The sequence below is a fragment of the Streptomyces sp. NPDC059142 genome, assembly GCF_042755665.1.
Lineage (GTDB): Bacteria > Actinomycetota > Actinomycetes > Streptomycetales > Streptomycetaceae > Streptomyces.
On record NZ_JBHZDA010000005.1, the window covers coordinates 18,681 to 76,351 of the forward strand.

A 57,671-nucleotide genomic window follows, 5' to 3' on the forward strand; every position below is an offset into this window, starting at 1 on the left:
GGGGGCCGGGGGGGGGGGGCGCCGCGCGCGGGCGCGGGGCGGCCCCGCCGCCCCCCCGCCCCCCGCGCCGCCCCCCCGGACCGTACGCGGGACACGGTGTGGACGGCGGGCGGCTGGACGGCCCACGCTCTGGAGGAGCATCCCGCGTGCCGGACCGCGGCGGCCGTCCTGGCCCACGACCGCTGCGTCCTGCGCCGCCGGGAACCGGCCGTTCCCGGCGTGCTTCCCGAGGCCCCTCCCGGGACTCCTCATGGGGCTCTTCCCGGGGCTCCTCCCGAGGCCGGGTCCTCCGGGCTGCTCGCGGTGCGCATCACCGCGGACGCCTCACGGGGCGAGCCCTGGGTACGGCCCGACCCAGCGGCCGTGCTCTCCTGCGTGCACGGATGGCTGGAGGCGAACCCGGGCGCCGCCTCCGCCGCCGTGCCGGTGACCCTCGACTGCGTGGTGGGCGGCCGACGGTCCACCGCCCTGCTGACCCGGGCGACGGACGAGGACACCCGCGCCGAGCTGTGAGCGCGGCGCCCGGTTTCAGGGCGCTCGGGTCCCGGTACCGGGGCGCGGTCTCGGGTCCCGGTACGGGGACGCGGTCTCAGGTCCCGGTGCCGGGCTCCCCCGCGCGGCCGGGCTCCGCGCCCGCCCGGACGCGCAGTTCCCTCGCACTGCCGCGGTGTTCCTCCGCCCTCTCCCGGTCGCCGGCCTCCTCGGCGAGGGCGGCCAGCTCTTCGTGCAGTACGGCCTGGTCGTACGTGGACTCCCGCCGCCGCTCCTGGTCCAGCGCTTCCTCGTACGCGGCGAAGGCCCGCTCGGGACGGCCCGCGTCCCGGTACGTACGGCCCAGCTCGGCCGCCGTCCGGCCGATCATGCGCGGATGGTCCTCTTCCCTGGCCAGGGCGAGCGCGGTCTCCAGCTCCTCCCCGGCCTCGGCCGACCGGCCCGCGGCCCGTAGCGTCCGGCCGAGCAGAAGGCTCTGGAGCAGCACACCGTAGGGGTTGGGGAGCGCGGCGTGGAGGGCGCGCGACCGCTCGAAGTACGGCACGGCGTCGTCGGGCCTTCCGCACGCCGCGAGGAACTTGCCCCGGAACTCCAGTGCGGAGGCGTGCAGTTTGGTATCGGGAACGACCGATTCCGCCGACCGCAACGCCTGGCGCGTCTCGGTGTCGGCCTCCTCGGGACGGCCTGCCTTCCAGAGGGCCTGCGCGAGCTGACAGCGCATCCGGATGAGCGCCTTCGTGGCCTCGGCGGACCCCTCGCGCCGTGCGGCGTCCCGGCCCGTCCCGAAGGCGCGGATCGCGTCCGTGTGGTTGTGGTGGTCCTCGTAGTGCTTCCACAACGGCTCGCAGAGGGACCAGGCGTGCGTGTCCTCGCCCAGGTCGCTCGCGGTCCCTACGAGTCCGTACAGGGCCTTGCGTTCCGTGTCGAGCCAGGACCGGGCCTCCGCCTCGCCCGCGAACGGCACGTCGGGGGCGTAGGGAAGCGCGGGCACGGGTTCGGCCACGCGCATCCTTTCGGGGGCGATCACCCGGTCGGCCCGTTCCGCCTGTCTGCGGTACCAGGCCACGAGCCGGCGCAGGCCGTCCTCCGTCTCGGCCGGATCGCCGTAACGGTCCGCGCGGCGTACGGCGTGGGCGCGCAGGAGGTCGTGCAGCCGCTTCCGGCCGGGACGCGGGGAGTCGGCCAGCAGCCCCGCGTTGGTGAGGAGGTCGAGCGCGTCCTCCGCGTCGTCGCGCCCGGTGCCGAGCAGCGCCATGGCGGCTTCGAGGGTGAGGTCGTAGCCGGAGTACCGCGGCATGAGGTGGTAGAGCCGCTGGGCGTCGGCCGCGTCCAGCGCGTCGTAGGCGGCGTTCCAGACGGCTTCCACCACGGAGAGCCCTTTCTCGTGGAGGGCCGCCGTGAGGTCCGCGACGATGCGCTCCACCCGTCTGCTGGGATGTTCGCGCAGGAGTCCGCCCGCGGTGTGCAGGGCGATGGGAAAACCCGCGCAGAGCTGTTCGAGCCGGCTCACCATCTGCGGGGAGACCTGACGCCCCGTGCTCCCGATGTACTCGGAGAGAACGTCGAGGGCGGGCTCCCTCCGCAGCGGTTCCAGCACGAGAGCGACCGTCCTGGGCCCCTCCAGGGCGTGCAGCCGCCGCTGGCCGGCGACCAGGACGACCGAGCGGGCCGAGACCGGCAGCAGGGTGGTGACCTCGTCGGCGGACCACACGTTGTCGAGGACGAGCACCATACGGGCCCCGTCGGTCACCGTCTTGTACATGCCGACCAGATCGCGGTACCCGGCGGGCAGCCAGCCCTCCCGCACACCCAGCCGGCGGAGCAGATGCTTGAGCACGGCCTCGGTGTCGACCGCACCGGCCGTACGCCATTCGTCCAGATCGACATAGGTGGACCAGGGGAACCGGCTCTTCAGCTCATGGGCGAGATGGACGGCCAGAGCGGTCTTGCCGATGCCGCTGATCCCGCTGAGCGTGACGATCAGGGGGTGCACGGGCCCGGACGGCACCTCGCGATCGAGGGCCCGCAGGACGTCACCGGATTCGGCGACCCTGTTCTTGAACGCCACCTCCCCCAGCGGAAGCTGATGCCCCGTCGGCGCGGTGCCGGGCAGCGGCCCGCCGCTCTCCTCCCCGCCGTGGAAGTGGAAGTGCTGCGAGGTGTAACTGCCGATCTCGCGCGCCTGGACGACGGGGCCGTGCTGCGTACCGCCGTTGACGCTGTTGCCCCAGCGGCCCCCGCCGTCACCTGTCATGGCGCGCCGCCCTGGCCGCCGGACCCGAAGTACCGGCCGCCGATCCTGTGGATCGTGTCGACCTTGCCTGCCTGGATGACCGGCTCGTTGTACGTACCGCCGCTGATCGAGTTGTGAATATCGCGGACCTGCTGACCGGGGACCTCCGGGGACAACTCGTCCAGCAGTGACCGCAGTTCGGCCGCCGCCGCCGGGTCCGCGCGCAGGGTGCGGCGCAGTCGGCCGCGCCATTCCGCGTGGAGGTCGTCGACGGCTTCCGCGTCGTCCTCCTGGCGTGCCGCGGTCAGCTCGGCGCGCGCGGTGTCCAGGTCGGTGCCGACGGACTCCGCCGATCCCCAGCCGCGTGCGGCGAGGAATCGGGCCACCCGGTCGCGCGCGCCGCTCCAGCCGTCCGTCGCCATCTGCTGGATGAGTGCCGTCGCGCCCGCCGTCGCCAGTGCCACCAATTCGGCTTCCACCGGTCCCCCTTCAACCGCTACGAAATGTGTCAGTCCACCGAAGTACGGGAGTGAACGAGCTTACCCGTCACCGGCCCAGCAGGGCGGAGAGTGCGCCCACCGGATCGGTGTCGGGGGTACCGCGCGGCCACCAGTCCTCCCGTCCGCGGTCCGACTCGTAGCCGTACCAGAGGCCGTCGCGGCCGAAGCGGAGTTGCAGCGAGTCCGTGGAGAGGTGGTTGCGCACGGGGCGGAAGTGCGGGAAGTCGGCGGCTATGAGGGCGGGCCGGGCCCGGTCGAAGGGACCGGCCGGCGGGTCCCAGGGCTCTTCCAGTACGGCCAGGCCCGCCAGGCCGCCCTGATGCCAGGCGGCGACGGCGCGGGCCAGGTCCGTGGGGGCGCGGTGGAGGGCCGCGGCCAGGTCACGGTAGAGGGCGCGGGTGGAGGCGGTCAGCCCCGAGCCGGGGTGGGCGGCGGCCAGCCGGACCGCGTCCTGCCAGGGGGTGAGGGCGCCGATCGGGTCGAGCCCCGTGGTGAGGAAGGTGTGCGCGCGGGCCGCGGCCTCGGTGGCGAGGAGGTCGAGGGCGAGCGGGTCGGGCGCTCCGGGCGACTGGGGGTAGACGGGCGGGCGGCCGGGGTGGGCGGGGGCGGGGAACGGTGGCGGCAGCGGTGGGAGCGGGCGCGGGGCGAGGGCTGTCCGCGCGTCGACCGTGGGCATCGGCGGCGCGGTCGTGGTCCGTTCCGCCGCGGAGCGGGCGGCGTTGCGGCGGGTCAGGTCGGCCAGGATCTCCTGTTCGCCGCGGCCCCGGAGCAGGAAGAGGACGAAGGGGTCCTCGTCCAGGAGCCGGGCCGTCTGGTAGCAGAGGGCCGCCGCGTGCTTGCAGGGGTAGCCGTCGTCGGGGCAGGAGCAGTCGGGGGTGAGGTCGCCCGCGGCGGGCAGCAGATCGGCGGAGGCGGCGAGGGTGTGCGGCATGGCCTTGTCGAGCAGGGCGGCGATGTGGTCGGGGCGGGCCGCGGCGGCGTCGAGCAGGTCCTCCCAGTCGGTGTCGCCGAGGGTGCGCAGCCGGATCTCCGTACGGTACGGGCGTGGCCGGGAGCCGTGGACGTACGCCATGACGCGGCCGGGGGTGACGGTGATCGCGTCGACACGGCCGCTGCCCGCGTAGGTACGGCCGCGCTGGAGGCGCGCGGTGTCGAGGGCGGTGTCCTCCATGGACTCCACCCAGGCGTTGCCCCACCAGGTCTCGGCGAAGTCGCCGTGGCCGCTGTCGCCGGGGCGGGCGGGCAGGGCGGGGAACGTCCGGCGGCGGTCGTCGTGCCGGGGTGCGCGCGCCGCGGTCATGACGGCCTCCGCAGGGAGACGAGATCGCCCAGTTCGCGGTCGGTCAGCTCGGTGAGGGACGCTTCGCCGGAGCCGAGGACGGCGTCGGCCAGGGCCTTCTTGGCGGCGAGCATGTCGGCGATCCGGTCCTCGACCGTGCCTTCCGCGAGGAGCCGGTGGACCTGTACGGGCTGGGTCTGGCCGATGCGGTAGGCGCGGTCGGTGGCCTGCTCCTCGACGGCCGGGTTCCACCAGCGGTCGAAGTGGACGACATGGCCGGCCCTGGTCAGGTTGAGCCCGGTGCCCGCCGCCTTCAGCGAGAGGACGAAGACGGGCACCTCGCCGGACTGGAACCGGTCGACCATGCGCTCGCGCTCCGCGACGGGCGTACCGCCGTGGAGCAGCTGGGAGGGGACGGCGCGGGCCGCGAGATGCGCGGAGAGCAGCCGCGCCATCGACACGTACTGGGTGAAGATCAGGACCGAGCCGTCCTCGGTGAGGATCGTGTCGAGCAGTTCGTCGAGCAGGGCGAGCTTGCCGGAGCGGCCGGTCAGCCGGGCGGCGTCCTCCTTCAGGAACTGCGCGGGGTGGTTGCAGATCTGTTTGAGGGAGGTGAGCAGTTTCATCACCAGGCCGCGTCGGGCGATGCCCTCGGACGCCTCGATGGCGGCCATCGTCTCGCGTACGACCGCCTCGTACAGCGACGCCTGTTCCCGGGTGAGGGGGACGGGGTGGTCGCTCTCGGTCTTGGGCGGCAGCTCGGGCACGATGCCCGGGTCGGACTTCTTCCTGCGCAGCAGGAACGGCCGGACGAGGCGGGCCAGTCGCTCCACCGCCTCCTCGTTGTCGGCGTCCTTGATGTCGGCGCTCTTCGCGTTCTCCACGTTCTCCACGATCCTGGCGTGGCGGGCGCGGAACGCCTTGAGGGGGCCGAGCAGCCCGGGGGTGGTCCAGTCGAGGAGGGCCCACAGCTCGGAGAGGTTGTTCTCCACGGGCGTGCCGGTCAGCGCGACCCTGGCGGGCGCCGGGATCGTGCGGAGCGCCTTGGCGGTGGACGAGAAGGGGTTCTTGACGTGCTGCGCCTCGTCCGCGACGACCATGCCCCAGGGGTGCGCGGCCAGCGTCTCGGCGCTGCCGCGCATCGTGCCGTACGTGGTGAGGACGAAGCCGTCGGTCACCTCGTCCAGGGTGCGGCCCGTGCCGTGGAAGCGGTGCACGGGGACACCGGGGGCGAAGCGGGTGATCTCGCGCTGCCAGTTGCCGAGGAGCGAGGCGGGGCAGACGACCAGCGTCGGGGCGGGGCGGGCGCGGTGCAGGTGGAGGGCGATGAGCGTGACGGTCTTGCCGAGGCCCATGTCGTCCGCGAGACAGCCGCCGAGGCCGAGGGAGGTCATCAGGTCCAGCCAGGCCAGGCCGCGCAGTTGGTAGTCGCGCAGGGTGGCGGCGAGCGCCGGGGGCTGGGGGACCGTCGCCGGGCCCGAGAGGAGCCGGTCGCGCAGCGCCGCCAGCGCGCCGGTGGGTACGGCCTCCACGGTCTCGCCGTCGACGTCGGCCGTACCGGTGAGCGCGACGGCCAGCGCGTCGACGGGCTCCAGCAGGCCCAGCTCCCGCTTGCGGGCCTTCCGTACGAGGGCGGGATCGATGACCACCCACTGGTCGCGCAGGCGGACGATCGGCCGGTGCGACTCGGCGAGGGCGTCCATCTCGTGCTCGGAGAGAGGATCGCCGTCGAGCGCCAACTGCCAGTTGAACTTGAGCAGTTCCGCGCTGTCGAAGAACGGGGTGCCGTCGGTGGCCGAGCCGGGCGCGGGGCGGACCACCGCCGCCGCCGTGAGCGTACGCGCCAGTTCCCGGGGCCAGTGCACCGCGACGCCCGCCTCCGCGAGGCGGGCCGCCCCGGGCCCGAGCAGTTCGTACAGCTCGTTCTCGGAGAGCGGCAGCGCGTCGGGGATGTCGCGCTCCAGGAGCCGGGCGAGCGGCGTCCAGACGCGGGCGGCACGGCGCAGCGCCAGCATGGCGTCGATACGGGCGCGGGGCCCGAAGCTGTCGGCTCCGTCGCCCGCCCAGAGTCCTGCCGCGTCGATGACCAGGGTCGGGTCGGCCAGGCTGTGGACCTGGACGAGCGCCGTCCCGGCCCGGCGTACCTCGTCGCCCGTGGCGCGGTCGCCGGCGGTGATGTCGTCGGCCAGGGGGGTGTGGCCGGCCCGGACGGCGGGTGCGCTCTCCGCCGCGCTCTCCGTGTGGTCGAACAGCTCGTACGCCGAGAGGTCGAGGCGCAGCGAGACCCGTACCCCCGCGTCCATGCCGGCCGCCGCCTCGGCCGCCCAGGCCCTGGCGCCCGGCAGATGCTGCCCGGCACGGGCGGCGAACGGCGCCCCTGCCGCGTACGCCGCCGCCGGGGTGCGCGGCAGGGAGTCGGCCACCGCGTCGAGGAAGGCACGGACCAGCGCTTCGGGCTCGGGCAGCAGGAGCGGCCCGTCGCCGGGCAGCGGTACGGGGTGCGCCTCGGGCGGCATGGCCGCGGCGATGGCGCGCAACTGCGCGATGTCGTCGGCGTCGAGCGGGCCGGCCCGCCAGGCGTCATGGTCGGAGGCGGTGAGCCCGGGGAGCAGCCGGCCGCGCGCGGCCAGCTGGAGCGCGTGCAGCGCGGCGGCGCCCCAGCAGGCCGAGGCCGGGTGCGCCGTCCTGTCGCGCCGGGCGCGGACCAGGAGCGGGACCGCGTCGGCGACGGACATCAGGACGACGGGGACCGTGACCGCGTGGACCCCGGCATCGCCGTCCTCACCCTCGGTCGCACCGCTGCCGGAACCGGCGCCGGCGCCGTGTTCGCCGCCGTCGCGTCGTACGACCGTCAGCTCGTCCTCCGGCTCCTCGGGCAGCTCCCCCTCCGGCGCCCAGAAGGCGACCCGCCCCTCGCGCGGCAGCCCCGCGGGCAGGAAAACGGCCGCGTGACGCACCAGCGCCGCGGTTCCGTGCACGGTCATGGTCCTTCCCCCTCCCCGCTTCGCATCGGCCGGTGTCCGATTACTCTGCGAGTCTAGGCGGGGGGTCTGACACCGCCCCTCGGCAGAGCCTTTCCGCAGGTCAGCGCAGCCCGTCCCAGAGTTCGCGCTCCCGCGCCCGCGGGTCGCGCACGGGCGCGGAGGCGGCGTCGGGGCCGTCGCCGAACACCATCGTCGTACGGGTGTCGCGGTCGTACGGCTCCCAGCCCGGGTCGCCGGTCCGCGCGAACGCCACCCACGCCCGGTGCATCGCCCGCGCGAGCCCGGCCGGCGGCCGGTCGCCGAGCATCGGGGTGTACGCGGGGTGGTCCGGACGGTCGAAGACGAACCCCAGCTCGGCGCCGTGGCAGGCGCCGAGCAGCCCGCCGTGGCGCGGGGAGCGCCAGGCGAACTCGTACAGGTACGAGCCGGGCACGGATTCGGCGAGGCGGATCGCGGGGATCCGGTAGAACCAGTCCGTGGCCAGGGCGTCGAACACCTCGCCCGGGCCCGCGTCGGGCCGCGCCGCGCGGTAGACGGCCGGTGCCCGCTCCGGGTCGAGGCCGTACGCGGCCGCGGTCGCGCGCAGCTTGGTCTCCGGCAGCGCGTCCAGCCGTCCGGTGGGCACGAGGAAGAGGCGGTACTCCTCCCGGTTGCTGCCGGCCAGCAGCCGGACTCCGTCACCGGGCCCGGGCAGCGGCAGCTCGGGGAGGACCGGTTCGAACGGCATCATGTTGAGCGCCGCCTCGCCCCACAGCGTGGGGTCGGGCCGGGCCCCGATCTCCGCGCGCAGCTCGCTCTGCGCGGACAGCAACCGGGGCCGCGCAAGGGCGGCGAAGGCGTCGGCGGTGGGCGGCACGGACAGTTTCCGGGCGAGCCGGGCCGTGATCAGCCGCGCCGAGGCGGGGCGCAGGTAGTGGTGGGCCGCGCCGCTCTGGAGGATCGCGCCACGGAAGAGCCCCCGAGCGCGCTCCATGGCGAGCAGAGCGCCGATGCTCATCGCTCCGGCCGACTGCCCGAAGAGGGTGACCCGGTCCGGGTCGCCTCCGAAGGAGGCGATGTTCTCCCGCACCCACTCCAGGGCGGCGATCTGGTCGAGCAGCCCCCTGTTGTCCGGTACGCCGTCGAGGTGGAGGAAGCCCTCGGCCCCGAGCCGGTAGTTGATCGTCACGCACACCACGCCGTCGCGGGCGAACGTACCGCCGTCGTACGCGGGCAGCGATCCCGAACCGTTCGCGAAGGCCCCGCCGTGCACCCACACCAGCACCGGAAGACGGGCCTCGGGGCCGGGCTCGGGGGTCCAGACGTTCAGGTTGAGACAGCTCTCCCCCGGCGCTCCGGGGACGGTGTGCTGCGGCAGAAGGGCGTCGAGGGGCGGTGTGTACGGGGCCTGCGGCGCCGTCGGACCGTACGCGACCGCGGGCAGGACGCCTTCCCACGGCTCGGGAGGCACGGGGTGTCCGAAGCGCGGAGCGCTCGCGTACGGGATCCCCAGGAACGCCACCACCGGTGGGTCGAGGGCGGGTCGTCCGCCGACCCTGCCCTGCCGGGTCGCGCAGACCGGGCCCCGGCGCGTCATACGGCGCCGGTCAGACGTGCGGCTGGACGTGGGGCCTGGCGGGCGGCGAGGAATCGGGAGAGGCCAGCCGCTCCCTCAGCGCCTCCGGGTCAGGGTCGGGTTCGGCCCCGGGCTCCGGGGAACCGGCCGGTTCCGGCTCCCGTTCCGCGGCCGGTTCCGGTTCTCGGTCCACCACCGGTACGGGGTCCGGCAGCGGGCCCGGGTCCGGGGCCGGCCGGGCGGCGGGAGCGGTCGTCGCCTGCGCGACCTCGGAGACCGCCTGGACCGCCTGTGCGGCCTCGCCGGGCGTGGCGCGCTCCAGGAAGCGCAGCAACTCCACGGGGAAGGGCAGGACGAGGGTGGAGTTCTTCTCGGCGGCGACCGCCACGACCGTCTGGAGCAGCCTGAGCTGCAACGCCGCGGGCTGTCCGGACATCTGCTCGGCGGCCTCGGCGAGCTTCTTCGACGCCTGCAACTCCGCGTCCGCGTTGATGACCCGCGCGCGCCGCTCCCGGTCGGCCTCCGCCTGGCGTGCCATCGACCGCTTCATCGTCTCCGGCAGCGACACGTCCTTGATCTCGACCCGGTCGATCTGGACACCCCAGCCGATCGACGGACTGTCGATCATCAGTTCCAGGCCCTGGTTCAGCTTCTCCCTGTTCGACAGCAGATCGTCCAGGTCGCTCTTGCCGATGATGGAGCGGAGCGACGTCTGTGCCATCTGGGAGACGGCGAACCGGTAGTCCTCGACCCTGATCACCGCGTCGGCCGCGTCGACCACCTTGAAATAGATCACGGCGTCCACGCGCACGGTGACGTTGTCGCGCGTGATGCCGTCCTGGGCGGGCACCGGCATCGTCACGATCTGCATGTTGACCTTGTGGAGCTTGTCCACGAAGGGGATGACCGTGGTGAACCCCGGGCCCCTGATCCCTTCCCGCAGCCGGCCCAGGCGCAGGACCACGCCCCGCTCGTACTGCTTGACGACCCGGGCCGCCGCCATGGCGTACAGCCCGCACGCGCAGATGACGGCTATGACCGCGATGACCAGTTCCTCGACCATGATGGGCCCCCTGACGCCAGACGCCGGACCGAGGTGCTGATTACCACGGTATGCCTTGTATGACCGGTGGTCGAGACACGCGGGGCAGGAGGATTACCGGCGCGTAGCCCGACCGGCGGCGCTCGCGGTGCCGCGGGGTCTCCCATCCGGCAGGGTGACCAGCACATGTCCGCTCTCCGCCCGCCCGCCGCCCGTTCCGCTCCTTGTTCCGCCCCCCCTTTCCGGCTTCCTCACGCAGCCGCAGCCGTCCCGCAGCCCCAGCCCCAGTCGCAGCCGCAGCCGCAGCCGCAGCCGCAGCCGTCCCGCAGCCCCAGCCCCAGCCTCCCCGCAGCCCCCTGCTCACGCTTCCGCTCCCGAGACGAGGACCCGCCCATGTCCGTGACCGATCACCGGCGCCTCGGCATCGCCGCCGGGGCCGTCCTCCTGACCTTCGCCGTCACGGGCTGTTCCGTCCTCGGCCGGGCCGCGGTGGGCACCATCACGTACGACACCGGCCACAAGAGCCGTGTCCAGGTGACCACCCCGTCGGTCACCGGCTGCCACAGACTGAAACCGACCGGAGCCGTGGCGATCACCAACCGCACCGTGCTCGATCTCGTCGCGTACCCGACGGCCGACTGCACCGGCAAGAACACGACGTACATCGCCACGACGCTGTCCGATGTGATCGCTCCGGGCGCCGGGCCGTGGCGCAGCTACTCGATCGTGCACTGAGGCGCTGACACCGAGAGGCGCCCGCGACGTTCACCGGCGCGCGTCGCCGGGTACACCAGCGGTGAGGGCCGGAACGGGAGGTGCGAGAGCCATGCGCACCGGTAGTGAACCTGTCACCGCGCGCAGCGCGCTGCGGATGCGGTTCTGGCTGAGCCTGTGGGGGCTGGTCTGGACCGCCCTCGGTACGGCGGCGTTCGCCGTGGCCGGAAGACCCGGGTGGGCAGCCGCCTGCGGGGTGCTGATGCTGATCGTCGCGATCGATCTGGCCGTGGTCCTGGCACGGATCCGGCAGGGGCCGCGTTTCCAGCCGGGCCGGGATGTCCCTCCGTACCGGCCGGACCACGGCCCGTACCCGATTCTCGTGCAGGACCGGGAGCGCATCCGGGACCTGGAGCGCCATCGGATGCGCCGGCGCCGCCACCTCCGCCACCACACCCCATGATCTGAGCGGCCCAGCCCTTGACGCGGGTGCTTCAGGCGTCCGGTGCGTTCGAGTCGAAGCGCGCCGCCTGGAGGTACTCCGGCTTGGGGTCCAGCGCCGCCGCGAGCCGGAAGTGGCGCTTCGCCTGCTCCGGCCGCCCCGAGCGCTCGAACGTACGGGCCAGCGCGAAGTGCGCGAACGCGTTGTCCGGCTCCCGCTCCAGTACGAGTTCGAATTCCAGCTCGGCGGGGCGCAGTTGCGCGGCGGCGAAGAAGGCGCGGGCGCGCAGCAGCCGGGCCGCGGTGTTCTCCGGATGGGACGCGATCACCGAGTCCAGCAGTTTGACGGCCCCGCGCGGGTCTCGCGCGGCGAGAAGCTGTTCCGCCGCGCGGTAGTCGATGACGTGGGTCTCCGGGCTCTCTGGCACGTTCGCATCCTTCCCTGACTTCGCGCTCTCAACGCGGGACACGGCGACGCTATTCCTCACGCCCTCGTGACGCCCTCGTGCCCGCCGCATCCGGCGCGGACCGGTCAGCCGCGCGCAGCGGCGCGTTCCGTCGCGGTCCGCCACACCGCGCGCACCTGCGGCTCCAGCCGCTCCAGCGGGCCGTCGTTGTCGATGACGAGGTCGGCGACGGCGCGCCGCGCCTCCCGGGTGGCCTGGGCCGCCATCCGCTCGCGCGCCGCGTGCTCGGTCATCCCGCGCAGCCGTACGAGCCGGTCGAGCTGGGTCTCGGGGGTGGCGTCGACGACCACGACGAGGTCGTACAGCCCCGCCATGCCGTTCTCGACGAGCAGCGGTACGTCGTGGACGACGATCGCGTCCGGGCCCGCCTGGGCCTCCAGCTCGGCCGAGCGCGCCCGCACCAGCGGGTGCACGATCGCGTTGAGCGCCCGCAGCCGCTCGGGGTCGCCGAAGACGATCCGGCCGAGTGCCGGCCGGTCGAGCGCGCCCTCGGAGGTGCGGACGTCCGGGCCGAACTCGGCGAGCACGGCCGCCAGTCCGGGTGTGCCCGGCGCCACCACCTCCCGGGCGATCCGGTCGGAGTCGATCAGCACAGCTCCGAATCCGGTCAGCAGACGGGAGACCTCGCTCTTTCCCGATCCGATTCCGCCGGTGAGTCCCATCCTCAGCATGGAGGCAGCCTAGAGCCTCGCGCACCACCCGGCTGGGCCGGGCGGCGGTCCGCCCCACGCCGCCCGTATGGGGTCACGCCCCGGCCTCGCCCTCCCGCTCCGCGAGGAACTTCTCGAACTCGCGCCCGATCTCGTCCGCCGACGGCAGCTCCGCCGGCTCGGCGACCAGACTGCCCCGGGTCTCGGCGCCGGCCATCGCGTCGTACTGGTGCTCAAGCCCCTGCACCATCGTGACCAGCTCCTCGTCCCCCTCGCCGAGCTGCCGCTCGATCTCGGTCTGGGTGCGCTGCGCCTCCGTACGCAGGGAGTGCGCGACGCTCGGCAGCACCAGCCCCGTCGCGGCGGTGATCGCCTCCAGGGCGGTCAGCGCCGCGTCCGGGTACGAGGACCTGGCGACGTAGTGCGGGACATGCGCGGCGACTCCGAGCACGTCGTGCTCCGACTCCATCAGCCGGTACTCGACCAGCGATTCGGCGCTGCCCGGCACCTGGGCCTCGTCGAACGGGCCGCGGTGGCCCGGCATGAGGTCCGTGCGGTTGCCGTGCGGGGTGATGCCGACGGGACGCGTGTGCGGTACGCCCATCGGGATGCCGTGGAAGTTGACGGACAGCCGGACGCCGAGGCGTTCGACGATCTGCCGTACGGCGACAGCGAAGCGCTCCCACTCCACGTCCGGCTCGGGGCCCGACAGCAGCAGGAACGGGGCGCCCGTGGCGTCCTGCACCAGCCGTACGTCGAGCGTGGGCGTCTCGTAGTCCGTCCAGCGGTCGCGCCGGAACGTCAGGAGCGGGCGCCGCGCGCGGTAGTCGACCAGTCTGTCGTGGTCGAATCGGGCCACCACCTGGTGGGGCAGTGACTCCAGCAGGTTCTCGACGATCTGGTCGCCCGTCTCCCCCGCGTCGATGTAGCCGTCGAAGTGGTACAGCATGACCAGGCCCGCCGACTCCTGCGCCAGCGCCATGTCGACGACGGCGAGGCCCTTGGGCTCCCACTCGTACAAACCCTGCGGATCAAGCACGGTTACCGCTCCTCCTCGTGTTCATAACGAAGAACGCGTCATGGGGCGCAGGCATTCCCCACGTCCCACCCGCCTAACCCATCCGACCGGCCCCGCCATGGCGAACATCCGTCCGCAGGCGCCCGGTTGACGGCGGCGGCGCGCCCTGCCCCAGCGTGCGCCGCCCCGTCACGGGCGGCAAGGACCTCCCGCAGGCGCGCGGTCCGGGCACGCGTAAGGCCCGCTCCCCGAGGGGAACGGGCCTTACGTTCAAGCGGTCCTGCTACCTACCTACTACACACTGCCGGAGCGTCAGCTCTGGCCGCCGGCCAGCTTCTCGCGCAGCGCGGCAAGGGCCTCGTCCGACGCCAGGGCGCCGGAGTTGTCCGCCGACTCCGAGGAGTACGAGCCACCGCCACCGGAGGCGGCCGGGGCGTTGCCCCCGCCGGCGGGCGCGGCAGCACCCTCGGCAGCGGCGGCCTCGTCGGCCTCGCGGGACTTGATGACCTGGGCCTGGTGCTGCTCGAAGCGCGACTGCGCCTCGGCGTACTGGCCCTCCCACGCCTCGCGCTGGGTCTCGAAGCCCTCGAGCCAGTCGTTGGTCTCGGGGTCGAAGCCCTCGGGGTAGATGTAGTTGCCCTGGTCGTCGTAGGACGCGGCCATGCCGTAGAGCGTCGGGTCGAACTCGACCGAGGCCGGGTCGCTGCCGAAGGACTCGTTGGCCTGCTTCAGCGAGAGGCTGATGCGGCGGCGCTCCAGGTCGATGTCGATGACCTTGACGAAGATCTCGTCGTTGACCTGGACGACCTGCTCCGGGATCTCCACGTGGCGCTCGGCCAGCTCGGAGATGTGGACCAGACCCTCGATGCCCTCGTCGACGCGGACGAACGCGCCGAAGGGAACGAGCTTGGTGACCTTGCCGGGAACGACCTGGCCGATCTGGTGCGTCCGGGCGAACTGCTGCCACGGGTCTTCCTGCGTCGCCTTGAGCGACAGGGAGACACGCTCGCGGTCCATGTCCACGTCGAGAACCTCGACGGTGACTTCCTGGCCGACCTCGACAACCTCGGAGGGGTGGTCGATGTGCTTCCAGGACAGCTCGGAGACGTGCACGAGACCGTCGACGCCGCCGAGGTCCACGAACGCACCGAAGTTGACGATCGAGGAGACGACGCCGGAGCGGACCTGGCCCTTCTGCAGGGTCGTGAGGAAGGTCTGACGGACCTCGCTCTGGGTCTGCTCCAGCCAGGCACGGCGGGACAGGACCACGTTGTTGCGGTTCTTGTCCAGCTCGATGATCTTGGCCTCGAGCTCCTTGCCCACGTAGGGCTGGAGGTCGCGGACGCGGCGCATCTCGACGAGGGAGGCCGGCAGGAAGCCACGGAGGCCGATGTCGAGGATGAGACCACCCTTGACGACCTCGATGACGGTACCGGTGACGATCCCGTCCTCTTCCTTGATCTTCTCGATCGTGCCCCAGGCGCGCTCGTACTGCGCACGCTTCTTGGACAGGATGAGACGGCCTTCCTTGTCCTCCTTCTGGAGAACCAGGGCCTCGATCTCATCGCCCACGGCGACGACCTCGTTGGGGTCGACGTCGTGCTTGATGGAAAGCTCGCGGGAGGGGATGACGCCTTCGGTCTTGTAACCGATGTCGAGCAGGACCTCGTCCCGGTCGACCTTCACGATGACGCCGTCGACGATGTCGCCGTCGTTGAAGTACTTGATCGTCTCGTCGATCGCGGCGAGGAAGGCTTCCTCGTTACCGATGTCGTTGACCGCAACCTGCGGGGTGGTGGCGGTGGTCTCGGTGCTGCTCGTCATGTGGGAAAGGGCTCCGGTGCGGACAGTGAGTCGTAGGTACTGCTACGCCGGGAGCCCGTATCGCCATCTGCAAGAACCCGGACAGCCAAGGGAGCGCCGTCCCCGAGATTCCGGGGAAAGCGCCTCGCCGACCGAGGAAAACGTACTTACAGAGTGCGAGCGCGGCTGCTACGTCTGAGGCGCGCAAGCCCGCAGCGCAACCTTTAGCATACGGAAGCAGCCGGGCACGGTCAATGCGCGAAGGCGCACACCCGGGGCGGAACGTCCCATACCCGGCACAAACTGCGTTTGATGAGGCCACAAGGGCCCTCGCCCGCACCCTACGACGACGGACATGATGATCCAAGAGCAGCGAGAACAGGCCGAGCGGACAACGGCACAGGCGGCGGCGTACGAGTCCGGCGGACCGGGGCCCCTCCCCGGGCCCGCGCCGGAGCCCGAGCCGGAGGCGACCCGCCGTGACTCCGGGGAGACCGAGAGCAGCCGCGCCAACCGGGGCTGGTGGGACAGGAACGCCGACGACTACCAGGTCGAGCACGGCAGCTTCCTCGGCGACGACCGCTTCGTCTGGTGCCCCGAAGGGCTCGACGAGGTGGAGGCCGAGCTGCTGGGCCCGGCCGAGGAGCTGCGCGGCCGGGACGTCCTGGAGATCGGCGCCGGCGCCGCCCAGTGCTCGCGCTGGCTGGCGGCGCAGGGCGCGCGCCCGGTGGCGCTGGACCTCTCGCACCGCCAGCTCCAGCACGCGCTGCGCATCGCGGAGGGACGCTCCCGTACCTTCCCGCTGGTCCAGGCGGACGCGGGGACGCTGCCCTTCCGGGACGGCTCCTTCGACCTGGCCTGCTCGGCGTACGGGGCGATCCCCTTCGTCGCCGATCCGGTGAAGGTCTTCCGCGAGGTACGGCGGGTGCTGCGGCCGGGCGGGCGCTGGGTCTTCTCCGTGACCCACCCGGTGCGCTGGGCCTTCCCCGACGAGCCGGGTCCCGAGGGCCTGACGGCCGGGGCGTCGTACTTCGACCGCACTCCGTACGTGGAAGAGGACGAGGAAGGGAACGCGGTCTACGTGGAGCACCACAGGACCCTCGGCGACCGGGTGCGCGACGTGGTGGGCGGCGGCTTCCGGCTGCTCGACGTCGTGGAGCCGCAGTGGCCGGTGTGGAACACGCAGGAATGGGGCGGCTGGTCCCCGCTGCGCGGCGCGCTGATCCCGGGCACGGCGATCTTCGTCTGCGAGCGCGACTGAAGTACGCCGCCGGGGTGCGCGGCAGGAGGCGGACGCGACGGGCGGCACCGGCGACACTGGGCGGGTGATCCGTGACGACATCCTGGCCGCCCTGCCCGTACGTACCGCCGTCCCCGCGCTGGAGGGCGCCCTCGACGCGCACGGCTGCGCGGTGCTGTGCGCGCCACCGGGCACGGGCAAGACGACGCTGGTGCCGCTGGTCCTGGCCGGGCTGCTCGGGCGGGGCCCGGTACGCCGGGTGATCGTCGCGGAGCCGCGGCGGATCGCGGCGCGCGCGGCGGCCCGCCGGATGGCGTGGCTGCTGGGCGAGCGGGTCGGGGAGCGCGTGGGTTTCACCGTGCGCGGGGAGCGCGCGGTGGGGCGCGCCACGGTGGTGGAGGTGGTGACCACCGGGGTGCTGTTGCAGCGCCTCCAGCGTGACCAGGAGCTGGCCGGGGTCGATGTGGTGATCCTCGACGAGTGCCATGAGCGCCATCTCGACGCGGACACCGTGGCGGCCTTCCTGCTGGACGTACGGGCGGCGCTCCGGCCCGAGCTGCGGCTGGTGGCGGCGTCGGCGACGACCGACGCCGAGGGGTGGGCGCGGCTGCTCGGGGACGCGCCGGTGGTGACGGCGACCGGTGTGTCGCACCCGGTGGAGACGGTGTGGGCGCCGCCCCCGGGGGCGGTGCGACCGCCGCACGGGATGCGGGTCGATCCGGCGCTGCTGACGCATGTGGCGTCGGTGGTGCGCCGGGCACTGGCCGAGCGTACGGGCGATGTGCTGTGTTTCCTGCCGGGGGTGGGCGAGATCGGCCGGGTGGCCGGGCTGCTCGGGGGGTGCGGCGCCGAGGTGCTCCAGGTGCACGGCCGGGCGCCCGCCGCGGTGCAGGACGCGGTGCTGGCGGGCGCGTCGGAGGGGCGCCGGGTGGTGCTGGCCACGGCGGTGGCGGAGTCGAGCCTGACGGTGCCGGGGGTACGGGTCGTCGTGGACGCGGGGCTGGCGCGCGAGCCCCGTACGGATCACGCGCGCGGGCTGGGCGCGCTGACGACGGTACGGGTGTCGCAGGCGGGCGCGGGGCAGCGCGCGGGGCGGGCCGGGCGGGAGGCCCCGGGGACGGTCTACCGCTGCTGGTCCCCGGCCGAGGACGGCCGGCTGGCGCGTTTCCCCTCCCCCGAGATCAAGGTCGCGGACCTGGCGGCGTTCGCACTCCAGGCCGCGTGCTGGGGCGACCCGTCGGCGGCGGGGCTCGCCCTGCTGGACGCGCCGCCCGCGGGGGCGCTGGCGGCGGCGCGCTCGGTCCTCGCGGCGATCGGCGCCGTGGACGGGGACGGGCGGGCCACGGAGCGGGGCGTACGGATGGCGGGGCTCGGTCTGCACCCCCGGCTCGCGCGGGCGCTCCTGGACGGCGCGGGCCAGGTGGGCGCGCGCCGGGCGGCGGAGGTGGTGGCGCTGCTGAGCGAGGAGCCGCCCCGGGCGTACGGGGACGATCTGGCGGCGGCGTGGCGTACGGCGCGCGGGTCGGGGAGCGGGTCGGGCGGGGACGCGTACGCGGCGCGCTGGCGTCAGGAGGTGCGGCGGCTGTCCTCCTCCGTGGGGGGCTCGTCCGTGGGGGGCTCCTCCGCGGCGGGTTCCGCGGCCGGGTCCGACGACCTCGCCGCGGGGCTGGTCACCGCGCTCGCCTTCCCGGAGCGGGTCGCGCGCGCCCGGGGTGAGGGAACGTTCCTGATGGTCTCGGGGACGGGGGCCGAACTGGGCCAGGGTTCGGGGCTGCGGAGCGCGGGCTGGCTGGCGGTGGCGGTGGCCGACCGGCCGGCGACGGCGGCGTCGGCGCGGGTGCGGCTGGCCGCCGTCATCGACGAGGACACCGCCCGGGAGGCGGCCGGCCACGCGTACGCGCAGGGCGAGGAGGTCCGCTGGGAGGGCGGCGAGGTGGTGGCCAGGCGGGTGGCGCGGCTGGGTGCGGTGGAGCTGTCGGTGCGCCCGCTGCGGCAGCCGGACCCCGCTCTCGTACGGCGGGCCCTGCTGGCCGGTCTGGAGCGGGAGGGTCTGGGGCTGCTGCGCTGGACGCGGGACGCCGAGGGGCTGCGCGAGCGGCTGGGCTTCCTCCACCGGGAGCTGGGCGGCGGCTGGCCGGACGTCTCGGACGGGGCGCTGCTGGCGGGGGCGGACGCCTGGCTGGAGCCGGAGCTGTCCCGGGCCCGGCGCCGGGCGGATCTGGGGCGGCTGGACGCGGGGCAGGCGCTGCGGCGGCTGCTGCCATGGTCGACCGGGGAGGCGGCGCGCCTGGACGAGCTGGCGCCGGAGCGAATCGAGGTGCCGAGCGGTTCGCGGGTCCGGGTGGAGTACGGCGGGCCGCAGCCGGTGCTGGCGGTGAAGCTCCAGGAGCTGTTCGGGCTGCGGGACACGCCCCGGGTGGGCGGGGAGGCGCAGGTTCCGGTACTGGTGCATCTGCTGTCGCCGGCGGGGCGGCCCGCGGCGGTGACGGCGGACCTGGCGTCGTTCTGGCGGGACGGCTACCGGGCGGTGCGAGCGGAGCTGCGGGGCCGCTATCCGCGTCATCCCTGGCCGGAGGACCCGTCGACGGCGGTGGCGACGCGCCCCCCCCCAAACCCCCGCCGGGACAAAACCCCGGGCGGGGCGCCCCCCCCCGCCCCCCCCTCGTCTCGGATCTGGGCGGCGCCGCCCACATGTCCTGGGTGGTCACCTCGTATCTGCTCGCCGAGACGGTCTCCACGGTCCTGGTCGGCAAGTTCGGTGATCTCTTCGGGCGGAAACTGGTCTTCCAGATCTCCGCGGTCGTCTTCATCACGGGCTCGTTCCTGTGCGGACTGGCCACCGACATGACGCTGCTGATCTCCTGGCGCGCGCTCCAGGGCATCGGCGCGGGCGGGCTGATGGTCACCGCGATGGCGTTGATCGCGGATGTCATCCCGCTGCGCGAACGCGGCAAGTACCAGGGGGCGATCGGCGCGGTCTTCGGGGTCTCGACGGTCGTCGGGCCGCTGCTCGGCGGGGTGTTCACGGACAATCTGAGCTGGCGCTGGGCCTTCTACATCAATGTGCCGATCGCGATCCTCGTGGTCGTCGCCGCGGCCCGGACGATCCCGTCCGTCAAGGCGGTCTCCCGGCCCGTCATCGACTATCTGGGCATCGCGCTGGTGGCGGTCGGGGCCAGCGCCCTCATCCTGGCGACGAGTTGGGGCGGCAACCAGTACGCCTGGGGCTCGCCGGTGATCCTCGGGCTGTTCGTGGGCGGTGTCGTCGCGCTCGCGCTGTTCTGCGTGGTGGAGACGCGCGCGGCCGAACCCATGCTGCCGATGCGGCTGTTCCGCAATCCGGTCTTCACGGTCTGCTCTGTCCTGAGCTTCATCGTGGGATTCGCGATGCTCGGCGCGATGACCTTCCTGCCGACGTATCTCCAGTACGTGGACGGCGACTCGGCGATCGTCTCGGGCGTCCGTACCCTGCCGATGGTCTTCGGGCTGCTGGTCGCCTCGGTCTTCAGCGGCACCGTGGTCAGCAGGACCGGCGCGTACCGGATCTTCCCGATCGTCGGCTCGCTGGTGATGGCCGCGGGGCTCTACCTGCTGTCCCGGATGGGGCCGGACTCCGGGGTGTGGCGGGAGTCGGGGTCGATGCTGGTGCTGGGGCTGGGGATCGGGCTGGTCATGCAGGTGCTGACGATCGCGGTGCAGAACACCGTCGAGTACGCGGACCTCGGCACCGCCACGTCCGGGGTGACCTTCTTCCGTACGCTCGGCAGCGCCTTCGGCGCGGCGGTCTTCGGCACGATCTACGCCAACTCCCTGGCGCCGAACCTGCGGACGGGGATCGCGGGGGCGGTACGGGTCGCGGGGCCCGGGGCGGATCCCGCCGCGCTCGCGAAGGCGGCGGGGAGTCCGGAGGGGCTGCACGCGCTGCCGTCCGCGCAGGCCGCGCCGATCGTGCGGGCTTACACGGACGCGTTGCAGACGGTGTTCCTGTGGACGGTGCCGGTGGCGCTCCTCGGATTCGTGGTGGCGCTCTTCCTCAAGCAGGTGCGGCTGCGGGACTCGGCGCGGGCGGGCTCCACGGACATGGGCGAGGGGTTCGGCTCGCCGGTCAGCTCCGGTGACTCGGAGCGGCTGCTGGAGCTGTCCGTCGCGAAGATCCTGCGCACCACGGGGCGGGACACCGCGCGCCGGCTCCTGCTCTCGGCCGACACCCGGCTGGACCTCGCGGGGGCGTGGGCGGTGATGCAGGTCGAGCTGTTCACCCGGATGGTCGGCCACACCAGTCTGGGGCTGATCGCGGAGCGCCACCGGCTGCCGCCCGAGGTGCTCCTCCCGGTCTTCGACCGGATGGTCGAGGAGGGGTATCTGAGCCGGACGGGGAACATGCTCGCGCACACGGAGGCGGGCGCCCGGGAGGCCGCCGTGATCAATACGGCGTGGGCGCAGTGGCTCAACGAACAGCTCGACGCCGACCGGGGCCGGCCCAGCGGCGCCGAACTGCGCCGCGCGGTCGACGCGATCGCGAAGCGCCTGCTGGCCGAGGACCTGGCGCAGGACCTGTCGGGCCGGGCCCGGATCCCGGCTGGCTCGACGCTCGCGACCGCGCGGCGCTGAGGTCAGAGGTCCTGGTCGGGGAAGGTGCCGTCTACATAGACCCAGGCGCCGTCGTGCCGGGCGAACCGGCTGTGCTCGTGCAGTGCGCCCGGTCCGCCCCCGTCGGTGAACCGGGCGCGGAAGGTGACCGTGCCGGTGGTGTGGAAGGCGCTGCCGTCGGTGGTCGCCAGGATCTCCAGCCCCTGCCAGCGTGTGGCGGGATCGAGGTCGAGGCGCGCCGGACGGGTGGCGGGGTCCCAGGTGGTGAGCAGGTACGCCGTGTCGAGTACGGCGAAGGCGCTGTAGCGGGAGCGCATCAGCGCCTCGGCGGTGGGCGCCGTGGCGGATCCGGTGTGGAACCGCCCGCAGCACGCGCCGTAGGTGGCGTCCGCCCCGCAGGGGCAGGGCGAGGCGTCGGTGACGCGTCGCCCTGCCCCTGCGGACGAGACGGACCGGCCGGTGCGACGGGTGTGTGCGGGACGTCGGGCCATGGGGTGCTGCGCTCCAGGACGGTACGGGCGTTCGGTGCCGGGCCGGGCCGCTCGACCTGCCGAACCGCCACCCGCCGGGGCCAAGCCTAGGGCGTCCCGGGCCAACTCGTTTCGAGCGCGGCGAGTTCGGCGCCGCCCGCCGGCCGACGGGCCCGTTCGGCGGTCAGGACTGGACGAGGAGCCGGAACTCGAAGGCGTACCGCGAGGCCCGGTAGATATGGGTGCCGTACTCGACGGCGCGCCCCGTGTCGTCGTACGTCGTGCGCTGCATCGTCAGCAGCGCCGCGCCCTCCGCCTCGTCCAGGCTCTCGCCCTCCCGCGCGGTGGCGTTGCGCGCGCCGACGGTCTGGCGGGCGCTGTGCAGGGTGATCCCGACGGCCCGCATCAGACGGTAGAGGCCGGTCTCCTCCAGCTCCTCGGTGTCCAGGCGCACCAGGCCCGGCGGCAGGAAGTTGCACAGATACGCCATCGGTTCTGCGTGGCTGAGCCGCAGCCGTTCCAGGACGACGACCTCGTCGCCCTCGGCGATCCCGAGCGCGGCGGCGACCTCGGCGGAGGCCGGGGCCGTCCCGTTGCGCAGGACGCGGGTGGTGGGGCTCTGCCCGGCCGCCCGCAGGTCGTCGTAGAGGCTGCTCAGCTCCAGCGGGCGTTTGACCTGGCTGTGCACGACCTGTGTCCCGATCCCCCGGCGGCGGACCATCAGCCCCTTGTCGACCAGCGTCTGGATGGCGTGGCGGACGGTGGGACGGGAGAGCCCGAGCCGTCCGGCCAGCTCGATCTCGTTGCCGAGCAGGCTGCCCGGGGCGAGCCTGCCGTGCTCGATGGCGCTCTCCAGCTGCTGGGCGAGCTGGTAGTAGAGCGGCACCGGACTCGCGCGGTTCACCGAGAGTTCGAGGGCCGTGGGATCAGGGGTGTTCACGGGGCGAGAATATCCGCCGTAAGGGTGACAGGCACCTCCGACGTCAGATTGTTGTGACAATAGGGGATTTCCTGTGCACTGCGCCCGCTTGCACCCCTCGCTACACCTGCCTTCCGGCCAATCCCGCAGCCCGGCCGACCGTCTGTCCCGCCGCCCTTCCCGCCGCGCGTCCGCCGCGTCCCGCCGTCAGGGCCGGCCCCGGTGCCCGAGGCGCCCGGAGAGCGCGCCCGCGCCCTTCACCGCGAGCTGGGACAGCTCCTCCTCGCGCTCGTCGCTCCAGCGGATCATCGGTACGGAGATGGACAGGGCGGCGACGACCCGGCCCGCCCGGTCCCGTACCGGCGCCGCCACACAGCTCACGTCGGGGTTCGACTCGCGGTGCTCCACGGCGACCCCGCGCTCCCTGATCTTCGCCAGCTCGGTGCGCAGCACCTCGGGGTCGGTGATGCTGTCCGGGGTCATCGCGCGGAAGTCATGGCCGTCTATCCGGGCCGCCAACTCGCTCTCGGAGAGCGACGCGAGCAGCATCTTGCCGACCGAGGTGCAGTGCGCGGGCAGTCTCCGCCCGGCGGCCGAGACCATCCGGACCGCGTGCGTGGAGTCCACCTTCGCGATGTAGATGACGTCGGTCTCCTCCAGGATCGCCACATGGACGGTCTCGTCGCAGGTCTCGGCGACCTCGCGGGCGACCTGGCGCCCCTCGGCCGCGAGGTCGAGCTGTTCCGCGTACCGGCTGCCGAGCTGGTACGAGCGCACGCCGAGCCGGTACCGGCCGGGCTGTCCGGGGACGGGCGCCAGGTAGGAGCGGGCCGCGAGCGTGGTGATCAGTTCGTGCACGGTGGTGCGCGGGAGACCCAGCTTGCGGATGACATCGGGTGCGGAGAGCGTCCCGTCGCCCTCCAGGAACAGTTCGAGAATGTCCAGGGCCCGCGTCACCGCGGGGACGAGCCGTCCCATGGCCGACCACCCACCGTCTCGTTCGGTACTTCGGCCATCGGCCGGAATGACGAACACAGGCTAACCGCCGCGCTACCCATTGACACCCCTCGGAGCGTCTGAATACCGTCACGCCACGATTTCGAACGTGTGACGAAATACCGAACACACCCTGGGGACCTGTCTTGCGCATCACGGGAATCAGCACACACGTCGTCGGTACGCCCTGGCGTAACCTCACCTACGTCCTCGTCCATACCGACGAAGGTCTCACCGGCGTCGGTGAGACGAGGATGCTCGGCAGGACGGACGCGCTCATCGGTTATCTGCGTGAGGCCGAGACCAATCATCTTCGTGGATCGGATCCCTTCGCGGTAGAGGATCTCGTACGCCGGATGAAGTACGGCGACTACGGACGCGCCGGTGAGATCGTCATGTCGGGCATCGCGGTCGTCGAGATGGCCTGCTGGGACATCAAGGGGAAGGCGCTGGGCGTACCGGTCTGGCAGCTCCTCGGCGGGAAGGTCACCGACCGGGTCAAGGCGTACGCCAACGGCTGGTACACCACCGAGCGCACCCCGGACGCCTACCACAAGGCGGCCCAGGCCGTGATCGCTCGCGGCTACCGGGCCCTGAAGATCGACCCGTTCGGCACCGGCCACTTCGAGCTGGACCGGGCGGCGAGCAACGAGGCGGTCGCGCTGATCGAGGCCGTACGGGACGCGATCGGGCCCGAGTCCGAGCTGATGCTGGAGATGCACGGCCGGTTCAGCCCCTCGACGGCCGTCCGGCTGGCGCGCGAACTGGCGCCGTACGCCCCGGCCTGGCTGGAGGAGCCGGTGCCGCCGGAGAACCTGAAGGCGCTGAGCAAGGTCGCCGACAAGGTCGACCTGCCGATCGCGACGGGTGAACGCATCCACGACCGGATCGAGTTCCGCGAACTCTTCGAGTCCCAGGCCGCCGACATCATCCAGCCGGACGTCGGCCACATCGGCGGCATCCTGGAGACGCGGAAGCTGGCGGCGACCGCGGAGACGCACTACACGCTGATCGCGCCGCACAATGTCGGCGGCTCGGTGCTGACCGCCGCGAGCCTCCAAGTCGCCGCCTGCACACCGAACTTCAAGATCCTTGAGCACTTCAACGACTTCGCGGACGCGGAGATCAAGAAGGTCGTCAAGGGCGCTCCGCAGGTCGACCCGGAGACGGGCTGCTTCGAGATCTCGCACGCGCCGGGTCTGGGCGTAGAGTTCGACGTCGAAGCGGCGGCCGAATTCCCGCAGCAGCAGGCGAGGTTCGACCTGTGGGCCGAGGGCTGGGAAAAGCGCGACCCGAAGGAGCCCCGATGAACGACCGGTCCCCGGCGGGCCGAGAGATGCCCGCCGGACCGGCGGCGACCAACAGATCGGTCGTCGTCGACCGGCCAGGAGCGCACCGCCTGGTGACCGGGCCGGTCCCCGTGCCCGGTCCGGGCGAGGTACGCGTGCGCGTCGCGGCGGCCGGTATCTGCATGAGCGACCGCGAGGTGTACGACGGCCACCGCGACCCCGGCTATGTGCGCTACCCGGTGACGCCGGGGCACGAGTGGTCGGGGACCGTGGAGGCCGTCGGACCCGGTGTGGCACCGGAGTTGACCGGACGCCGGACCGTCGCCGAGGGGTTCCGCGCCTGTGGGACCTGTGCCCGCTGCCGCACCGGCGAGACCTCGCTGTGCACCGGCGGGTACGAGGAGACGGGCTTCACCGTGCCGGGCGCGTTCGCCGACCATGTCGTCGTTCCCGCACGCCTGCTGCACCTCCTTGACAACGATGCCAACCTGCGGGCCGCCGCCCTGCTGGAGCCGGCCGCGGTGGTGGCCGCCGCCGTGCGGACCTGCCGTCCCGAGCCCGGCGAGCGGATCGCCGTGGTCGGTGCGGGCACGCTGGGGATGCTCGCCGTCCAACTGCTGGCCGCCACCTCCCCCGCCGAGCTGACGGTCATCGACCCCCGGGCCGAACGCGGCGCCGCCGCCCGGCAGTTCGGGGCTACGGACGCCGGCACCCCGGAGGAGGCCAAGGAGGCGCACGGGCGCTACGACCTCGTCGTGGAGACCGCCGGGGCGCCGGGCACCGCCGCCGCGGCCTGTCTGCTGGCGCGGCGCGGCGGCCGGGTGGTGCTCACCGGGATGTTCGCGCCCGGCGCCACCGGGATCGACCCGGCGCTGCTGACGCTCGGTCAACTGAGCGTGCACGGCGTCTTCGGGGCGCCGTCGTCCGCCTGGGCCTTCGCGGTACGGGCCTTCACCGCCGGAGTGCTGGACCCGGCGCCGCTGATCACCCACGAGTTCCCGCTGGAGCGGTTCGGCGAGGCCGTGGCGCTGGTCGGCGGGGGCGATCCGGGGACCGGGAAGGTGCTGCTGCTGCCATGACCCGGTGTCCGGAACCACCTGTGGGACAGCGCCGCGCCGCCGCGGCCCCCGTACCACCACGCGCCCTGTACCGGCGCGCACCCCGCACCACGCCCGACGCGTACGACCGACGCGTAGGACCGAACCGAAGGACTCGTCCGTGACCGACGCATCAGCCCCCGCCCCCCGCCGTCCAGGCGAGCAGGCGCTCGCCACGCTCGGCCTGGCCGCCCCCGCCCTCAGCCCCGCGGACGCCTCCGCGCACTCCTTCCCCGACGGGGGGCTGTGGCGGACCGAGATCCCCTCCGTCGAGGGCCCGGAGAGCCTGGTCGAGGTCTTCAAGGAGTCCGACCGGCTCGATGTGCCCGTCCACCGCGTCAGCCAGGGCAGCGGCGTATGGATGCTCACCGACGCCGAGATCACCGAGATGGTGGACGCCTGCGCGTCCCGGGACATCGAGCTGTGCCTGTTCACGGGGCCGCGCGGCACCTGGGACACCGGCGGCTCGACCCGTACCGACTCCGGCGGCGCGGGGCTGCGCGCCCGGGGCCACGACGCGCTGGCCGGCTGTGTCGAGGACGCGCTGCGCGCCACCTCCCTCGGGGTCAAGTGCCTGCTCGTCGCCGACGAGGGCGTGCTGTGGACCCTGCACGGGCTGCGTGAGCGGGGTGTGCTGCCCGAGGACACCACGTTCAAGGTGTCGGCGCTGATCGGACCGGTCAACCCGGCGTCGTACGCGGTCTTCGAGCGCCTCGGCGCCGACTCGATCAACATCCCCTCGGACCTGGCGCTCGCGCACTTCACCGAGATCCGCCGGGTCAGCCGGGCCCCCATGGACCTCTACATCGAGGCCCCCGACGACCTCGGCGGCTACGTCCGGATGTACGAGGCGGCCGAGCTGATCCGGCGCGGCGCCCCGCTCTACCTCAAGTTCGGCCTGTCGAAGTCCCCGGGTATCTACCCCTTCGGCGCGCAACTCCGCGAGACCGCCCTCAGCAGCGCCCGGGAACGGGTACGGCGCGGCAGGCTCGTCCTCGATCTGCTCGGACGCCACGGCGCCGACGGTGGCATGTCGCCGCTCGGCTCCCGGCTGCCGGGTGCGCTCAACCGCTTTCCACTGACCGACGACAAGGACTGATGTACCCATGCGAACTCGCCGAGCCGCACTCGCCGTCACCTCGCTCTCCCTGGTGCTCTCACTCGCCGCCTGCGGGCAGAGCAGTGAGGGCGGCAGCAAGGACGACACGAAGGGCGGCAAGGGCTCCACCGTCGGCATCGCGATGCCGACCAAGTCGTCCGAGCGCTGGATCGCGGACGGCAACAACGTCGTGTCCGAACTGAAGAAGCTCGGTTACAAGACCGACCTCCAGTACGGCGAGGACAATGTTGCCCAGCAGGTCGCCCAGATCGAGAACATGATCACCAAGGGCGTGGACGTCCTGATCGTCGCGGCCATCGACGGCAGCGCCCTGAGCGATGTGCTCCAGCAGGCGGCCGACCAGAAGATCAAGATCATCTCGTACGACCGTCTCATCCTCGGCACGAAGAACGTCGACTACTACGCGTCGTTCGACAACGAGAAGGTCGGTGTCCTCCAGGCCACCTACCTGATCGAGAAGCTGGGGCTGAAGGAGGGCGGCAAGAAGGGCCCGTTCAACATCGAGCTGTTCGCCGGTTCGCCCGACGACAACAACACCCAGTACTTCTTCAACGGCGCGATGAAGACCCTCAAGCCGTTCCTCGACGACAAGCAGCTCGTCGTCCGCAGCGGACAGACCAAGCTGAACCAGGTCACCACCCTGCGCTGGGACGGCGGCACGGCCCAGAAGCGCATGGACGACCTGCTCACCAGGGCGTACGGCTCGGACACCGTGGACGCGGTGCTCTCGCCGTACGACGGGATCTCCATCGGCATCCTCTCGTCGCTCAGGTCCGACGGCTACGGGACGAAGGCGAAGCCGTATCCGCTGGTCACCGGGCAGGACGCCGAGGTCGCCTCGGTGAAGTCGATCATCTCGGGCCGGCAGACCATGACCGTCTTCAAGGACATCCGCCTGCTGGCCAAGACGGCCGCCCAGATGACGGACTCGATGCTGAACGACAAGAAGGTCGAGGTCAACGACGAGACCTCGTACAACAACAAGGCCAAGGTCGTCCCGGCCTACCTGCTGAAGCCGGTCAGCGTCGACAAGTCCAACTACCAGAAGGAAATGGTGGACTCCGGCTACCTCAAGGCCGAGGACCTGAAGTGACCCCACCAGTCGGTACGGCGAGGGCCGCCGGTGCGGCGGCCCCCGTCCTGGAAATGCGCTCCATCGTCAAGACCTTCCCCGGCGTCAAGGCGCTCTCGGACGTCACGCTGACCGTGGCGCCGGGCGAGGTGCACGCCATCTGCGGTGAGAACGGTGCGGGCAAGTCGACCCTCATGAAGGTCCTCAGCGGGGTCCACCCGCACGGGAGTTACGAGGGCGAGATCCTGTTCGAAGGCGACTCGTGCGCCTTCAAGGACATCAAGGCCAGCGAGTCCCAGGGCATCGTGATCATCCATCAGGAACTCGCCCTGATCCCCTATCTGTCCATCGCCGAGAACATCTTCCTCGGCAACGAGCACGCCACCCGGGGCTTCATCAGTTGGAACGACACGCTCCGGCACGCCGCCGAACTGCTCAAGCGGGTGGGTCTGAACGAGCATCCGCAGACCCGGGTCGCCGACATCGGGGTGGGCAAGCAGCAGCTCGTGGAGATCGCCAAGGCGCTCGCCAAACGGGTCAAGCTGCTGATCCTGGACGAGCCGACGGCCGCGCTCAACGACAACGACAGCGCCCAGCTCCTGCGGCTCATCAAGGAGTTGAAGGTCCAGGGCATCACCTCGATCATCATCTCGCACAAGCTGAACGAGATCGCCGAGGTGGCGGACTCGGTCACCATCCTGCGGGACGGCCGGACGATCGAGACGCTGGACGTGAGCGCGGAGTCGACCACCGAGGACCGGATCATCCGGGGCATGGTCGGCCGCGATCTCGACCACCGCTTCCCCGAACGCACCCCGTACGCGGGTGATCCGGAGGCGCGGCCCGCCCTGGAGGTCCGGGACTGGACCGTGCACCACCCCATCGACCAGCAGCGCAAGGTCGTGGACGAGGTCTCCCTCGAAGTCCGCAGGGGCGAGATCGTCGGCATCGCGGGGCTGATGGGCGCCGGGCGCACCGAGCTGGCCATGAGCGTGTTCGGCCGCAGTTACGGCCGCAACATCAGCGGGACGGTCCTCAAGGACGGCACGGAGATCCGGACGAGGACGGTACCGGAGGCGGTGGCGCACGGGATCGCGTACGTCACCGAGGACCGCAAGCAGTACGGGCTCAACCTCATCGACACCATCGGCCGCAACATCACCCTGGGAGCGCTCTCCAAGGTGGCCCGGCGCGGGATCGTCGACGAGCACGAGGAGAGCCGGGTCGCCGAGTCGTACCGCAAGAGCATGAACATCAAGACCCCGACGGTGTTCGAGCAGGTCGGGCGGCTCTCCGGCGGCAACCAGCAGAAGGTCGTGCTCAGCAAATGGATCTTCGCGGGTCCCGATGTGCTGATTCTCGACGAGCCCACCCGCGGGATCGACGTCGGTGCGAAGTACGAGATCTACACCGTCATCGACAAGCTCGCGGCGGAGGGCAAGGCGGTCGTCTTCATCTCCTCGGAACTCCCCGAGCTGCTCGGTATGTGCGACCGCATCTACACGATGGCGGCCGGCCGGCTCACCGGTGAGATCCCGCGGGCGGAAGCGACCCAGGAAGTACTGATGCGCCACATGACCAAGAACACGAGGTAGTCCACATGGGTCCGGTCACCACCGACACGCCGAAGGGCGACACACCGAAGGACGCGCCACCGACGCCTCCGTCCGGGCGCTCCGCGACGGGGGCGCTGCTCATGGAGGCCGCGCGCCGCAACATGCGCCAGTACGGCATGCTCGTCGCGCTCGGCCTGATCGTCGTCCTGTTCCAGATATGGACGGACGGGGTCCTCCTCAAGCCGAACAACGTCACCAACCTGGTTCTCCAGAACAGCTACATCCTGGTCCTGGCCATCGGCATGATGATCGTGATCGTCGCGGGCCATATCGACCTGTCGGTCGGCTCGCTGGCCGCGTTCGTCTCCGCGGCCTGCGCGGTGATGATGGTCGAACACGACATGCCCTGGGTGCCCGCGCTGATCCTGGGGCTGCTGATCGGCGCGATCGCCGGGGCCTGGCAGGGGTTCTGGATCGCGTACGTCGGCATTCCATCGTTCATCGTCACCCTCGCCGGGATGCTGATCTTCCGCGGCGGTACGCAGATCTTCCTGGGGTCGCGCTCGCTCGGCCCGTTCCCCGAGGGCTTCCAGAAGATCTCGACGGGGTATCTCCCCGAGGTCGGTCCGTCCACCAACTACCACAACCTGACGCTCCTGCTGGGGCTGGCGCTGCTGGCGTTCGCGTTCTTCCAGGAGTTCCGGGACCGGCGCCGGCAGCAGGCGTACGACCTGGACGTCCTGCCGTTCAACCTGTTCGTCGTCAAGCTGGTGGCGCTGGCCGCCGCGGTGCTGGCCTTCACCATGACCCTGGCCAGCTACCGGGGTGTGCCGGTCGTCCTGCTGCTGCTGGCGGCGCTGCTGATCGGCTTCGGCTACGTCATGCGCAACGCCGTGGTCGGCCGCCATGTGTACGCGCTGGGCGGCAACCAGGCGGCGGCGAAGCTCTCCGGCGTCAAGGACAAGCGGGTCACCTTCCTGGTCTTCGTCAACATGGGCGTCCTGGCGGCGCTCGCGGGCGTCGTCTACGCGGCGCGGCTCAACGCGGGGGTGCCGCAGGCCGGTATCAACTTCGAACTGGAGGCCATCGCGGCCGCGTTCATCGGCGGCGCGTCGATGACCGGCGGGGTCGGCACGGTGTTCGGCGCGATCATCGGCGGTCTGGTGCTGGGCGTCCTGAACAACGGGATGTCGCTGGTCGGTATCGGCACCGACTACCAGCAGGTGATCAAGGGGCTCGTGCTGCTCGCCGCGGTGGGCTTCGACGTCTGGAACAAGCGCAGGGTGGGTGCCTGACCCTGTCTGCTCCGACCTGATCCCGGCCCGGTGGCTCCGCCCCGGTGACACAGCGCGGCGCCGCAGCGCACCTGAAAGTGCTGCGACGCCGCGCTCCCCGTGATTCAGTGACGATTCTGGTGCCGCCGCCGTCCTTCCCGGTACGGCGGCGGATCACGTGAGCAGGAAGTCCGCCTGTCCCGACTTGGCGCCCTGGATGAAGGCGGCGATCTCACTCATGGTGTAGATCAGCGCCGGCCCGCCCGGATCGGCGGACTGACGCACGGCGACCCTGCCGTCGGCCAGCTTCATGGCCTCGACGCAGTTGCCGCCGTTGCCGCCACTCCACGGCTTGTGCCAGCCTTCGCTGCCGAGGTCGGCCGCGGGCATGCCGTTGTATATGGGGTCCATTCACAGCTCCTTGCGGACATCCTTGAGGATCTCCTTCGTGCGTGGTGCAGTTGCGGCCTGGGCCGCCATCCGGTCCATGACCTCGAGGTGGGTGGCCACTTCGGGACGTGCGTCAAGGTAGACGGCACCGGTCAGGTACTCGCTGTAGACCATGTCAGGCAGCTCCGGCACGGCAAAACGGAAGAGAACGAACGGCCCGTAGGTACCCGGGTGGTGTCCGCTGGAGAACTCCGCGATCTGCAAGGTCACGTTGGTCATCTCCGAGGCTTCCAGCAGCCTGTCGATCTGTGCCCGCATGATCTGCGGATCCTCCCCGACGGGGCGGCGCAGCACGGTCTCGTCCATGATCACCCAGAATCTGGGCGCGTCGGTACGGGTGAGGAGCGACTGGCGTTCCATGCGGAGCGCCACATGCCGTTCGATCTCCTCCGGCTGAGCCTGTCCCACCGCTCCCGCGTGCATGACGGCCCGCGCGTACTCCTCGGTCTGGAGCAGCCCGGGAACGAAATGGGGTTCGTACGCCCGCAGGAGGGACGCGGAGCCCTCCAGCGACACGTACATGCTGAACCAGTCCGGCAGGATGTCGTGGAACCGCTGCCACCAGCCGGGCTTGTTCGCCTCCTCCGTCAGTTCGACGAAGGCTTCCGCCTCCTCCTCGGGTACGCCGTACGCCTTGAGCAGCAACTGTACGTAAGGGACCTTGAGCGCGACCTCGGCCGTCTCCATCCGGCGGATCGTGGCCGGAGCCACCCGCAGGAGCTTGGCGGCCTCCTCGCGTCTCAGGCCGCGGCGCTCGCGCAGATCCTGGAGGCGTCTGCCGAGTACGACCTGGCCCACGGTCGGGGCGGACCGCGGTTCACTCACTTCTGGGTCCTTCCCACGCACGGTTACCCGCAGTCTGCCATGCCGATTCGACGAAGAACATGGCACTCTGAATTTTTCAGAGTGCTACTTGCCAAGTGTCCTCGGCGGGTGGACAGTGGACCGGTGAACCAGTTCACGCGGTTGTCGGCTCTGCCATGGGAGAGGTCTTGCTCGCATCCGCTGCTCCCCCACCGTTAGGAATCGGTCGTGGCACCTGGTAACGCGCTCACCCCCCAGCTCATCGCCCTGTGCCCTGGCAACGCAGTCCGCCGCTACGGGTTCCGACTGCCCGCCCACGCGGAGTCCGTGGGGCGCGCCAGACAGCTCGTACACGCCCGCCTCACCCTCTGGGAACTGGACGAGGAGACCCGCGACACCGCGGTCCTCGTCGTGTCCGAGCTGGTGACGAACGCGATCGTGCACGCCGCGGGCACCCGCGTCGTCTGCGAGATACGCGACGGCGGGGGACGCCTGCGGATAGCGGTGGAGGACCAGGGGTACGGCCCCACCGGACCTCAGCTCCACCACACCGCCGACGGCGAGGCGGAGGGCGAGGGCGGCCGTGGTCTCTTCCTCGTCGACTCGATGTGCAGCGGCTGGGGAGCCCACGACACATCGGGTTACGGCCCCGGGCGTGTCGTCTGGGCCGAACTGCCGCACCCCGGCCCCGCGGCGCACGGCGCGGCCGTGCCCCTGCCGCGCGGCGCCCGGCCCGCGCGGACCACGGAGGCACCGCGCGGAACGGAGCCGCCGTGCTGAGGACCGCGCTCCAGCGGCTGACCCGCGGTCTGCGTGACACCGCGCCGCGCGGGACGGCGCTGCCCCTGCCGGCCACACTGCCGGCCTCCCTGGGGTGCGACGCGGTGGGTGTGCCCGCGGAGCACGGCTTCCGGCTGATGGCCCGGCTGCCCCGGACGGGATGCGTCTTCGCGGACACCGACTGGTGGTGGTGGATCGTCCCGGCGGGCTCCGACCTCGATCTGGCCTGGCCGTCCCCGGCGCGCTACATCAGCGGTACGACGGTGCCCGCCGACCATCCCAAGCTGATCCACTGGCCGCAGGCGCCCACCCCGTACACCCCGCCGATCCCCTTCTACCTGATGGTCTGCCAGCTCACCGGAACGGCGCCCGCGTGGGCGGACGGCGGTACGGGCACGCCTCGGGGGACAGGCGCGAAGCCGGGGACGGTCCCCGCGCAGCGTCCGGCGCGGCAACGCGGGTAGCCCCTCCGCGCCCAGGGCTCACCGCGCGCCGAGCAGGGCGCGCATCGCCCGTTCCGCGGCGTCCCGGTCCCCGGCCCGTACGGCGTCGAGGACGGCCCGGTGGCCGGGCACCGGGTCCGCCGGGTGCGGGGCGCCGACCGGGCCCGGCACGACGACCGGGCCCATCCGCTCCAGCAGCTCGTTGCGCGTGGCCGCGAGGAGCGCCCGGTGGAACGCCGCCCCGGCCCCGGCGGATCGGGCCGGGCCCGCCGCCGTCCCTGTCGTCCCCGCCGTCCCCGCCGTCCCCGCCGTCCCCGCCATCTCCGTCAGGGCCGTCTCCAGCGCGGTGAGGTCGGCGTCCGTACGGCGCTCGGCGGCCAGCCGGGCCACGGCGGGACCGACGACGGCGCGGACCTCCGCCAGATCGCGCAGCAGGGCGGCCGGCGCCCCGGGTCCGGCCGTGCACTGCCAGCGCAGCACGTCCGCGTCGAGGAGGTTCCAGTCGGCGCGGGGCCGGACGAACGTGCCGCGCTTCTGCCGGGCGTCGACCATGCCCTTGGCCGCGAGCACCTTCAGCGACTCCCTGAGGACGGTCAGGCTGATGCCCAACTCCCGCCGCAGCGCCGGGAGATCGAGCGTGGCGCCTTCGGGGAGCTGCCCGTGGAGCACCCGGCGCGCCAGGGTCTCCACCGTCCGGCCGTGCACTCCACGGGGTGCGTACGGCGCCATAGAGGTCCGCCTCTCTCCTGGTCGGCCGGTGCGGCGCGTCTCAGACGGTCGCCTTCTTCACACTCCACCCGCCGTCCACCAGCAGGCTCGATCCGGTGATGTACGAGGCTTCCGGGGCGGCGAGGAAGGCGATCGCGGCGGCGACCTCCTCCGGAGTGCCGAAGCGGCCCGCCGCGGTCCCGGCCACGCTGCGCGCCCGCTCCTCCTCGGGGACGGCGTCCCAGGCGGCGGTGAGGATCGGGCCCGGCAGGACCGCGTTGACCCGTACCTCCGGCCCGTACTCCACGGCGAGTTGGGCGCAGAGCGAGAGCAGGGCGCCCTTGGAGGCGGCGTACGCGGGATGGCCCGGGACGCCCTGGCGCGCGTGGACGGACGAGGTCAGCACCACGGCGCCCCGCCCGGCGCGCAGGTCCGGCAGGACCGCCCTGAAGCCGAGGAACGCACCGGTGAGGTTGACCGCGAGCTGCCGTTCCCAGGAGGCGAGGGTCATCTCGTGCGCCGCCGTGACCTCGACGGTGTACGCGTTGCCGACCAGGACGTCCACGGGGCCGAAGGTGTGGGCTGCGGTGACGATCCGGTCCCAGCCGTCCTCCTCCGCGACATCGGCCAGCACGAACGCGGCGCGCCCGCCCTCCTCCCGGATCCGCGCGGCGACGGGCACCCCGCGCTCCGCGTCGGTGTCGGCGAGGACGACCGAGGCGCCCTCGGCGGCGAGGCGGCCCGCCGTGGCGGCGCCGATGCCCGAGGCGGCGCCGGTGACCACGGCGACCCGGTCGGTGAAGCGGGCGGTTCCGTACGTGGGGCGCATGGGACGGTACGACTCCTCGGCCTTCGGGGACAGGGGCTGTGTTCTGAGGTTACGGCCTGGTGTCCGAGGGCTCCGGCCGTCTACTGCCGTACCAGCACGACGAGTTCGGCGTCGTACTCCGCGGTCCACGCGAACGGCAGCCCGTAGTGGGCCAGATGGGCGCCGCCGTAGGTCTCGCCCGAGGCGGCGTCGGTGTACCGGGCCGCCGGGTCCACCCCGCGCAGCCGCAGCCGGGCCGGCCGGCCGGGGACCAGGGGCGCCCCGTCGAGCCGCCCGGTGCTGAGGGCGGTGACGACGATCCGGCCGCCGCCGGGCTCCTCGTACTGGACCCCGCAGGTGGCGTCGTCGGGGGTGTTCAGCAGCCGCGCCTCGCCGTGGTGGACGACCTCCCTGACCTCCTTGTAGCGGGCGACCCAGCGCGCGGCCTCGGCGCGCCGTTCCGCGCTCCAGGTACGGATGTCCGCGCCGATCCCGAGGACACCGGCGCTCGCGTTGACGAAGCGGAAGCCGAGCGAGCGGGGGCGCGGATCGAAGATGCCGGGCGAGTCGGTGACCCAGGAGCTCATGGTGTGTGGGGCGTGCGCGTGCAGATAGCCGTACTGGATGGCGAGCCGGTCGAGCGGCGCCGTGTTGTCGCTGGGCCACACCACGTCCGTACGGGCGAGGGTGGCGTGCTCGATCCGGCCGCCGCCCGCGGAGCAGCCCTCGACGGTGACGTGCGGGTGGCGGGCGCGGAGGTGGTCGAGGACGCGCAGATAGCCGGCGACGTGCGCGGCGTCGAGGTCGAGGTGTTCGGCGGGTCCTGCCCCGGGCCGGCCGCGCTCGGTCGGCGGCCGGTTCATGTCCCACTTGAGGTAGCCGATCTCGTGGTCGCCGAGGAGCCGGTCGAAGGTGGTGAGCACGAAGTCCTGGACGTCCTGGCGGCCGAGGTCGAGCAGGAGCTGGTTGCGGACGAGGCGGGCGGGGCGGCCGTCCACCCGGTAGACCCACTCGGGGTGCGCGGCGTACAGCTCGGAGCGGGGGCTGACGCACTCGGGCTCCACCCAGAGGCCGAAGTCCATGCCCAGGGCGCGGACTTCGCCGACGAAGGCGTCGAACCCGGCCGGGAAGGACGCCGGGTCGGGGCGCCAGTCGCCGAGGCCGCCGGTGTCGTCGTCCCTGCCGGGGAACCACCCGTCGTCCACGACGAAGAGTTCGGCGCCCATGTCGGCGGCGATCCGGGCCAGTTCGAGCTGGCTGCCGGCATCGACGTCGAAGCCGGTGGCCTCCCACGAGTTGTAGAGGACCTTGCGGGTACGGTGCGTCCGCTCCCCGGTGAGCCCGCGCTCGTAGCGGTGCCAGACCCGGGCGAGACCGTCGAGTCCGTCCGGGCTGAAGGCGCAGGCGAGTCTCGGGGTGGTGAGGGAGGCGCCGGGGGCGAGCCGTACCGCGCCCTCGTGGGGCAGCCGTCCGGCGCGGACCCGGACGGCGCCGCCGGGTTCGGCGTCGGTGGTGATGTGCCAGTTCCCCGGCCACTCCAGGGCGACCCCGTAGGTGGGCACCCCGGTGGTCCCGTCCGGGTGCGCGGCGTCCTGCACGGCGAGCCAGGGCGCGTACGCGTGGCCGGGCACGCCCTGGGTGGAGGCCATCTCGAAGCGGCCCCGGGTGAGTTCGAGCTGGGTGCGCCGGAACTCCTGGGCCCACTGGCCGGTGAGGTACGTGAGCCGGGCCCCGGCCGTGACGGGGATGTTCACGGCGGCGGAGTCGAAGCGCTCCAGGCGCAGTTCGTCCGCGCCGGTGCAGACCAGTTCGGCCCAGCGCAGGATCACATCGGTGCCGGGGACGCTCTCGTAGTGGAGGGTCGTCTCCAGTCCGAGGACGTCGTCGGTGAAGACGAGCCGCAGCGCCCGGTCCCCGTCCTGCTCGGACCCGGAGAAGGTCCACCACACGCCGCGGTCCTCGCCGGGGCGCTGGGCGAGCAGGTCGGCGCCGGTGAACGGCCGCAGCCCGTACGGGATGTACTCGGCGGGCGCCAGATCAGCCGGGGTGACGAAGTGCGTACGGCGCGACCAGTCGAGCGGCGAGGGGCCGCTCTCCACGCCGTGCGGTCCCCAGGCGGTCAGTTCGGCCCACTGGCCGTCCGGTTCGAGCGCGACGGCGTAGGTGGTGTTCTCCGTGCGCAGGATCCACCGGTCGGTGGAGATCCGGTCGGCCGGGGGCTGGTCGGGCGCGTGCGTGGTCACGTGGCTGCTCCTCGTTCGGCGGCCCCAGCCTGACGATCCCCGTGAGCCCCGTCAAGATTAATTACTAATTAATCGCACCATCAGGCGGAATGAGACATCCGGCTTGCCGAGTGACCCGTTCCGGCTGTTTCGGATCACATAGGCTCGTCCGCGAGATGAACACCAACCACACCCCGCTCGGCCCCAAGGCCGACAAGGAATCCGTACGCCGCCACAATCTGAGCCTGGTACTGCGGGCGGTACGGGACGAGGGCGAGACGACCCGGGCCGGGGTGGCGGCGCGCGTCGGGCTGACCCGGGCGGCGGTCTCCTCCCTGGTCGAGCAGTTGATGGAGAGCGGATTCCTCTCCGAGTCCGGCAAGACCTTCAGCGGGCAGGCCGGGCGGCCCGGCACCGTGCTGAAGGTGACGCGTTCGGGCCCCGCCGGGATCGGCGTGGAGATCAACATCGACTACGTGTCGGTGTGCGTGGTCGATCTGTCCGGCACCGACCGGGTGCGGCTGACCGAACACCTCGACAACCGCGGCACGGAGCCCGCCGAGGTGCTGGCCCGGGGCGCCCGGATCGCCGCGCGCACCCTGGAGTCCGCGGCGGAACAGGGTCTGCACCCGGTGGGCGTCCAACTCGCCCTGCCGGGGCTGGTGTCGGGGGGAACGGTGCGCCAGGCGCCGAACCTCGGCTGGAACCGGGTGCCCGCGCAGGCCCTGTTCGCGCGCGCCCTGGCCGGGCTGCGTCCCACGGCGCCGGAGCTTCCGGTGCGCTCGGAGAACGAGGCCAATCTCGCGGCGCTGGCCGAGCTGTGGTTCGGCAGCCCGGGAGGACTCCGTACGTTCCTCTATCTGACCGGTGAGATCGGCGTCGGCGGGGCGCTGGTGCTGGACGGTGAACTCCTGCGCGGGGCCCATGGGTTCGCCGGTGAGATCGGCCATGTGGTCGCCGACGCGGACGGACCGCTCTGCCGGTGCGGCGCCCGGGGGTGCCTGGAGCAGTACGCGGGCCAGTCGGCGCTGCTGCGGGCGGCGGGCATCGACGAGAACGCCGGCGTGCCGGGCGTGGCGGAGCTGGAGCGCCGGGCGCGACGGGGCGACGCGGCGGCCCTGGCGGCGATCGGGCGGGCCGGGACGATGCTGGGCCGGGTGCTGTCGGGGGCGGTGAACCTCCTCGACCCGGACGCCGTCGTGCTCGGCGGGATCTACCGGGAGCTGATGCCCTGGCTGTCGCCCGCCGCCGACCGGGAGCTGACGGCGCGGGTGGTGTCGGGCCTGTGGCCGCGCGGCAGCGGGCGGCTGCGCGCGTCCTCCTCGGCGGGGGACGCGGCGCGCGGCGGGGCGGCGCTGGTGGTACGGGCGGTGCTGGCCGACCCCGTGGCGCACGTACGGCGGGACGACAGCGGGCGGGACCACGACGGGAGCGACAGGAGCGACGGCGGCTCCGGGACCGGGCACGACAACGGGAGCGACGGCGGCTCCGGAACCAGGTACGACAACAGGAGCGACGGGGGCTCCGGGACCGGGCACGACGCCGGGAGCGACAGGCGCGAGAGGCGCGACGGGGACGGCTGACGCCGGACGGCCCCCGCGGGGATCCGTCCGGCGTCCGCACGCCCCGGTCCGCCGGGTCAGCGGGCCCCGAGCAGATGGTCCATCGCGAGCTGGTCCAGGTGCTCGAACGCCATTCCGCGCGCGGCGGCGGCCTCGACGTCGAACTCCTCGTACGCGGCACGGTCCGCCAGCAGTCCGGCCACCCCGTCGGCGGCGGAGGGCTGCGCCAGCTCGTCCACGCGCGAGGCCCGCAGCGCCTCCTGGACCAGCGGGTCGGCGCGGAAGGCGGCGGCCCGCTCCTTGAGGATCAGGTAGTTGCGCATGCAGCCCGCGGCGGAGGCCCAGACCCCGTCGAAGTCCTCGGTGCGCGGCGGCTTGAAGTCGAAGTGCCTGGTGCCGTCCCAGCCCGCGCTCTCCAGCAGGTCCACCAGCCAGAAGGCGGCGCGCACATCACCGGCGCCGAAGCGCAGGTCCTGGTCGTACTTGATGCCGTTCTGGCCGTTGAGGTCGATGTGGTAGAGCTTGTCCGCCCACAGGGCCTGGGCGATGGAGTGCGGGAAGTTCAGCCCGGCCATCTGCTCGTGGCCGACCTCCGGGTTGACCCCGAACAGTTCGGGGCGCTCCAGCCGCTCGATGAAGGCCAGGGCGTGGCCGACGGTGGGCAGCAGGATGTCGCCGCGCGGCTCGTTCGGCTTGGGCTCGATGGCGAAACGCAGGTCGTACCCCTGCTCGGTGACGTACTCGCCGAAGAGGTCGAACGCCTCCTTCATCCGGTCGAGCGCGGCCCGTACTTCCTTGGCACCGCCGGACTCCGCGCCCTCGCGCCCGCCCCACGCCACAAAGGTCTTGGCGCCCAGCTCGGCGGCGAGGTCGATGTTGCGCAGCGTCTTGCGCAGCGCGTAGCGGCGGACGTCGCGGTCGTTGGCGGTGAAGGCGCCGTCCTTGAAGACGGGGTGGGTGAAGAGGTTGGTGGTGACCATGGAGGTGACGATCCCGGTGGCGTCCAGAGCCTGCCGGAAGCGCTTGACGTGCGACTCGCGTTCGGTGTCGGAGGAGCCGAACGGGATCAGGTCGTCGTCGTGGAACGTCACGCCGTACGCGCCGAGTTCGGCGAGGCGCTGCACGGACTCGACGGGGTCGAGGGCCGGGCGCGTCGCGTCCCCGAAGGGGTCCCTGCCCTGCCAGCCCACCGTCCAGAGACCGAAGCTGAACTTGTCCTCAGGGGTGGGGGTGAAGCGTTCCGTCATGCTCTGGCCGCCTTCGATACCTCAGGTCCGGCGCGCGCCGAAACCTTTTTGTTTCCTGACATGACTAATAATGCATGCCGGTCGCCGCGCGGTGAAGCCCCACGCCGCATCCGCGCCGACTCCGCACCGGGGGCGCACCCGCTTCCGGCCGGGAGCGATGATCGGCCGGACGGTTCCCGTGCGCCGCCCCATCGCGTAATTTGTTCTCCCGACGTCCAAAACCGCTGCTCGGAAGAGGTACGCCCATGTCGCAGAGCCCGGTCGTGATCGGCGTGGACAGCTCCACGCAGTCCACGAAAGCGGCCTTCACCGACGCCGCCACCGGTCGGCTGCTCGCCGTGGGCCGTGCCCCGCACCGGGTGACCGGCGAGGGCGGGGCCCGGGAGAGCGACCCGGAGGTCTGGTGGGACGCCCTGCGCGAGGCGGTCGCCGCCGGGCTGAAGGAGTCCGGTGCGGCGCCCTCGGCCGTGACCGGGATCGCGGTCGCCGGACAGCAGCACGGACTGGTGGTGCTGGACCGCGGCGGCAGGCCGCTGCGTCCCGCGCTGCTGTGGAACGACACCCGCTCCGCCCCGCAGGCCGCCGCGCTCACCGAGGCGCTCGGCGGCCCCGACGCCTGGACGGCGCGTACGGGTTCGGTGCCGGTGGCCTCGATGACGGCCTCGAAGTGGCAGTGGCTGCGGGAGAACGACCCCGCCGTGGCGGGCGCGGCGGCGGCCGTCAGGCTCCCCCACGACTTCCTCACCGAACGGCTGTCCGGGGTCGCGGCGACGGACCCGGGCGACGCCTCGGGGACCTGCTGGTACTCGACGGCGACCGGCGGCTACGACGAGGAACTGCTCGCGCTCCTCGGTCTCGACCCGGCGCTGCTGCCCGCCGTCGCGGCCACCGGGGCCACCCGGGTCGGCTCGCTGACGGCCGGGGCGGCGGCCGAACTCGGCCTGCCCGCCGGGGTCGCGGTCGCCGCGGGCACCGGCGACAACATGAGCGCGGCGGTCGGTCTGGGCCTGGGCGGCGCCGGGCTGCTCGACCACCCGGTACTCTCCCTGGGCACCTCGGGCACCGTCTTCGCCGCCACCCGTACCCGTCCGGCGTCCGCCGCGCTCGCGGGGTTCGCCGCGGCCGACGGTACGTATCTGCCGCTGGCCTGCACCCTCAACTGCACGCTGGCCGTGGACAAGGTGGCTGCGCTGCTCCGGCTCGACCGGGAGGACGCGGTGCCCGGCGGCGAGGCCGTCGTCCTGCCGTATCTCGACGGGGAGCGCACCCCCGATCTGCCGGCCGCGTCCGGACTGCTGACCGGGCTGCGCCACGACACCACGGCGCAGCAGCTCCTGGGCGCCGCGTACGAGGGAGCCGTCGTCACCGTTCTGCGCGCCCTGGACGAGGTCTCGCGCGCGTGCGGGCTCGACCCGGCCGACCCGGAGGTGGCGGGGCGCCCGATGCGGCTGGTGGGCGGCGGCGCCCAGGGCCGGATGTGGGTGGAGACCGTACGGCGCCTCTCGGGCCGGCCGCTGATCGTGCCGGCGGGCGGCGAACTCGTCGCCCTCGGCGCCGCCGCGCTCGCCGCCGGTGCGGCGACGGGTGAGGACCCGGTGGCGGTGGCGACGGCGTGGAACGCGGGCGAGGGCACCGAACTGGAGCCGGTGGAGCGGGACATGGAGACCTGGGAGCGGGTGGGCGCGGTGCTGGACAAGGCGGCGCCGAGCCTGCTGGCCTGACCCGGGAGAGGCCCGCGCCCCGCGGCAGGACGGATCGTACGCGCCCCGGCGCGCACCGACGAGCGCCCCCGCACGCCACTTGAGGGGGCGTCGGCCGCCCCCTTACGCTGCGCTCAGTGCGGGCGCGGCCCGCGTCGGGGAGGGGAACCGGCCATGTCCGACGCACCGTCCGGAAGAGAACCGTACGGAGACGAACCGTCCGCGTATGAGACGTCCGGGGAAGGACCGTCCCGGGAAGGACCGTACGAGAAGGCCGCGTTCGGTACCGGGTCGCCGCGTCCCGGCCAGGAGCCGTCCGAGGAAGCGCTCCTCGAAGCCGTCCTCGCGTACGGCGGCGGCAACCGCCGCACGCGCCATCCCCACCGCGAACTGGTGGAGGGTGTACGGAAGATCGAGCGCCATCAGCTCCTGCGGGCCCGGACGGTCCGGTGTGTCGAGACCCGCGAGGAGGAGGACGCCGAGCACCACGGACCGCTCGATCTGTCCGGCCGCCCCCGCTACCGGGACGAGCTGCGCGACCATGTCCTGGCGGCCCCGAAGGACGCCCACGAGCGGCTGACGCTGGAGCTGGTCCGCGAGGGCTCCGACCGGGAGATCATCTGTAGCTGCGACAACGGCCGTATCGCCTGCACCGGTTGCGAGGGGCGCGGCAGCCACCAGTGCCCCGACCCCGAGACGGCGCTCTGCCCGGAGTGCCTCGGGGTCGGCTCGTGCGCCCACTGCCCGGACGTACCGCGCGATCCCCCGGCCCGGCGCGCGGGCACCGGGAAGCCGGCGCCGGGCGGGAAACCCGGGCCGGGCGGGAAGCCCCCGGTGGCGCCCGCCGCACGGCCCGTCCGCGGCGCCGAAGCGCCGCCGAGGACCACCTGTGCCCGCTGCCGCCGCAAGGAGGCGGCCTGCGCGAGCTGCCGGGGCCGGGGCGTCATCGCCTGCACCACGTGCGGCGGCAGCCATGTCGTCCAGTGCGAGGAGTGCCGGGGCTCCCGCCGTATCGAGCACAAGCAGTGCGGCGGCAAGGGCAGCGTCGTCCGCTGGGTCCGCGGGGTCGTCCGGCGCAGGCCGTCCGCCACCGCTCTGGCGCTGCCCAGACGGAGCTGGCCCCGCCAGGTCCGTCACCGGCTCGACCGGCGTACGGCCGACTGGCGCGAACTGACCACGGCGGGGGGCGACCCGTTCTCGGTGCCGGACGGCGTCGACCGGATCCACCGGCGCTCCCTGGAGGGCCATCTCGCCCGCGACACCAGGGAGATCGCGCGGGAGGTGAGCGTCCGGAGCCTGCGGCTGACCCGGCTGAAGCTGGTGAACCAGCCGAACTGGGTCTTCTACGTGCTCCCCGACGAGCGCGGACTCACGGTGACCCGCGTACCGTCCCGGCAGTTGCTGCTGCGCGCCTCGGGCGCCACGGCCGGCGCCCTGACCGTCCTGGTGCTCCTGCTGGTCCTGCTCGGCTGACCCTTCCCGGCCGCTCCCGCCCGGCCGGGCGGCGCGGGCCCTCCGGCGCTCAGCCCGTCGTCACCCCGGCCGCCGCCAGCGACAGCGCCGCCAGGACCGGGCGGATCAGCGGATGGTCCTGCGCGCCCCGGCGTACGGCGGCGAAGACGCGGCGGGTCGCGGCCGGGCCCACCACCGGGCGTACGACCGTGCCCTTCAGCTCCATGCCGCGCAGCGCCGAGCGCGGCACGAGCGCCACCCCCGCGCCCGCGCCCGCCAGCGCGACCACCGCGCGGAAGTCGTCCGAGGAGTGCGCCAGACGGGGCTGGAAGCCGGCCAGTTCGCAGGCGAGCTGTATGACGTCGTGGCAGGGGTTGCCCGGGTAGGGGCCGATCCAGTCGCTGTCGGCGAGACCGTCGAGCGTGACCTCCGCTTCGAGACCCAGCGGATGGGCGGCGGGCAGCACCGCGTCGAAGGGCTCCGCGTACAGCGCCACCCGGGAGAGCCGCAGGTCGTCCTCGCGCGGGGCGCCCCGGTACTCGACCGCGACGGCCACGTCCGCCTCGCCGTCGAGCACCAGCGGCAGGCTCTCGTCGCCCTCGGCGTCCCGTACCCGCACCCGGATGCCGGGGTGCTCCCCGGCGAGCTGCCGCAGGGCCGGGGCCAGCACCTCCGCGATACCGGTGGCGAACGCGGCGACCGTGACCTCGCCGGCCGTGCCGCCCGCGTACGCGGCCAGCTCCGCCTCGGCCCGTTCGAGCTGGGCGAGGACCTCGTGCGCGTGGGCGAGCAGGATCTCCCCGGCGGCGGTCAGCCGGACGCCCCGGCCGCTGCGGGTCAGCAGAGAGTGGCCGGTCTCCTGCTCCAGCGCGGCGAGCTGCTGGGAGACGGCCGAGGGGGTCAGATAGAGCGCGGCGGCCGCGGCGGTCACCGTACGGTGCTCCGCGACGGCCCGCAGGACGCGCAGCCGGCGTGGGTCGATCACCCGCGCCATCCTGCCAGGTCGCCCGCGCGCCACCGGACCGCCCCGTCCCGCGCCCGTACCCGCCCCGTCCCGTCAGCCCTCGTTCTTCATGACGTCCCGCGCCTCGGTGAAGGCGCGGACCGCCCGCTCCACGTCCTCGGTGGAGTGCGCGGCGGAGAGCTGCACCCTGATCCGGGCGCGGTCCATCGGCACCACGGGGTACGAGAAGCCGATCACGTACACGCCGCGCTCCAGCAGCAGTTCCGCCATCCGGCCCGCCTCGGCCGCGTCGCCGATCATGACCGGGGCGATGGGGTGGTCGCCGGGCAGGATCTCGAACCCGGCCTCGGTCATCCTCGTACGGAAGAGCCGGGTGTTGGCGTTCAGCCGTTCCCGCAGCTCACCGGCGCTCTCCAGCAGGTCGAGCACCGTGAGGGAGGCGGCGGCGATCACCGGGGCGAGGGAGTTCGAGAAGAGGTAGGGGCGGGAGCGCTGGCGCAGCAGGGCGACGATCTCGGCGCGCGCGGCGACATAGCCGCCGGAGGCGCCGCCGAGCGCCTTGCCGAGGGTGCCGGTGAGGATGTCGACCCGGTCCAGCACCCCGTGCAGTTCGGGCGTACCGCGCCCGCCGGGGCCGACGAAGCCCACGGCGTGCGAGTCGTCGACCATGACGAGGGCGTCGTAGCGGTCGGCGAGGTCGCAGATCTCGGCGAGCGGGGCGACGTATCCGTCCATGGAGAACACGCCGTCCGTGACGATCAGCCGGCGCCGGGCGTCCTGCGCCTCCTTGAGCCGGGTCTCCAGCTCGGCGAGGTCACGGTTGGCGTAGCGCAGCCGGCGGGCCTTGGAGAGCCGGATGCCGTCGATGATGCTGGCGTGGTTGAGGGCGTCGGAGATGACGGCGTCCTCCGGGCCGAGCAGGGTCTCGAAGACGCCGCCGTTGGCGTCGAAGCAGGAGGAGTAGAGGATCGTGTCCTCCTGGCCGAGGAACGCGGACAGCCGCTGCTCCAGCTCCTTGTGGATCTCCTGGGTGCCGCAGATGAACCGTACGGAGGCCATGCCGTAGCCCCAGCGGTCGAGCGCGTCCTTGGCGGCGGCGACGACATCGGGGTGGTCGGCGAGGCCCAGGTAGTTGTTGGCGCAGAAGTTGAGTACGTCGCCGGACGCGCCGCCCGCCGCGACGGCGACGGAGGCGCTCTGCGGGGTGGAGATCACGCGCTCGGGCTTGAAGAGACCGGCGGCGCGGATCTCGTCGAGGGTGGCGGACAGTTCGTCCCGGACGGACCCGTACATGGGGGCTCCCTGTGCGTTCTGTGGGCTTCTGCGTGCTTCTGCGGGGCGCTCGCGGGGGCCGGCAGGTCCGGCCGCGCCGCCGAGGCGGTGCGGCCGGGCTCAGCCGGTCCAGTCGAGGATGATCTTGCCGCTGCGGGCGGTCGCCGCCTCGTCGAAGGCGGCCTCGAAGTCCTGGTATCCGTAGCTTCCCGTGATGACGGGGGTGAGGTCGAGCCCGCCTTCGAGGAGCACGGTCATCGCGTACCAGGTCTCGAACATCTCCCGGCCGTAGATGCCCTTGATGGTGATCATCGAGGTGACGATCTTCGACCAGTCGACCGCGAACTCCTCGGCGGGCAGGCCGAGCATGGCGATCCGGCCGCCGTGGGTCATGTTGTCGACCATGTCGCGCAGCGCCTCGGGGCGGCCCGACATCTCCAGCCCGATGTCGAAGCCCTCCTTGAGGCCGAGCCGGCGCTGCGCCTCCGCGATACCGCTGCCGGGGGCGGAGACGTCGAGGGCGAGGGTGGCGCCGGCCTTGCGGGCCAGTTCCAGGCGGTAGGGGCTGACGTCGGTGATCGCGACATGGCGCGCCCCGGCGTGCCGGGCGACGGCGGCGGCCATGATCCCGATCGGGCCCGCGCCGGTGATCAGCACGTCCTCGCCGACGAGCGGGAAGGAGAGCGCGGTGTGCACGGCGTTGCCGAACGGGTCGAAGATCGCGGCGATGTCGAGGTCGATGTCGGAGCGGTGGACCCAGACGTTCGAGGCGGGCAGGGCGACGTACTCGGCGAACGCCCCGTCCCGTCCGACGCCGAGGCCGACCGTACTGCGGCAGAGGTGGCGGCGGCCCGCGAGGCAGTTGCGGCACGTGCCGCAGACGAGGTGGCCCTCGCCGCTGACCAGGTCGCCCACGGCGATCTCCCGGACGGCGGCGCCGACGGCGACGACCTCACCGACGAACTCGTGGCCGAGGACCCGGGGCGTGGTGACGGCCTGCTGGGCCCAGCCGTCCCAGGCGCGGATGTGCAGATCGGTGCCGCAGATACCGGTACGGGCCACCTTGATCAGCACGTCGCCGTCGCCGGTCTCCGGCTCGGGGACGTCCATGAGCCACAGCCCCGGCTCGGCCTTCTGTTTGACAAGTGCCTTCATGGGGCGCGGCTCCCGGGGGTGATGGTGCTGAAGAACGGTGGTACCGCGCGGTGGCCGATCTGGGTGGATCGTCGTGCGGTGAGCGTCGTGCGGTGATCGACTCCAATGTGCCGACCTCGACCGTTCCGGTCCATCGAGGATTTCTTAAGCGGCCCCACAGCGCAGCTTCACGCCGGCCTCACGCGGTGGCCTCGCACGGGCCACAGCGACCTCACGCGGTGGCCCAGCACCGGCCTCATACGGCGCTCCGGGAACGCCGAAGGAGCCGCCGCTGGCGCGGTACGCGCCCGGTGGGCCCGGTGGGCCCCGCCCCTTCCTGGTCGGCCGGTACGGGGGCGTGCGCGGCGTACGGCTCGGGGCGCGGAGAGGTCACAGGGGGTGCGGGACAGACCGCGCGCCGGGACGCGGCCGACCGGGTGGCGCCGGCCAGGAGCCGACGGCGGCGTCCGGCGCGGAGGGCGGGGGCGCGGTACGTGCGGACGGGGGCGTCCTGGGCGGGTTCCCGCGCCGCCGGCCCGGGAGCAGCCGCCCGGTCCGCCGCAGGCCCGTACGCTGCGGCGGCGGTGCCGACCGCCGCGGTTCCGCCCGTCGGCGCTTCCGCCGCCGCCGGATCCGCCGTCCGTGCCACCTCGGCGGCCGTACGGGTCAGGAGCACCACGCCCCGGCCCGCGACCACGGCGCCCACCAGCGCGGCGGCGATGCCCCACGCGCCGCCCTGGAGTCCTTCGCCCAGCAGCGCCAGACCTATGACGGACGCGGCGACCGGGTTGGCCAGCGTCAGCACCGCGAGCGGGGCGCCGAGACCGCCGCGGTAGGCCGTCTGCGAGAGCAGCAGGCCGCCCGAGGCGAAGGCGGCGACGACCAGGGCCACGGCTCCCACCTGCCAGAGCGGCAGCGCGCCGGTACCCCCGTCGCGCTCCGTGGCGGCGACCGTGACCGTCTGGGTGAGGGCGGAGGCGACGCCCGAGATGATTCCGGAGGCCGCCGCGTGGCGCAGCCCAGGACGGGCTCCCGGCCTGGTCAGCAGGGCGACCAGGGCCATCGCGACGCCCGCGACACCGAGCGCCTGCGGCAGGGAGAGCGTGCGCTCGGGGGCGGCGCCCGCGGCCGTCAGCAGGATGATCGCGAGACCGGCCAGCGTGAGCGCCGTACCGCGCCACTCGCCCCTGCCGACCTGACGCCCGGCACGCCGGGCACCCAGCGGTACGGCGGCGACGAGCGTGAGCGCGCCCAGCGGCTGGACGACCGTGAGCGGGCCGTACGTCAGCGCCACGACATGCAGCAGCGCACCGGTCGCGTTGAGCCCGACGGCCGACCACCAGGCGCCCCTGCGCAGCAGGGTGAGGAGCGGCACGCCCTGCCCCGTACGGGCGGCGAGACGTTCCTGCGCGACGGCGGCGCACGCGTAGGCGACGGCGGAGAGCAGGGAGAGCGCCACCGCGACCGTCATCGCGGCGCTCACCGGGCCGCCGCCGGTTCCGGCAGCCGGGTGGCGACGGACACCGGCTCTGCCGCGAGGGGCGGTCGGGCGGAAGGGTTCTGCTTCCGTTCGGCGGGCCCAGTGCGGGTGTTGAGGTGCACCCGACCCCCTTGGGTGGACGACACGGCGCCCGGGGACGACGTGGTGGTACGGCGGCGGGGTCTGCACCCCGCCCTATCGATACGCCAGTGTACCGAAACGAATCCGTTTCGGTACACTGGCGTATCGGTACACTGCCGTATCGATGCGTGAGCACGCGAGAGCCGAGGAGAGACGATGACGCCACAGCGCCGCTCCAAGATCACCCCGGAACGGGAGCGGGAGTTGTACGAGGCGGCCCTCGACCTGCTCAGGGAGAGCGGCTACGACGCCCTCACCATGGAAGGCGTGGCCGCCCGCTCCCGTTGCGGAAAGTCCACGCTCTACCGGCAGTGGCGTACGAAGCCGCAGCTCGTCGCCGCCGCGCTGCGCGGTACCCGGTGCGCGCTGCTCGCGGACGTCGACACCGGCGGCCTGGAGGGCGACCTGAGGGCGGCGGTCCGGGTGGCGGCGCTCGGAGCGGGGCGCGACACCGCGCTGCTGCACGCGCTCAGCCATGCCGCGTTCCAGAACCCGGAGCTGCTGCTGGCGCTGCGGGAGACGCTCATCGAACCGGAGATCACGGCCATCGGCGCCATGCTGGAGCGCGCCGTGGACCGGGGCGAGCTGGCCGCGGACAACCCCGCCATCGAGTTCGTGGCCGCCCAGCTCATCGGCGTGATGCGCGCGCGGCCCACGACGGACGGACAGTACGCGGACGAGGCGTATCTCACGCGGTTCCTGGAGGCCGCGGTCTTTCCCGCGCTCGGTCTGCGGACCGGCGCACACCCCTGACCGGCGGACCGTCGTTCCGAGCGGATGACGACGGTCCGTCCGCGCCGCACCGTGGGGACGGGAGCGGCGCGCTCCATGACGGTGGGCTCCTTCTCCGGAAGGGGCCCACCGCCATGTCAGGGGATGCGGACCGGCTCGATCGGCTGGGACGATACGGAAGTGGCGGCCGCGCGGGCCCTGGCGGGCGGCCCCGACGACGAGCGCGCCGACGGTGGCCCCGCCGACGCCCCGGCCGCCACCGGGAACGCGGTCCGGCACGACGACGACAGGAACCGCCCATGAACACCTTCCCGTCCTCCCCCGCCTCGTCCGCGTCCGTCGCGCTCACCCCGTTCACCCTCGCCGTACCGCAGCGGGAGCTGGACGAACTCTCCGCCCGGCTGGCGGCGACCCGCTGGCCCGACGCGGCCACCGGCGACGGATGGTCCCAGGGCGTGCCGCTCGGCTACCTCAAGGAGCTGGCCGCGTACTGGGCCGACGGCTACGACTGGCGCGCCCAGGAGGCCGAGCTGAACGGCTTCCCGCAGTTCACCACGGAGATCGACGGCGCCACCGTGCACTTCCTGCACATCCGTTCGCCCCGGCCCGGTGCGCTGCCGCTGCTGCTCACCCATGGCTGGCCCGGTTCGGTGGTCGAGTTCCTCGATGTGATCGGGCCGCTCACGGACCCCCCGCCGTCGGCCGGCGGCGACGCGTTCGATCTCGTGATCCCCTCGCTCCCCGGCTACGGGCTGTCCGGCCCGACCACCGGCCCCGGCTGGGACGTCCGCCGCGTCGCGAGGGCGTGGGCGGAGCTGATGCGGCGGCTCGGCCATGACCGTTACGGGGCGCAGGGCGGCGACTGGGGCCATGCGATCACCCTCGAACTGGGCCGGGTGGACGCCGCCCATGTGGTCGGCGTCCATGTCAACACCCTGCTGACACCGGCGCCCGAGGATCCGGCCGTGGCCGCCGCGCTCGGCGACGACGACCGGGAGCGGCTGCGCCGTACGGCCACCGCGTTCGCCGGGATGTCGGGGTACGCGGCGCTCCAGAGCACCCGCCCGCAGACCCTCGGGTACGCGCTCACCGACTCGCCCGTCGGCCAACTCGCCTGGATCGTGGAGAAGTTCGCCGAGTGGACGGACTCGGCGTCGGTGCCGGAGGACGCGGTGGGACGCGACCGGATGCTGACCGACGTGATGCTCTACTGGCTGACCCGTACGGCGAGTTCGTCCGCCCGGCTGTACTGGGAACACGCCCGGTCCCCGCACACCAGTGCTCCTTCCGGTCCCGCGTCCGAGCAGTACCCCACTCCGGTCGGTGTCGCGGTCTTCGGCGGCGATCTCGCCCGCCCGGTGCGGCGGCTGGCCGAGCGGGACCATCCCGTCGTCCACTGGACGGAGTTCGACCGCGGCGGCCACTTCGCCGCCCTGGAGCAGCCCGCCCTCTTCGTCGACGACGTCCGCGCCTTCTTCCGCCGCTTCCGCGCCCGGCCCTGACCCCGGCCGGCGCCGGAGGGCGACAACCCGGTGGAGACGGATCGGGTGCGTTCGTCTGCTGACGGGACCGTCGATTGACGTAGTGTCAGCGATCCGGAGACTGGTCGATTCCGCACGGTCCGCACACGGGCCGTGACGAAAACGTCCCCGTGGCCCCGCCGCGGGCGCCGACCGGGGCGTGGCGAGGAGGCGGATGACGGCGCGTGGCCGCGCGGGGAAGTCCGTACCAGGGGGGCGTACCGCGGTCTCCCGCGGTGCTCACCGGAACCCGCACCAGCTTGATCAGGACAGCTCACAATCAGTCAATTCCGGCCAGACGGCGGGCACATGCACTGGTATTGACGATCCGACATGGCCAGATACGCTCCACTACGCCTCGCACCCACACCATCGCGCCTCGTCAGCGCCCCGCACTACGCCCGTCCCCGCAACTGGAGGCCGATCGTGACCTGTGTCTCGGAACAGCGCCTGGCTCAGCAGCTCCCGGCGGTGCCGTTCTACTGCCCGGTTCCGCCCGCCCGACACCGCTCCGGTGACGCCCTCAACGACCGGACCGTGCAGTGGATGCGCGGGCAACGGCTCGACCACGACGAACGGCAGCTCAAACGTCTCGCCCTGTGCGACTTCGGCGGACTGGCCGCGTCGACGATGCCGTACGGACAGCTCGAACCCCTCGCGCTGATGGCCAAGTTGCACGCCGTCCTCTTCTCCCTGGACGACGGGGTCTGCGACGAGTCGGCGGCGACGGCGGATCTGCTGTCCCGGGAGACCTCGCGCATCATGCGCGCCCTGGAGGCGCCGGAGGCGCGCTCGGCCGACGACTCGCCGCACACCGCGGCGCTGCGCGGGATCCGGCGGGATCTGGAGCCGTACGCCTCGGCCGGCCAGCTCCGCCGGGTGGTCGAGGCGATGCGCGTCTACACCTCGGGGCTGGCCTGGGAGGCGTCCTGGCGGCGCGACGCCCGGCTGCCCTCCCTCGACGACTACGTCACGCTGTGGATGCGGGCCATCGGGATGGCGCCGTCCACCGCGATGATCGAGATCGTCGGGGGTTTCTCGGTCTCCGACGAGGACCTCCAGGACCCGCGCGTACGGGCCCTCACGGAGATCACCTGGACGCTGGTGAGCTGGGACAACGACCTCTACTCCCGCAACAAGGAGCTGGAGCGGGCGGACGACGACCTCAATCTGATCGATGTGGTCCGCCAGGAACAGGGGTGCGACGCACAGCACGCCCTGGTCCGGGTCGTGGCGATGCGGGACCGGGTGATGGTGCTCTTCGAGCGGCTGTCCACCCAGGTCGTCGCGGAGGCGGACGACGGGCTGCGCCGCTATGTGCGGGGGCTCGCCCAGTTCGTCAGGGGCCATCTCGACTGGGCCTCGCGCTGCCCCCGCTACACCACGTCGTCGGGTCCGCGGACACCGACCGGCGGCTGGTGGAAGCAGCAGCCGGCCGACAACAGCGCGGAGCCGCTTCCCGTCCCGACGATCGCCTGGTGGTGGGACCAGCTCGCCCCGGCCCGCTGACCCGCCCCCGTCCCCCTGTTCCCGTACGGCTCCCGGTCAGTACCCGCGCCACCAGCGGGCCACGGCCCCCCACGCCCGCCGGGGCGCGCTGGTCCCCGTACGCTGCTCCGGCACCGGGGCCGGTGCCTGAGCCAGGGCCGGTGCCTGAGCCAGGGCCGGATCCGGTGCCACCGGCTCCGCTCCCCCGTCCGGAGCGGACGGCGTCGTCGCCACCGGGACGTACGCCGCGGTCGGTACGGTGCCGGGCGAGGGCGAGTCCACCTGCCACCGGGGGCGCGGGACGGGGGAGGTCGCGTTCGGCGGCCCGGTGACGTCCTGGGGCGGCCGGGGCGCGAACGTCACGGGCAGCTCACGCAACTGACGGGACATCAGCGCCGCGCTCCAGCGCAGATGGTGTTCCTCCACCGCGAGCTGGAGGTCCGGCAGGCGCAGCAGCAGCGCGTCGATCCCGGTGTCGGCGATGGCGCGTCCGATGTCCTGTCCCGGACACTCGTGCGGGCCGCCGCTGAACGCGAGATGCGCGCGGTTGCCCCGCATGGACGCGTCGAGGTCGGGCCGTACCACCGGGTCCACGTTGGCCGCCGCGATCCCGACGACCAGCGCGTCGCCCGCCTTGATCTGCTGCCCGCCGAGTTCGGTGTCGCCGACCGCCCAGCGGCCGAAGATCGTGGTGAACGGCGGCTCGTCCCAGAGGGTCTGCTCGACGGCCTCCGGCAGGGTCATGTGGCCGCCGCTCAACTGGGCGCGGAACCGGGGGTCGGTGAGCACCATGCGCAGGGCGTTGGCGATCAGGTTGGCGGTGGTCTCGTACGCCGCGATGAGCACCAGCCGCAGATGCTGGCTCACCTCGTCGTCCGTCAGCCCCGCCGGATGCTGGGTGAGCCAGGTCGCGAAGTCCTCCTCCGGCGCGATACGGCGCCGCTTGACCAGCCGGGTCAGGGCCGACATCACATACGCGTTGCTCTCGTTGGCGGTGGCGGTGCCCTTGATCATGTCGCGGGCGGCCTGGACCAGCCGCTCGTTGTACTCCTCCGGCATGCCGATGATCTGCGCCATCACCATCATGGGCAGGTGTTCGGCGAAGCTGCTGACGAGATCGGCCCGCCCCGCCTGGCAGAACTCGTTGACCAGCCGGTTGCTGTAGCGGTTGATGTAGCGGCGTACGCCCCGGTGGTCGATGCGCGCGATCGAGTCGGTGACCGCGCCGCGCAGGCGTTCGTGGTCCGCGCCGTCGGCGAAGACGCAGATGGGCTGCCAGGTGAAGATCGGCGCCAGGGGGTGGTCGGGCGGCGCGCTGCCGTCGTGCAGGGCGCGCCAGCGGCGGGAGTCCCGGGAGAACTGCGAGGGCGTCCGCGTCATGTGCAGGTTCTCGCTGTGGCCGAGGACGAGCCAGGCGGGGACGTCGCCGTGCAGGAGTACGGGCGCCACGGATCCGTGTTCGGCGCGCAGTTTCTCGTACAGGCCCATCGGGTCGTTCTCGGCCTCGGGCCCGTACAGCCGGCGCAGCCCGGCGGGCGGCGCTCCGGCCCCGACGGGAGCGCCGGCCCCGACGGGAGCGCCGTCCGCGCCGGGGCCCGTGCCGTTCACGCGCCCGGTGGGCAGGCCGGTGCCGGGGAGCGCGGTGCCGGACAGCCCGTGGGCGGGGCAGCCGGGGGGCGGCGCTCCCTGGCCGTCCGGCCCGGGGAGGTGGGGAAACGGGGAGGTCACGGTGGCTCCAGGGAGGGGGTCGGGAGAGAAGGGGGTGGTACGGGGGCGGGCCTGGCCGGAAGCGGGAGGGGTGCTCCGCCGGGCGGCCGCTCAGCCGGGGGGCGCGGCGAGCTGGTGCAGATAGCTCATCAGCGTCAGCAGCACATCGCGGCTCGACGCTCGCAGCCGTGCGTCGCAGTCGACCATCGGCACCTCTTCCGGCAGGTCGAGCGCGGCGCGCAGGGCCTCGACGGGGTGGTGCGGCGCGTCCGGGAAGGTGTTGACGGCGACGACGAACGGGACGCCGCGCTCCTCCAGGCGTCCGATCACGTCGAAGCTGACTTCGAGGCGGCGGGTGTCGACGAGGACCACCGCGCCCAGGGCGCCTTCGAAGAGGCCGTTCCACAGGAACCAGAAGCGCTCCTGGCCGGGGGTGCCGAAGAGGTAGAGCACCAGGTGTTCGGTGATGCTGATCCGGCCGAAGTCCATGGCGACGGTGGTGGCGGTCTTGCTCTCCACCCCGCGGTTGTCGTCCACCCCCACCCCGGCCTGGGTCATGGTCTCCTCGGTGGTGAGGGGCCTGATCTCGCTGACGGAGCCGACCATCGTCGTCTTGCCCACCCCGAAGCCGCCCACGATCACGATCTTCACCGCCGAGGTGGCGGTGGTGGGCAGGATGTCCTCGGTCCTGGGGCCGGTGATCGTGTCAGAGTTTCTGGAGTCCATGCATCACCGCTTCGAGAAGGGACCGGTCGGGAAGCGCGGCGCGGACGATGGGCGCGCGCGATTCGACCAGCTCGGTCGCGAGGAGTTCGGTCAGCAGCGCGGTCACCACGCTGAAGGGGAGGCTGAGATACGCGGAGATCTCGGCCACGGAGAGCGGCCGGTGGCAGAGCCGCAGGATGGCGGCCTGCTCCGGCTGGAAGGTCGGTGACGGTTCCACCTGTGCCACGATCATCGTGACCAGGTCGAGCGGGGCCCGTTCGGCGCCGTCCGGACCTCCGGTGATCACGTACAGCCGTTCCGGGTCCCCCACGTCCGCTTCGGGCGTACGGCGTTCGCGTCGGGGAGGCGGGGTCATCCGGCCTGCCCGTCATGGCGTGGCGGGCTGGTGAGATGGGCGCCGATCCGGACCACCATGTCCCGCATCCGGGCGCCGACCAGTCCCGCGTCCACCGTGTCGTCGGCGAGGACCGCGAGATAGGCGCCCGTGCCGGCCTCCATCAGGTAGAAGAAGCCGCCTCCGACCTCGATGACGACGAGCCGCATCCGGCCGTCGCTCAGCGGGATCTCGGCGGCGACGGCGGCGGCCAGGCTCTGGAGTCCGGCGCAGGCCGCGGCGAGCCGGTCGGCGACGTCCGGGTCCCCGCCGTGCCGGGCGATCCGGAGTCCGTCGGCGGAGAGCACCACGATCTGCTGGATCTGCGGTACGCCGTCGGCGAGTTCCTTGAGCATCCAGTCCATGTTCGCCCGCTGCTGGATCACTTCAGATCTCCCTTGCCCCGTACATCGTCGGATTCGCCGTGCTCACCGGTCCGGCCCGGCGGTTCCTCTGCTGCGGCCGGTGGCTCCCCGGGGGTGCCGTTGACCGCTTTCGTGAAGGCTTCGAGCCAGATGCCCGGTCCGGGTTTTCCTTCCGGCGTACGGGCGTCGGGCCCGGCGGGCGCGCCGGTTCCGGCGCCGTTGCCGTTGCCGTTGCCGTAGGTCAGGTCGTGGGCCCGGCCGTTGGCGGTGCCGTTCGTGGATTCGTATCCGGCGGAGTGGAGGCCGAGGTTGTGCGAGCCCAGCGGGGCGCGCCCCCGGCTGCGCCGCTGCGGCAGTCCGTTCTCCGTCCACTCCGTCACCACCGGTGCGTCGTCCTCCGCCGCCGCGACCGGGGCCGGGCGCCGGGGTCCGGTGACCGGTCGCGGCACCCGGTTGGCGGGGCGCAGTACATCGGTCGTGGGCAGGTCCGACGTGGTGGGCAGCGCCGAGGCGCCGATGCCGTGGGCGATACCGGGCGCGGGCCCGGTGGTGACGATGGAGCGCGGCACGATCAGCACGGCGCGGACGCCGCCGTACGCCGACTGCCGCAGCGAGACCTGGAGGTGGTACATCTGGCAGAGCCGTCCGACCACGGCCATGCCGAGCCGGGGCGTGTCGCCGAGGTCGTTGAGGTCGATACCGGCCTGGGCGCGCGCGAGCATGCTCTCGGCGCGGGCCCGCGCCTCCTCGCTGAGGCTGACGCCGCCGTCCTCGATCTCGATGGCGATCCCGGTCTGCACCTCGACGGCGGTCACATGGACACGGGTCTGCGGAGGCGAGTAGCGGGTGGCGTTGTCGAGGAGTTCGGCGCAGGCGTGGATGAGCGGTTCGACGGCGGTGCCGACGATCGCCACCTGGGAGATCGAGTGCAGGTCGACGCGCTGGTACTCCAGGATCCGTGACATCGCCCCGCGCAACACGCTGAACAGCGGTACGGGCCTGGGCCACTGGCGCCCGGGGCGGGCCTTGCCGAGCACGGTGATGGAGTCGGCGAGCCGGCCGATCAGCGCGGTGCCGTGGTCGATGCGCAGCAGGTCGTCGAAGACCTCGGGGTTGCGGCCGTGGGCGTTCTCCATCTCCCGCAGCTCGCTGGCCTGTTGGTGCACCAGGGCCTGGACGCGGCGGGCGATGTTGACGAAGGCGCGCTGCGCGGACTCGCGCATGGCCTCCTCGTCGTCGACGATCTGAAGGAGGGACTTGAGCAAGGAGCGCTGCGCGAGGGGCAGTTCGCGGTAACGCTCGTCGCCGTCTACCACAGCGCGGATCACCTCGTCGGGTGATTCGCCCTGGCGGAGCCGGTACACCGCGGCGGGCATCAGCTCCTTGCCGAGCCGCACGCTCTCCTCGTCGTGCCGGGCGAGGCGTGCCTCCAGCAGGGAGATCCGGTAGGCGTAGCGCTCGTGGAGCACGCCGACCGCCCGGCGGCGGCGGGCCAGTTCCAGGGCGCACCAGCCGATGACGACCAGGGCCCCCGCTCCGTACAGCGCGAGCGGTATCCGTGCGGTGTCCTCGACGAGGACCACGACGAGGGTGGTCACGGCGGCGACGAGGAGTACGGGGAGGAGCAGCGCGCGGAATCCCGGTGGTGCCTGTTCCTTGGGTGGTGTCTGTTCCTTGGGTGGTACTTCAAGACGAACCATGTATGCCCTCTGGCGATCGATTCAGGTCGATTTTCGAACAATCAAGGAACCTGGGAACAAGTGCCTGATTACGTATCAACTCAGCGCGTATCGCGAGAGCCTAGCCCGGCCCGATCGGCACTTCGGCGTATTCGCGCAACCTCACCCACAGGCGCCCCACGGGGCATAGACTTCGCCGGTTTATACGCTGTGCTCGCACGGCGATACCAAGGGTGACGATCTCCGTGCGACCGCCGAACACCCGGCCGAGTCCACGGGTGGCGGGCTTCGCGGGTCCCGCTTCCCGCGTCCTGTGCCCCGTGCGGCGCGGCGCGCGTCCCGTCAGGGCGCCGGGTCGCCGCGCTTGGCGAGCTGGATCTCCTCGTACACCTGGGTGCGCAGCTCCGCGAAGCGCGGGGCGACCCGGGTGCGGAGCTGGTCCCGCTCCCCGGGCAGGTCGATCCTCAACTGCCGCTGTACGACGGTGGGCGAGGCGGAGAGGACCAGCACCCGCTCCCCCAGGTAGACGGCCTCGTCGATGTCGTGGGTGACGAACAGGATCGTCATGCCGCGCTCGCGCCAGAGCCCGCGGACCAGATCCTCCAGCTCGGCTCGGGTCTGGGCGTCGACGGCGGCGAACGGCTCGTCCATCAGCAGCACTTCGGGCCCGTACGCGAGGGCACGGGCGATGGCCACCCGCTGCTGCATCCCGCCGGAGAGCTGCCAGGGGTAGGCGCCGCCCGCGTCGGCCAGGCCGACGGCGGCGAGGGCGTCCCCGACCAGTTCGGCGCGCCGCCCCCGGTCGAGCGACTTCCGCCCGCGCAGCGGGAGTTCGACGTTCTCGCGCACCCGCATCCAGGGGAAGAGGCTGCGTCCGTACTCCTGGAAGACGACGGCCATCCCCGGCGGCGGCTCCGTGATCCGCCGCCCCGCCAGCCGGACTTCGCCACCGGTCGGCGCGAGCAGCCCGGCGACGCACTTGAGGAGGGTGGTCTTGCCGCACCCCGAAGGGCCGACCAGACAGGCCAGTTCGCCCGCGGCGACCGAGAAGGTGAGGTCACGGACGGCCTCGACCCGGCGCTCCCGCCCCTCGTAGACCTTGCGCAGCCCTTG

Annotated in this window: 44 protein-coding genes and 6 pseudogenes (1 of these 50 only partly in view); 21 read left to right on the top strand and 29 right to left on the bottom strand. The window is 72.8% G+C overall.

Translation table 11 applies throughout. The features are described 5' to 3' along the window. Positions 1-513, top strand: a pseudogene (locus ACFXPK_RS03640) (hypothetical protein); the annotation flags it as partial. A 76-nt stretch (positions 514-589) separates the two neighbouring features. Here the strand turns inward: ACFXPK_RS03640 and ACFXPK_RS03645 are convergent. The 6 genes from ACFXPK_RS03645 to ACFXPK_RS03670 form a co-directional block, all read right to left on the bottom strand. After that, positions 590-2,746: a tetratricopeptide repeat protein gene (locus ACFXPK_RS03645; protein ID WP_385071237.1), complete on the bottom strand. Its 2,157-nt coding sequence runs from the start codon at positions 2,744-2,746 to the stop codon at positions 590-592. Beyond that, the gene (locus tag ACFXPK_RS03650) at positions 2,743-3,204 is read right to left on the bottom strand and encodes a hypothetical protein (protein WP_384995874.1); all 462 of its coding nucleotides are present in this window, start codon (positions 3,202-3,204) and stop codon (positions 2,743-2,745) included. Before ACFXPK_RS03650 ends, ACFXPK_RS03645 begins: the two co-directional genes overlap by 4 nt. Before the next feature lie 67 nt (positions 3,205-3,271). Then, the gene (locus ACFXPK_RS03655; protein ID WP_385071240.1) at positions 3,272-4,525 is read right to left on the bottom strand and encodes an SWIM zinc finger family protein; all 1,254 of its coding nucleotides are present in this window, start codon (positions 4,523-4,525) and stop codon (positions 3,272-3,274) included. Continuing rightward, positions 4,522-7,488: a DEAD/DEAH box helicase gene (locus ACFXPK_RS03660; protein ID WP_385071243.1), complete on the bottom strand. Its 2,967-nt coding sequence runs from the start codon at positions 7,486-7,488 to the stop codon at positions 4,522-4,524. Before ACFXPK_RS03660 ends, ACFXPK_RS03655 begins: the two co-directional genes overlap by 4 nt. A gap of 100 nt (positions 7,489-7,588) precedes the next feature. Continuing rightward, positions 7,589-9,064, bottom strand: a complete 1,476-nt coding sequence (locus ACFXPK_RS03665) for a carboxylesterase/lipase family protein (RefSeq protein ID WP_385071246.1) — start codon at positions 9,062-9,064, stop codon at positions 7,589-7,591. 10 nt (positions 9,065-9,074) lie between these two features. After that, the gene (locus tag ACFXPK_RS03670) at positions 9,075-10,106 is read right to left on the bottom strand and encodes an SPFH domain-containing protein (RefSeq protein WP_384995884.1); all 1,032 of its coding nucleotides are present in this window, start codon (positions 10,104-10,106) and stop codon (positions 9,075-9,077) included. Positions 10,107-10,478: 372 nt separating this feature from the next. Between ACFXPK_RS03670 and ACFXPK_RS03675 the strand changes: the two genes are divergently transcribed. Together ACFXPK_RS03675 and ACFXPK_RS03680 are read left to right on the top strand one after the other, a co-directional pair. After that, positions 10,479-10,820, top strand: a complete 342-nt coding sequence (locus ACFXPK_RS03675; RefSeq protein WP_384995887.1) for a hypothetical protein — start codon at positions 10,479-10,481, stop codon at positions 10,818-10,820. A 91-nt stretch (positions 10,821-10,911) separates the two neighbouring features. Beyond that, positions 10,912-11,169: pseudogene (locus tag ACFXPK_RS03680) on the top strand (DUF6343 family protein); the annotation flags it as partial. 124 nt (positions 11,170-11,293) lie between these two features. Here the strand turns inward: ACFXPK_RS03680 and ACFXPK_RS03685 are convergent. From ACFXPK_RS03685 to rpsA, 4 genes are all read right to left on the bottom strand, one after another. Further along, on the bottom strand, positions 11,294-11,668 hold the full coding sequence (locus ACFXPK_RS03685; RefSeq protein ID WP_384995889.1) for a tetratricopeptide repeat protein: 375 nt from the start codon (positions 11,666-11,668) through the stop codon (positions 11,294-11,296). A gap of 104 nt (positions 11,669-11,772) precedes the next feature. Then, positions 11,773-12,378: a dephospho-CoA kinase gene (coaE, locus tag ACFXPK_RS03690; protein WP_385071249.1), complete on the bottom strand. Its 606-nt coding sequence runs from the start codon at positions 12,376-12,378 to the stop codon at positions 11,773-11,775. Positions 12,379-12,451: 73 nt separating this feature from the next. Beyond that, positions 12,452-13,396, bottom strand: a complete 945-nt coding sequence (locus ACFXPK_RS03695) for a PAC2 family protein (RefSeq protein ID WP_384995895.1) — start codon at positions 13,394-13,396, stop codon at positions 12,452-12,454. A 291-nt stretch (positions 13,397-13,687) separates the two neighbouring features. Further along, positions 13,688-15,199 (bottom strand): 30S ribosomal protein S1, encoded by a 1,512-nt coding sequence (rpsA, locus tag ACFXPK_RS03700; protein WP_384995898.1) that lies wholly within the window; start codon positions 15,197-15,199, stop codon positions 13,688-13,690. Between the two features lie 334 nt (positions 15,200-15,533). On the opposite strand from rpsA, the gene ACFXPK_RS03705 reads away from it, so the two are divergent. From ACFXPK_RS03705 to ACFXPK_RS03715, 3 genes and pseudogenes are all read left to right on the top strand, one after another. Beyond that, positions 15,534-16,439, top strand: a complete 906-nt coding sequence (locus ACFXPK_RS03705; protein WP_384995901.1) for a class I SAM-dependent methyltransferase — start codon at positions 15,534-15,536, stop codon at positions 16,437-16,439. 64 nt (positions 16,440-16,503) lie between these two features. Then, a pseudogene (hrpB, locus tag ACFXPK_RS03710) lies at positions 16,504-19,020 on the top strand (ATP-dependent helicase HrpB); the annotation flags it as partial. A gap of 53 nt (positions 19,021-19,073) precedes the next feature. Continuing rightward, positions 19,074-21,029 (top strand): annotated as a pseudogene (locus ACFXPK_RS03715) (MDR family MFS transporter); the annotation flags it as partial. Between the two features lie 2 nt (positions 21,030-21,031). Here ACFXPK_RS03715 and ACFXPK_RS03720 read toward each other — a convergent pair. From ACFXPK_RS03720 to ACFXPK_RS03730, 3 genes are all read right to left on the bottom strand, one after another. Beyond that, a complete protein-coding gene (locus tag ACFXPK_RS03720) occupies positions 21,032-21,499 on the bottom strand; it encodes a YchJ family protein (RefSeq protein ID WP_385071254.1) in 468 nt (155 codons plus the stop codon). A gap of 163 nt (positions 21,500-21,662) precedes the next feature. Further along, positions 21,663-22,418, bottom strand: coding sequence for a GntR family transcriptional regulator (locus tag ACFXPK_RS03725; protein ID WP_385000319.1), 756 nt, complete (start codon positions 22,416-22,418; stop codon positions 21,663-21,665). Positions 22,419-22,604: 186 nt separating this feature from the next. Further along, positions 22,605-23,375 carry an IclR family transcriptional regulator gene (locus ACFXPK_RS03730; RefSeq protein ID WP_385000322.1) on the bottom strand — a complete coding sequence of 257 codons (771 nt, stop codon included), beginning with the start codon at positions 23,373-23,375 and terminating at the stop codon, positions 22,605-22,607. A 164-nt stretch (positions 23,376-23,539) separates the two neighbouring features. On the opposite strand from ACFXPK_RS03730, the gene ACFXPK_RS03735 reads away from it, so the two are divergent. From ACFXPK_RS03735 to mmsB, 6 genes are all read left to right on the top strand, one after another. Further along, positions 23,540-24,703: a mandelate racemase/muconate lactonizing enzyme family protein gene (locus ACFXPK_RS03735; protein ID WP_385000325.1), complete on the top strand. Its 1,164-nt coding sequence runs from the start codon at positions 23,540-23,542 to the stop codon at positions 24,701-24,703. Beyond that, positions 24,700-25,761, top strand: coding sequence for a zinc-binding dehydrogenase (locus ACFXPK_RS03740; RefSeq protein ID WP_385000328.1), 1,062 nt, complete (start codon positions 24,700-24,702; stop codon positions 25,759-25,761). The genes ACFXPK_RS03735 and ACFXPK_RS03740 overlap by 4 nt, the downstream gene beginning before the upstream one ends. 139 nt (positions 25,762-25,900) lie before the next feature. Next, positions 25,901-26,878, top strand: a complete 978-nt coding sequence (locus ACFXPK_RS03745; RefSeq protein WP_385000331.1) for a hypothetical protein — start codon at positions 25,901-25,903, stop codon at positions 26,876-26,878. Between the two features lie 7 nt (positions 26,879-26,885). Then, positions 26,886-27,992: a multiple monosaccharide ABC transporter substrate-binding protein gene (chvE, locus tag ACFXPK_RS03750; RefSeq protein WP_385000334.1), complete on the top strand. Its 1,107-nt coding sequence runs from the start codon at positions 26,886-26,888 to the stop codon at positions 27,990-27,992. A gap of 53 nt (positions 27,993-28,045) precedes the next feature. After that, on the top strand, positions 28,046-29,566 hold the full coding sequence (gene mmsA / locus ACFXPK_RS03755; RefSeq protein ID WP_385071406.1) for a multiple monosaccharide ABC transporter ATP-binding protein: 1,521 nt from the start codon (positions 28,046-28,048) through the stop codon (positions 29,564-29,566). A 5-nt stretch (positions 29,567-29,571) separates the two neighbouring features. Next, positions 29,572-30,822, top strand: coding sequence for a multiple monosaccharide ABC transporter permease (mmsB, locus tag ACFXPK_RS03760; RefSeq protein WP_385000337.1), 1,251 nt, complete (start codon positions 29,572-29,574; stop codon positions 30,820-30,822). A 153-nt stretch (positions 30,823-30,975) separates the two neighbouring features. On the opposite strand, the gene ACFXPK_RS03765 is transcribed toward mmsB, so the two are convergent. Together ACFXPK_RS03765 and ACFXPK_RS03770 are read right to left on the bottom strand one after the other, a co-directional pair. Continuing rightward, complete coding sequence (locus ACFXPK_RS03765) at positions 30,976-31,212, bottom strand: DUF397 domain-containing protein (RefSeq protein ID WP_385000340.1); 237 nt, start codon at positions 31,210-31,212, stop codon at positions 30,976-30,978. Further along, positions 31,213-32,076, bottom strand: coding sequence for a DUF5753 domain-containing protein (locus ACFXPK_RS03770; RefSeq protein WP_385000343.1), 864 nt, complete (start codon positions 32,074-32,076; stop codon positions 31,213-31,215). Between the two features lie 207 nt (positions 32,077-32,283). On the opposite strand from ACFXPK_RS03770, the gene ACFXPK_RS03775 reads away from it, so the two are divergent. Continuing rightward, positions 32,284-32,835 (top strand): ATP-binding protein, encoded by a 552-nt coding sequence (locus tag ACFXPK_RS03775; RefSeq protein WP_385071261.1) that lies wholly within the window; start codon positions 32,284-32,286, stop codon positions 32,833-32,835. Further along, positions 32,829-33,299, top strand: coding sequence for a hypothetical protein (locus ACFXPK_RS03780; protein WP_385071263.1), 471 nt, complete (start codon positions 32,829-32,831; stop codon positions 33,297-33,299). Before ACFXPK_RS03775 ends, ACFXPK_RS03780 begins: the two co-directional genes overlap by 7 nt. Before the next feature lie 18 nt (positions 33,300-33,317). Here ACFXPK_RS03780 and ACFXPK_RS03785 read toward each other — a convergent pair whose 3' ends face one another. From ACFXPK_RS03785 to ACFXPK_RS03795, 3 genes are all read right to left on the bottom strand, one after another. Beyond that, complete coding sequence (locus ACFXPK_RS03785; protein ID WP_385071265.1) at positions 33,318-34,007, bottom strand: FadR/GntR family transcriptional regulator; 690 nt, start codon at positions 34,005-34,007, stop codon at positions 33,318-33,320. Between the two features lie 40 nt (positions 34,008-34,047). After that, complete coding sequence (locus ACFXPK_RS03790) at positions 34,048-34,815, bottom strand: SDR family NAD(P)-dependent oxidoreductase (protein ID WP_385000352.1); 768 nt, start codon at positions 34,813-34,815, stop codon at positions 34,048-34,050. 80 nt (positions 34,816-34,895) lie between these two features. After that, the gene (locus ACFXPK_RS03795; RefSeq protein ID WP_385071268.1) at positions 34,896-37,037 is read right to left on the bottom strand and encodes an alpha-galactosidase; all 2,142 of its coding nucleotides are present in this window, start codon (positions 37,035-37,037) and stop codon (positions 34,896-34,898) included. A 155-nt stretch (positions 37,038-37,192) separates the two neighbouring features. Here ACFXPK_RS03795 and ACFXPK_RS03800 point away from each other — a divergent pair. Further along, positions 37,193-38,410, top strand: a pseudogene (locus ACFXPK_RS03800) (ROK family protein); the annotation flags it as partial. Positions 38,411-38,655: 245 nt separating this feature from the next. Here the strand turns inward: ACFXPK_RS03800 and xylA are convergent. Next, positions 38,656-39,825, bottom strand: coding sequence for a xylose isomerase (gene xylA, locus ACFXPK_RS03805; protein WP_385071272.1), 1,170 nt, complete (start codon positions 39,823-39,825; stop codon positions 38,656-38,658). Positions 39,826-40,070: 245 nt separating this feature from the next. Between xylA and xylB the strand changes: the two genes are divergently transcribed. Both xylB and ACFXPK_RS03815 read left to right on the top strand, forming a co-directional pair. After that, positions 40,071-41,546, top strand: coding sequence for a xylulokinase (xylB, locus tag ACFXPK_RS03810; RefSeq protein ID WP_385005450.1), 1,476 nt, complete (start codon positions 40,071-40,073; stop codon positions 41,544-41,546). Between the two features lie 153 nt (positions 41,547-41,699). Next, positions 41,700-42,998: a hypothetical protein gene (locus ACFXPK_RS03815; RefSeq protein ID WP_385071275.1), complete on the top strand. Its 1,299-nt coding sequence runs from the start codon at positions 41,700-41,702 to the stop codon at positions 42,996-42,998. A gap of 49 nt (positions 42,999-43,047) precedes the next feature. Here the strand turns inward: ACFXPK_RS03815 and ACFXPK_RS03820 are convergent, their stop codons facing one another. The 4 genes and pseudogenes from ACFXPK_RS03820 to ACFXPK_RS03835 form a co-directional block, all read right to left on the bottom strand. Next, positions 43,048-43,962, bottom strand: coding sequence for a LysR family transcriptional regulator (locus ACFXPK_RS03820; RefSeq protein ID WP_385005456.1), 915 nt, complete (start codon positions 43,960-43,962; stop codon positions 43,048-43,050). Between the two features lie 72 nt (positions 43,963-44,034). Continuing rightward, the gene (locus tag ACFXPK_RS03825) at positions 44,035-45,234 is read right to left on the bottom strand and encodes a glycine C-acetyltransferase (RefSeq protein ID WP_385071278.1); all 1,200 of its coding nucleotides are present in this window, start codon (positions 45,232-45,234) and stop codon (positions 44,035-44,037) included. Positions 45,235-45,333: 99 nt separating this feature from the next. Continuing rightward, complete coding sequence (tdh, locus tag ACFXPK_RS03830; protein ID WP_385005461.1) at positions 45,334-46,368, bottom strand: L-threonine 3-dehydrogenase; 1,035 nt, start codon at positions 46,366-46,368, stop codon at positions 45,334-45,336. A 508-nt stretch (positions 46,369-46,876) separates the two neighbouring features. After that, positions 46,877-47,818, bottom strand: a pseudogene (locus ACFXPK_RS03835) (DMT family transporter); the annotation flags it as partial. 306 nt (positions 47,819-48,124) lie between these two features. On the opposite strand from ACFXPK_RS03835, the gene ACFXPK_RS03840 reads away from it, so the two are divergent. The 4 genes from ACFXPK_RS03840 to ACFXPK_RS03855 all read left to right on the top strand — a co-directional run bounded on the left by ACFXPK_RS03840 (position 48,125) and on the right by ACFXPK_RS03855 (position 51,729). Then, on the top strand, positions 48,125-48,721 hold the full coding sequence (locus ACFXPK_RS03840; RefSeq protein WP_385071281.1) for a TetR/AcrR family transcriptional regulator: 597 nt from the start codon (positions 48,125-48,127) through the stop codon (positions 48,719-48,721). A 159-nt stretch (positions 48,722-48,880) separates the two neighbouring features. Then, positions 48,881-49,003 carry a hypothetical protein gene (locus tag ACFXPK_RS03845; protein WP_385071283.1) on the top strand — a complete coding sequence of 41 codons (123 nt, stop codon included), beginning with the start codon at positions 48,881-48,883 and terminating at the stop codon, positions 49,001-49,003. After that, positions 49,000-50,202 (top strand): epoxide hydrolase family protein, encoded by a 1,203-nt coding sequence (locus ACFXPK_RS03850; protein ID WP_385071285.1) that lies wholly within the window; start codon positions 49,000-49,002, stop codon positions 50,200-50,202. The genes ACFXPK_RS03845 and ACFXPK_RS03850 overlap by 4 nt, the downstream gene beginning before the upstream one ends. Before the next feature lie 444 nt (positions 50,203-50,646). Next, positions 50,647-51,729 carry a hypothetical protein gene (locus tag ACFXPK_RS03855; protein WP_385071287.1) on the top strand — a complete coding sequence of 361 codons (1,083 nt, stop codon included), beginning with the start codon at positions 50,647-50,649 and terminating at the stop codon, positions 51,727-51,729. Between the two features lie 36 nt (positions 51,730-51,765). On the opposite strand, the gene ACFXPK_RS03860 is transcribed toward ACFXPK_RS03855, so the two are convergent. The 6 genes from ACFXPK_RS03860 to ACFXPK_RS03885 form a co-directional block, all read right to left on the bottom strand. Further along, on the bottom strand, positions 51,766-53,436 hold the full coding sequence (locus ACFXPK_RS03860; protein WP_385071290.1) for a cytochrome P450: 1,671 nt from the start codon (positions 53,434-53,436) through the stop codon (positions 51,766-51,768). A gap of 90 nt (positions 53,437-53,526) precedes the next feature. Continuing rightward, positions 53,527-54,141: an ATP/GTP-binding protein gene (locus ACFXPK_RS03865; protein WP_385003850.1), complete on the bottom strand. Its 615-nt coding sequence runs from the start codon at positions 54,139-54,141 to the stop codon at positions 53,527-53,529. Then, positions 54,122-54,496 (bottom strand): DUF742 domain-containing protein, encoded by a 375-nt coding sequence (locus ACFXPK_RS03870; RefSeq protein ID WP_385003852.1) that lies wholly within the window; start codon positions 54,494-54,496, stop codon positions 54,122-54,124. The genes ACFXPK_RS03865 and ACFXPK_RS03870 overlap by 20 nt, the downstream gene beginning before the upstream one ends. Beyond that, on the bottom strand, positions 54,493-54,900 hold the full coding sequence (locus ACFXPK_RS03875; protein WP_385003854.1) for a roadblock/LC7 domain-containing protein: 408 nt from the start codon (positions 54,898-54,900) through the stop codon (positions 54,493-54,495). Before ACFXPK_RS03875 ends, ACFXPK_RS03870 begins: the two co-directional genes overlap by 4 nt. After that, on the bottom strand, positions 54,897-56,579 hold the full coding sequence (locus ACFXPK_RS03880; protein WP_385071294.1) for a sensor histidine kinase: 1,683 nt from the start codon (positions 56,577-56,579) through the stop codon (positions 54,897-54,899). The genes ACFXPK_RS03875 and ACFXPK_RS03880 overlap by 4 nt, the downstream gene beginning before the upstream one ends. Before the next feature lie 321 nt (positions 56,580-56,900). Next, on the bottom strand, positions 56,901-57,671 hold the 3' portion of the coding sequence (locus tag ACFXPK_RS03885) for an ABC transporter ATP-binding protein (protein WP_385071297.1). The gene runs 36 nt beyond the window's last position; only the last 771 of its 807 coding nucleotides appear in the window; its start codon lies beyond the right edge, outside the window; its stop codon occupies positions 56,901-56,903.

Excerpts from the sequence above, each read along its gene's own strand:
- ACFXPK_RS03825 (WP_385071278.1), bottom strand. The coding sequence starts at position 45,234 with ATGTACGGGTCCGTCCGGGACGAACTGTCCGCCACCCTCGACGAGATC.
- ACFXPK_RS03790 (WP_385000352.1), bottom strand. The coding sequence starts at position 34,815 with ATGCGCCCCACGTACGGAACCGCCCGCTTCACCGACCGGGTCGCCGTG.
- ACFXPK_RS03815 (WP_385071275.1), top strand. The coding sequence starts at position 41,700 with ATGTCCGACGCACCGTCCGGAAGAGAACCGTACGGAGACGAACCGTCC.
- ACFXPK_RS03785 (WP_385071265.1), bottom strand. The coding sequence starts at position 34,007 with ATGGCGCCGTACGCACCCCGTGGAGTGCACGGCCGGACGGTGGAGACC.
- ACFXPK_RS03850 (WP_385071285.1), top strand. The coding sequence starts at position 49,000 with ATGAACACCTTCCCGTCCTCCCCCGCCTCGTCCGCGTCCGTCGCGCTC.
- ACFXPK_RS03660 (WP_385071243.1), bottom strand. The coding sequence starts at position 7,488 with ATGACCGTGCACGGAACCGCGGCGCTGGTGCGTCACGCGGCCGTTTTC.
- xylA (WP_385071272.1), bottom strand. The coding sequence starts at position 39,825 with ATGACGGAACGCTTCACCCCCACCCCTGAGGACAAGTTCAGCTTCGGT.
- ACFXPK_RS03765 (WP_385000340.1), bottom strand. The coding sequence starts at position 31,212 with ATGGACCCCATATACAACGGCATGCCCGCGGCCGACCTCGGCAGCGAA.
- rpsA (WP_384995898.1), bottom strand. The coding sequence starts at position 15,199 with ATGACGAGCAGCACCGAGACCACCGCCACCACCCCGCAGGTTGCGGTC.
- ACFXPK_RS03720 (WP_385071254.1), bottom strand. The coding sequence starts at position 21,499 with ATGGCCCGACGTCCCGCACACACCCGTCGCACCGGCCGGTCCGTCTCG.
- coaE (WP_385071249.1), bottom strand. The coding sequence starts at position 12,378 with ATGCTGAGGATGGGACTCACCGGCGGAATCGGATCGGGAAAGAGCGAG.
- mmsA (WP_385071406.1), top strand. The coding sequence starts at position 28,046 with ATGCGCTCCATCGTCAAGACCTTCCCCGGCGTCAAGGCGCTCTCGGAC.
- ACFXPK_RS03705 (WP_384995901.1), top strand. The coding sequence starts at position 15,534 with ATGATGATCCAAGAGCAGCGAGAACAGGCCGAGCGGACAACGGCACAG.
- ACFXPK_RS03880 (WP_385071294.1), bottom strand. The coding sequence starts at position 56,579 with ATGGTTCGTCTTGAAGTACCACCCAAGGAACAGACACCACCCAAGGAA.
- ACFXPK_RS03675 (WP_384995887.1), top strand. The coding sequence starts at position 10,479 with ATGTCCGTGACCGATCACCGGCGCCTCGGCATCGCCGCCGGGGCCGTC.
- mmsB (WP_385000337.1), top strand. The coding sequence starts at position 29,572 with ATGGGTCCGGTCACCACCGACACGCCGAAGGGCGACACACCGAAGGAC.
- ACFXPK_RS03865 (WP_385003850.1), bottom strand. The coding sequence starts at position 54,141 with ATGGACTCCAGAAACTCTGACACGATCACCGGCCCCAGGACCGAGGAC.
- ACFXPK_RS03670 (WP_384995884.1), bottom strand. The coding sequence starts at position 10,106 with ATGGTCGAGGAACTGGTCATCGCGGTCATAGCCGTCATCTGCGCGTGC.
- chvE (WP_385000334.1), top strand. The coding sequence starts at position 26,886 with ATGCGAACTCGCCGAGCCGCACTCGCCGTCACCTCGCTCTCCCTGGTG.
- ACFXPK_RS03740 (WP_385000328.1), top strand. The coding sequence starts at position 24,700 with ATGAACGACCGGTCCCCGGCGGGCCGAGAGATGCCCGCCGGACCGGCG.
- ACFXPK_RS03665 (WP_385071246.1), bottom strand. The coding sequence starts at position 9,064 with ATGACGCGCCGGGGCCCGGTCTGCGCGACCCGGCAGGGCAGGGTCGGC.
- ACFXPK_RS03870 (WP_385003852.1), bottom strand. The coding sequence starts at position 54,496 with ATGACCCCGCCTCCCCGACGCGAACGCCGTACGCCCGAAGCGGACGTG.
- xylB (WP_385005450.1), top strand. The coding sequence starts at position 40,071 with ATGTCGCAGAGCCCGGTCGTGATCGGCGTGGACAGCTCCACGCAGTCC.
- ACFXPK_RS03840 (WP_385071281.1), top strand. The coding sequence starts at position 48,125 with ATGACGCCACAGCGCCGCTCCAAGATCACCCCGGAACGGGAGCGGGAG.
- ACFXPK_RS03645 (WP_385071237.1), bottom strand. The coding sequence starts at position 2,746 with ATGACAGGTGACGGCGGGGGCCGCTGGGGCAACAGCGTCAACGGCGGT.
- tdh (WP_385005461.1), bottom strand. The coding sequence starts at position 46,368 with ATGAAGGCACTTGTCAAACAGAAGGCCGAGCCGGGGCTGTGGCTCATG.
- ACFXPK_RS03730 (WP_385000322.1), bottom strand. The coding sequence starts at position 23,375 with ATGGGACGGCTCGTCCCCGCGGTGACGCGGGCCCTGGACATTCTCGAA.
- ACFXPK_RS03655 (WP_385071240.1), bottom strand. The coding sequence starts at position 4,525 with ATGACCGCGGCGCGCGCACCCCGGCACGACGACCGCCGCCGGACGTTC.